Genomic DNA, 57,671 nt, shown 5'->3' with positions numbered 1-57,671 from the left:
AATCTGCTATATACATAAAAAATACCTTCTTTCCGTAACATGCTCTATACCAATCATAGGGATAACGAAGGAGCAGGTCAAGTAGAAAAGCGGTATTTGTCGAAAAAAGTCGAACAAAAAAATATGGAAAATATGTAGAATGATTGACAGAAAAGGGAAATTATTGTATGATATGAGCCACATACATATAGTGTTGTTCAACACATCGTAGGAATCTATTTTATGAATCTGTATTGAAGGTTTTGATTGATACCTTCAATTCCAAAAGAAACCCAAGTAAAAGAAAATGAATTGAAAAAGGAAGGAGAAGATGAATTACAAAAAAATCGTTGTTTTTTTGACAATTATGTTTGGAGCCGCGGCACTTTGGAGAGCGGGAAGCTGGTCTGAAAGTCCTGGCAGTGCTGCAAAACAGAACACATATGCGGCGTCGGACAAAAGAGAAACGGAGGAGTTAAGGAAGATTGCGGTAGTGAACCTGGATGAAGGAGTAACGAAAGACGAAGGCCGGGTGAATTATGCGGAGCGTCTGTCCAGGTTTCCAAGTATGGATTTTGAGTATGCATCCTTGGAGGCGGCAAGAACCGGACTTGAGACAGGAAAATACGGGGCATATATTATTATCCCGGCGGCTTTTTCCCAGAATGTGGAGAGCATTAACACAGCGCCGCAGGTATCTCAGTTGGAGTATATCGTCAGCCAATCCTGTTCCGGAAGGAGACAGTATGAACTTCTTTATCATGTTTGGAGTTATATCGATTCGCTGAACAATCATTTAAGCTATATGTATGTGGACAACATATTAAGGGAGTTCCATGATGCCCAGGACGGAGCAGGACGTGTGATGGAAAATGATTTGAGAGACTTAGAGGCAATGGAAAGAATCCAGTCCCAGGAATGGATTACGTTGGCAGAGATGCCAAAGATGCCCGAGAAGGAAGAAATACCGGAAATGTCGGATATTTCCGGTTATACGACACAAATTTCTCTGTTGGAGGAGTCTGTAGGAGCGCAGTATGAAAGCAGTGTCCGGGATATCCAGACCCAAATTGCAGCTTTAGACGCCGGAGGGAAATCGTTAGCAGATTGTCTGGAAAACCTGGCAGGGCAGACGGTGGAGCTCGACCTTACTTTAGACGGGAACGGAGAGAGCATTGCCGGGAAAGCGGAAGGGTTACTGCGCGCAGAACTGGAAAGGCAGACGGAGCTTATATTGGAGAAAGAGTTTGTAACCGAGGGTTTGAGGGAACTAAGAGACAGCAATGAGGAGATGCTCAAAAGGTTCGAGCAGTCAACCGGAATCAATGATTCCAAGGAAGGGGAAGCCCAACAGGATTTACAAAGCTTACTGTTGGAGCAGGCACAGGAGCTTGAGAAACTAATAGAGGAAGCAGACCAGGCAGAAAATTTTGATATGGACAAGATTACGGAACTGGTACAGAGAGAATATATGGACCCGATCAATTCTAATGTGAATGAGGCAAAGAAAGCATTTCAGCAAAGATATGAGGCGGAACTTACGGCAGTGCGAGCGTATAATGGGCAGCTTGCCGGTTTCCATCCTCAGATGAACAGCCAATTCCTTGAACAGAGTATTCGTAAGTTGAAGGAGAATCACGAAAATATGCAGAATGCCTTATTGGTGAATAATCAGGCGTATATGGACTATGCCCAGAAATCCGCTGATTTGTCGAAGGACTATACCGATAAATTAGAGAAATACATTTCAGAGGTTCAGAATTCATCCAGGGATGCAGCCGCGGAAGGGATGAGTGCTGCAAAAAAAGTAAAAGAGAAAAATAGCGCTATGAATCAGAGAATCTTAGGAGATTTTGCTTCAAAACTTCCGTATACAAGGCTTGGAAATGCAGAATACATGAGCGTTTATCAGTTTATAGCAAACCCACTTAGCGCAGCGGACAGATCCGGAAATCCGGTGGCAGATTAATGATAGAATCTATTTAGTAGGAGGAAAAGAAAAGGTATGAGTATCAGGATGAATACGGAGGATGTGATTGCAAGAGGTCAGGAGATTGAAAGCCATGTTGAGGATGTCACGGCTCTCCAGAATTATCTGAACAATGTCGTAAACAGCCAGCTTCCGGAGTTATGGGAAGGAAGCGGATACGAGGGGTTTGCCGCAAGAGTGGCAGAGATGGCGCCAAGCTTTGAGGCGATGCGGGAGTTGATTTCCGCTATTGGGCAGGGCGTTGTGATGAATGCACAGCAGTATGCAGAATTCGACCGGACGGCGGGTTCTCTGAACCGTAGGTAGCAGCTGTGGAAAGGAACCGTGATATACGGCTGAATCCGGAATTGCCGGCTGCGGATATAAAAGAAGGTGGGGGCGGAAACCGAATTCCGTTAAGCGATCGGTATGGGATTCCTGTATTTGCAGTAGAAACCAGCCGAAAGGAATGGGAACTTCATTTAGAAGAAAGCCGGAGGCTAGAGCGGATAAGACAGGAGATATTTGGGGCGGAGAGGAAGGAGGAAGAAAGACTCTGGGACATCCGCCGCCAGATTTTCCGGACCGTATCGGGAGAACCGATGCAGGGATACTTGGCAGTGGAAGATTCACTGTCAGTAGCAGGGTTAGAATCGGGATTGGCGATAACGGCGCTTCTTTTCCTGGTTACAGCGAAAGGAATCATGAATTTCTTTTCTGGCAGACGAAAAACCAGGGGTAAAAAGTTAAATAGGAGTAAGAAATGATACTGACATTTGTGGAAGATCGCAAAAAATTGGACGTTATGGTGAAGCCGGAGCAGAGAATCATAGATGTTTACCAAAGACTTCTCGAAGCCGGTTTTTTCTCGCCGCTAAGGGATGACAGGCAGGTGAAAGTATATTCTATGCGGAAAAAGGCATATGTGAACCCTATGCTTACCTTCTGGCAGGGAGGGATCTATGCAGGGGACATTCTAACGTTTGGGGCGCATTGAGAAGCAGAGGCAAGGCAGGGGAGGGCAGGAATGAAGATTCGGATACAGAAGTGTGAGATGGTATCAAAAACCAGGTATGATTTTAGACGGTTAGAAGAGGAACATGCTCTGTTTCTCCCTTGTAAGGTGGAAGAAGAAAAAGAGACTGTATGTATGAGCTTCGACATGCGGGGTATGAGCGGATTTGAAGAACTAAAAGGGGCAGATCGGATGAAGCAGCTTATGGTATTGGCACAGGTGGCGGAGCTTGCAAAAGTATATCAGGATTATGATTTTGCACTCGAACCTGAGAATCTGTTCTATGATGTTCTCGGCAGGGTTAGGGTGAAAAACCGGGATATCATTTCCCCCGACAGGAAGAACCGGACAAAGTATTTTCTAAGGCAGTACCAGGCATTGATTGGATATATCCTGGAAGGCTTACATCCCTATGAGGACTATCTGTATGGCGGCCTGGAAATCTTGAAAATGCAGGATAAGCATACCGTTTTCTTTGAGCCGGAAACAGTTCAGGAAGAGAAAAAAATATTACTGGAGGAATATGCAAACCTCATGGAAAATGAAAAGAACCTTATGAAAAAGGTGGAAATCTGGAAATATAAAGGGCTGGTCAGATATTGCGGGGTATCTGTGTGCCTGCTGGTATTGCTTTTGTTTGCCGTATTTTACAGTTTCGGCTGGCGTATGCCTAAACAGGATAAGTTAAGGACAGCCGGGAACGCTTATATTCAGAAGGATTATATAGCAATGATTGACGCATTGAAAGGATTTCGGATTTCAGAACTTAACCGAACTGAAAAATATATGCTTGCCACTGCCTATATCCAGGGACAAGCTGTGGACACGTTCAGCGCCGGAGATAAGGAAAATATTCTGAGCAAAATTACCTGCCAGTCTAATGAAAATGTGTTGGATTACTGGATTCATCTGGGACGAATTGAGGTAAGGGAGGCCGAGGAGCTTGCGATGAAGATGTCGGACGACCAGCTTTTGTTGTATGCTTACATGCATGAACTGCGGCAGATGGAAGAGGATGGAGAATTATCCGGCGAAGAAAAGCGCGGCAGGAAGCAGGAGTTAGTGAAGGAGATCGAAGAACTTGCAGGAAAATTAGGAATCTGATTACCTGAATAAACGTAGGAGGTCCGGCTATGGAGTATCTGCTAATGCAGACCAGGGATGGATATTTGGAGTATCCTGTATTTGGACGTACAAAAGAGTATACCCAAGGGCATACCGTAATACATGCCCCTTACGGGGCGGGTGGACTTTGTCCAACAAAGTATGAGAAAGATATATGGCAGATTCGGGATGGCAGGCAGGTGTTTTGGCTATGTGGAGAAAGACGTCTGTTTGCCCGAAAAGCGTGTGTCACCATATCGGAGGGAACGGAGGCTTTGCTGCGGATTCCTGGGCTAAAAAGCCGTTTTTATATCAGAGGAATGCAGATGTGTGCTGAGACAAATGGAAAAGAGCGGCTCTATCTGAACCAACAGGAATTGAATCAAGGTGATTTCGTCTTGCAGCCGGGCGACGTCCTGTTTTTGGAGAATGTAAAGATTGAGGTGTGGGAAAAACAGATTGCAGTCCAGGGGAATGCGGATGCTTATCAAACAAAACTCCTGGAATGTTTTCCTTTGCAGAAACCGGAGGGTTTTCCAATCTATAAACGTTCTCCAAGGCTATTGAAAAGACCGTCTGCGGAAAAGATCCGGATTGAACTTCCAAGGGAAAAAGAAACCGGGGCTAAAAAGGGATTTCTTATGGTCATATTGCCCCCTTTGGCGATGACGGCAGTGGCGCTTGCAATCGGGCTTTTGGCGGGACATGGAATCTATCTGCTGTTATCTGCGGCGGCGGCAGGGATGACGGCGGTATTTTCTGGGGTGCAGTATGTGGATGAGAGAAGGGAGCAAAAGAAAAGAGATAGGGAGCGTAGGGAACGATATATCGGCTATCTGTGGCACAGACAGAAGGAGATTGCAATAGCCTGTGAGCGGGAGCAGGAAATCTATGACTTCCAATATCCAACAGTTGAAGAATTGGGCAGGATGATAAGAGCGTATGACAGCCGGATTTACGAACGGTCTGCCTGTGATGAGGATTTTCTTACTGTGGCTGTCGGCAGTTTTTTGGGAGGAACGAGGCTGCAGATTGAGGGGAAGGAGCAGGCTTGGGATGTGAAAGGGGATGCATTGGCAGAGCTGGCGGAGGAGATTTTGCGAAGGTATTCTTTGATTCTCAGACCAAGAGTGGTTGATTTGAAAAAAGCTCATCTTGGAATGATAGGCGAGAGGGAAACCGTGCAACGGCAGATGAATGTACTGATAATGCAGCTTGCATTTTTTCATAGCTATCATGATTTAAGGATGATTGTCGTCTATGATGAGAGATACGAAGAAACATTTGCATGGATGCGCTGGCTCCCTCATCTGCGTATACCAGCGATGAATGTGTTAGGAATGGTTTGCTCAGAAAGAACTCAGGAGATTGTGCTTGGGGGCATGGCGCAGATTTTAAAGGAGCGGGCAGAGCAGATGAAGGAAGGCGTGCAAGGCGGCAAGAATATACCCTACTATCTCTTCCTGATTGATGAGCCTTCCTGGATTTTAAATCATGGGATTATGGAATATCTATGTATGGATGGAAAGAAACTGGGATTTTCGATTATTTATGCCAGTTATACACAGGCAAATCTTCCAGAATATATAGGGAGTGTTTTGGTGTATGACAGTTCCAGTAAAGGGACGCTTCTTCTTGATGAACAGGCGTATACAGAGCAGGAGATTCGTCTGTTTTCGGGAGATAAGGTTGATTTTGAATGGATGGCGAGAGATTTAAGCGTGTTGGAGCATGCCAGGGGGACGGTCAGTTTTATCCCCAGAAATGTCAGTTTTTTTGAGTTGTATGGGATACGGCGGCCAGATGAACTTGATGTCCGTAAAAGATGGAAGGAGAATCAGTCTCACAAGTCGCTGGCCGTACCGCTGGGGATGCGTATGGCAGGGGAGGTCTTGTGCTTGAACCTGCATGAGAGAGCGCATGGTCCTCACGGGCTTGTGGCAGGAACGACGGGGGCTGGAAAATCTGAGCTGCTCCAGACTTATATTCTGTCGCTTGCAGTGAATTTTCATCCTTATGAAGTGGGATTCTTGCTGATTGATTACAAAGGAGGCGGTATGGCAAACTTGTTTTGCGATCTTCCGCACCATATGGGGACCATTACGAATCTGGATGGTCCAGGAAGTATGCGGGCGCTGATTTCTGTAAAGGCAGAGCTGTCGCGAAGACAGCGCATATTCCGAAGCTTTCAGGTGAACCATATTAACGGATATATGCGGTTGTTTAGGGAAGGGGCTGCGCCTGAGCCGATTCCACATCTTTTTATTATCAGTGATGAGTTTGCCGAATTGAAGAAAGAGCAGCCAGATTTTATGAAAGAGCTTGTGTCAGTGTCTCGTATTGGAAGAAGTTTAGGCGTTCATTTGATTCTGGCAACACAGAAACCAGCCGGTGTTGTGGATGAACAGATTATCAGCAACAGCAAGTTTAAACTTTGCCTCAAGGTGCAGAACGAAAGTGACAGCAAGGAGATTCTAAAGACAGGGGATGCGGCGGGGCTTACTCTGCCCGGGAGGGCATATTTTCAGGTTGGTAATCATGAGATTTACGAATTATTCCAGTCTGCTTTCAGTGGAGAGGCATATCGGGAAGAAGAAAAAAACGAGTCAGCCGATAACCAGGTTTATGCCGTGAACAAGCTGGGGCAAGGGGAATTGTTTGACCAGGATCTAAGCAAAGGAGCAGAAGAGTCTCGGGCATGTAAGACGCAGCTTGAGGCGGTAATTGCCCATATCCAAGAAGAATTCACAAAAGAAGAGGTTAGAGAGGTGAAAAAGCCATGGCTTTTACCGCTGGGCAAGATGATAGTAAGCCCATATGGAGTCAAGGACAGAAGGAAAGACAACAAATTGTCTGTAAGGATTGGAAGAGTAGATTTACCTGAGATGCAGGAGCAAAAGGAGTTAGAACACAACTTTGAAAATGAAGGGAATCTCTTTTATGCTGCGTCCGCTGGTTTTGGAAAGACGGTATTTCTGACCACAGTACTGACAAGCCTTGCAATTTCCTGCGATGTAGATACCGTTCATTTTTATATTTTGGATTATGGGAATCATGGCTGTATGCCCATGAAGGAACTTCCTCATACAGCGGAGTACATCTCGCCTGCCGATGAAGAACGGTACTGGAAATTCAAGAAATTTATGACGGATGAGATCGCATCCAGGAAAAAACTATTTGCAGAGTATGCAGCCCCTTCATTGGAAGCATACCGTGAGCTGTCAGGAGATTCTCTAAAATCTCTGGTTGTGGCAATCGACCAGTTTGATGTTGTGAAAGAGGTAGGATTTGAAGAGGAGGATTTCTTTACAAGGTTGACACGAGACGGAGCTGGCCTTGGAATCTATACAGTTGTCACAGTGGCAAGGGTAAATGCAGTCCGACAAGCAACCTTGATTAACTTCAAAAAAAGGATAGCAGGCTATATATTTGAATCGAACGAAACATGTTTGACTGTGGGAAGGACAACATTGAAACAAACAGATATCAAGGGACGTGTGTTGGTAAGCGGTGAATATGTACATGAAGCGCAGATTTATACCATGGCGCCATGCGAAGATAAGGTGGAATATAGTAGGGCTTTGAAAAACCTGATTCAGGAAGTACGAAAGAGTTATCCAGGAAAAGAAGCGCCTCATATTCCTGTATTGCCGCAGGAGTTATACTCAGATATGATGAAAGAATATGCATCCGATGGCAGCGGCTATCTGATTGGGTTAGACGTGGAAGAAGTGGTCGGGACGGGATTTCAGCCGACGGCAGGTATGTTTGTGATTATCGGAAATACCGGAACTGGGAAAACCAATATGCTGAAGATACTTGCGAATCAGGCAATTCCACGAGGAAGAACCTATCTCTTTGACACAAAAGGCATGGAAATGTATTACTGTCGTCAGGCGCCGAATGTCTTATATATAGAGGGGAAAAAAGAGATTGAGATTTTTGTGAAAGAGATGTCAAAGGAGCTGGAAGACAGAAGAATGTATTTGAAAAAGAGGTTGAGAGAGTGCGATGGTTTAAGTCCCAAGGAACTGCTCGGTGAATTACCGTTTTGTACAATACTGATTGACGATCTGGAAGATTTTACGGAAAAGCTGAATACAGACTTGGAAAGGATCACGTATCTGATAAAAGAGGGTATTTCCCTGGGGATTCCCTGTATCATTACCATCCATGCCGCAAAGCCGCGGGGAATGAGCGGGATGGATAAGCTGGTCCGACAGGCGTCAGAAGGGCTTGTATTGAGTTCCCAGGGAGTTGTGCCGATATTTCCTGTTTCTGGTATGAGGGAGATTCCCAAGCCAGGGGAAGGATTGTTGTTTAAAAACGGAGTTTACCGGCGAGTTCGCCTTCCAAAGTATGGCCACAATTTGCATTCGATTGTAGGGAATTGATAATGGCGAAAAATCGTTGATAGAACAGAGGGGCAGACCGTCCGAAAACCCAGTCTAATCTGATATAACTATCATGGTAGAGATATCTGTCATAAAGGCAGATGACTTATATAGAAGAATGCGTACCTTGACAACTGAATAAAGTGTATAAAATTCTGGCTGCATACCAACAGACGTAGTATAATACAAGTGTTGGGAATACTACATTTTGAGGTGATATTGATGGATTATGTACGGGGATTTGACAGAGACCAAATGATGGTGACTACATGGGATTCCATGGTTGATCCGGATAGTACGGCAAGGCTTATAGATGCATTTGTGGATAGTCTTAACCTTTCAGATTTTGGTGTGAAGGAGATGTCCCGGGAAGGTAGGCCGCCGTATGACCCGAAGGGCCTTTTCAAGCTTTACATTTATGGAAGCGATAATGGGATCAAATCCTCCAGAAAACTGGCGAGGAGCTGTAAAGTAAATGTAGAGGTCAGGTGGATGCTTGGCGGAGTCGAACCTGATTTCCGGACCATATCTGACTTCCGGAAGGATAACATAGACAGCCTCAAAAAGATTTTTCACGAGTTTAACAAGCGGCTTTCCGGAGCAGTAGAGTGGGGGTTTACCTCCATTGATGGGAGCAAGTTCAATGCCTGCAATTCCAAGAATAATAACTTTACAAAAAACAAGCTGGATGACAGGATCAAGTGGCTTAATGGCCACATTGAAGAGTACCTCCGTATCCTTGATGATGCAGATAAGGAGGAAGGGTTTGAAGAAGATCCCGATAAACTTACAAAAGAGCTGGTAGAAGAAAAGGTGAAAGAAGCCCGAGAGCGCCTTGCAAAATATGAGGGCTATCAAAAGCTCATGGAAGAAAGCGGCCAGTCGCAGATGTCACTTACGGATGCAGATGCAAAACTGATGAAGAGTAAGAATGGTTTTGCGGTAGCGTATAACCCACAGACAGCAGTTGATTCTGAAACACATTTAATCCGTGATTTCCAAATGACAAACCAGGTGACAGACCACGGGCTTATGGATTCTACGCTTAAAGAAGTAAGGGAAGAATCGGAAGGCGTCATCGAGGCAGTTGCCGACAGGGGATATGAAAGTGAAGAGGACATGATAAAGTGCCTTGAAGACGGGATTATCCCGCATGTTATAACCAATGATGGGAAAGACGGGTATCAACTTGAGATACCGTACGAAGGAGCAGCTGATGCAGATACAGAAAGCACAGACCCGGAAGGGTTAAAAAAGGCGTTGCATGCCGGCGTAATTCCTGAAGCTTACAAGGATGTCATAACAGATATAGAAGTTATTGAAGTAAGAAGGAAAGTCAGTGACGAGCCAGAGACAGAGGGAGTTTCAGAGTCAATTTACGGGACACCCGAAGAAATGATGAAGAGGGCAAAGGAAGGATACTTTGTCAGGGACCCGGAGAGGAATCTCGTGTATTGCCCGAATGGAGAAATCCTCCGCCAGAAATGTATAAAGAAAAACGGGAACATCAGATACGCAAATAAGAACGCATGCCGGCATTGCCCAAACAGGAATAAATGTTACAAGGGCAAAAATGAGTGGAAAGAAATAGACTTCACGAAAGACTGTCTGGAGAAGCCGTGCAAAGATTGGCTGGAAGCCGAGGGAAGTATGCCAGGTAAGCAGGGCGTCAAAAACGGGAAATATCACTTTGAGAAACAGAAAGTGGTGAGGTTCTTCCTAAAACCTGACAGAAAGAAAACGGCAGAGCGAATGTGTTTGTCAGAGCATCCGTTTGGGACAATAAAAAGAGCGATGGGATTCAGTTACTTTCTTCTGAGAGGCCTGAGGAAAGTGACCGGGGAGTTTGCGCTCATGTGCCTGGGATACAATATAAAACGAGCGAAAAACCTATTAGGATTTGAAAAGATGATGGAGTTAATGGCGGCAGGATGCTGCTGGTATAACCCAATATACACTTTATTCAGTTGTCAAGGTCAGATATTTATTTCGAGAGAAATATATCTGGCATTTTTGATGCTAAAAATGGCTACAAACCGCAGAAAATAAGGGTTTTCGGACAATCTGGGGGGGGGGGTGTTGAAAAATGCCGGATAGAATACAGATTAATTGTGAAAGAGTTGAGGAAAATGCAATGAGCGTAGAGAACGCTGCCGTGTATCTTCAAAATGTGACCCTAGTTCCTCAGGATATGAAAACAACACTTCCTGCCAATGCAAATAGCAAGACGGCATATGAGAGGGCACAGGGCAGAATAGCGAGTCTGGGAACTATGCTGGATCAGGAGGCGAAAAATATCAGGGGTCTTAATATGGCATTTGAGGAATTTGACAGGATGTTAGGCAGATTTGGGGAAAATAAAAACCGATATCCCGAGATAACGGCGCGGCCATAGGAGGTGGGTTTGATGCGAAGAAGTGATTACCTGAATCCGGAAGCCATAAAGAGACAGTGTATAAAAGCGGCGAGCCGGCTGGAAGAAGACTGTAAGTCGTTGGAGATTGCCGGCAGCTGTATAGCGGAGTTTGTTCGGAACCCGGAAGTTGAGACTGAATCCTTTCAGGCTTTAAAGCAACAACTCGAAGATTATATCATTATTATAGAGGCAATGCAGATTGCAAATATTGCGGACGCAGAAGATTTTAAGAGTTTTGGCAGGCTTGTGGGGAGTGAGCTGCTAGATGGGGAGAATATATACGGGCAGATGGAAAATTCGTTAAGCATGAAGGAAAGCTTCCTGTCGAATGAGGAGTTCTACAGAAATCGGATGGCAGCAACAGAGGATATTTTTCTGCAGGCATATTATCATTTTAAAACGAAGCAGTATCAACGTATGGCAGATAACAGCCAAAGGCTGTATGAGAGGTGGAGGGAAAAAACGGAAAGATTTGATGAGATTGCAGCAGAAACTCAACATTTATTTGTGGATGGTAAAGATATTGACGTATTGATACAAAAAGGATTGACGCAGATTGCGGGTGGTTTTCAAAACGGTGCATATGTACGAAAACCAGATAATGAATGGAAAAAGCAGATTAAGAATATCGGTGTGCGTCTCGCCATGGGATATGGGGACAAAGGAGGAGAACAGAAAGGACCATATATGCTATGGAAAAGAGGTTTGGCATCAGACATGGAATCGATTAGAAATATGATCCATAAATATGAGGAATACGCGGACTATTCCGACGAAGAGATTACGGGACTTCTGATAAAATTAAGCGATGAAGGGTGTGCATACGTAGCTTTTGCAAATATTATCGTGGATGAATACAGGAGAAAAGAAGAAGAGTTTGAGAAGACATTTGGTTTTCCTCTTTTTTTGACCAATGCAATCGGCATCAAATACGTGAACTATAATCAGCTTATTGTGGATCTTTATTGTGCCAGTGACAATCATAGAAAGTCATGGAAGATGTGGCAGGAATATGATGTCTATGACAAGAATGAAGATTTCACGGAAACAGTCGGACGGGGAACATCATTAGATGATTGTATATACCGTTTTGAAAGGTATATGGACATATATGGAAAAGCTGTGAAGATTGAGAACATAGCATGCAGTGCAAGCGAAGTATACCAAAAATGTGAGGAAGAAATCAGACAGGGAAACCATATTATTATCAGGACATGTCCGGTGAGATTGGTGGATTCTGATGGGAAAGCCGTTCATAAGGGCGGAGGGCATGCGATGACGGTTACGGGACTTTCCGATGATGGAAGAATCCAGGTGTCATCCTGGGGAAAGATTTTCTATATTACCCCGGAAAATCCTGAATTTATGGATAATGGAGAGAATTTCGGCGGCGCATATATCAGAATTCAATCTGTTCAATTTTAATGCTATTCTATAGAAAAATGTAAAAGAAAGGCGAAGAGAAGAATGGAGCAGGAGGAAGAATTCTGGCAGGAAAGGAGACGTATGTTACAAGAGGAAGAGGAGGAGGAAAGAGAAATAAAAGAATATGAACTAAGATTGGAATTCATGTTTGAGAATTGTACGATATCTGATCGGCATATCTGCGGATTGATAGAAGAACAAAGGGAGCTGTTAAATGCCCTGCGTATGGGGAAAACAGAATTATCCATGTAAATCACATTTGTAAACTCAGATGTCTTGTCAGATGTCTTGTTCAGTGCTATAATGGTGTAAGTTTTGAAAAAGGAGACAAGATTCATGAATATTACAGAAGAAATCCAGGATTTAAAAAGAGAAAAGAATGCAGTCATCCTAGCACATTACTATGTAAATCCTGAAATCCAGGAGATTGCGGATTACATAGGAGATTCTTATTATTTAAGCAAAGTGGCAGTAGATTTAAAAGAACAGACAATTGTATTCTGCGGAGTATCCTTTATGGGGGAGAGCGCCAAAATCCTGAATCCGGACAAGACGGTATTGATGCCGGATATATCGGCAGATTGTGCCATGGCACATATGGCGGATGCAAAGACCATCCAAAAGATGCGGGAAGAATATGAGGATTTGGCGGTTGTATGCTATATTAATTCCACGGCTGAATTAAAGCGGCTCTCTGATGTCTGTGTTACCTCAGCGAATGCAGTGAAGATCGTGAAAGCATTGCCAAACAAGAATATTTTCTTTATTCCGGACAGGAATCTTGCCCATTTTGTGGCTTCGCAAGTGCCGGAAAAACATTTTGTTTATAATGAAGGATACTGTCCTGTCCATGAAGAGATCCAGGAACAGGAGATACGAAAAGAAAAAGAACTCCATCCTGCTGCAAAGGTTTTAACACATCCGGAATGCCCTCAGACAGTCAGAGATATGTCGGATTATATTGGCAGTACATCGGGAATTATAGCTTATGCGGCAAAGAGTGACTGCCAGGAATTTATCATTTGTACGGAAAATGGCGTCCGGTTTGAGCTTGAGCGGCAGAATCCTGATAAGCGGTTCTATTTTACCAGGACGGAGCCTGTCTGCCACGATATGAAGAAGATTACGCTTGTGAAAATCAGAGATGTTTTGAAAAATGGCGGAAACGAAATTCAAGTAACGGATGAACTTCGCAGAGAGTCGGTAGAACCTCTTGAGCGGATGTTAGAACTTGCAAAGTAATATTTGCAATGAAGGGAACTGTGAATCATACGACTGTTTTGCAGTTCTCCGGCGGAGGATAAAAAAATGGATATAAATACGGATGTTGTGATAGTAGGATGTGGAGTCGCCGGTCTGTATAGCGCGTTAAAACTTCCAAGAGATAAGCGGATTGTGATAATTACGAAATCAGATGCCGAAAGCAGTGACTCCTTCCTTGCTCAAGGTGGGATCTGTGTTCAGCGGGATGATGAGGATTACGACAGTTACTTTGAAGACACGATGAAAGCTGGGCATTATGAGAATCGGAAGGAATCGGTGGATATTATGATCCGGGGTTCCAGGGCGGTCATTGCGGATCTGGTTGAGTATGGAGTCAGATTTGAACAGGAAAACGGCGAGTTCCTATATACCAGGGAGGGAGCACATTCAAGACCCAGGATTTTGTTTCATGAAGACATTACCGGAAAAGAGATTACAAGTACGCTGCTTCGCCAAGTGCGTAAGCTGTCCAATGTGACGCTCTATGAATATACATCAATGACGGATATCATAGAAGAAGAGGGCGTATGTAAAGGTGTCTGGGTTGAGGATGTACAGGATATGATTTCCGATAAGCAGACGCAAGAACAGCCAGGGAAACAATACAAAATATATGCAAAAGATACGATTCTGGCAACGGGAGGTATTGGCGGCAATTATCAGCATTCTACGAATTATCCGCATCTGACGGGTGATGCAATCGAGATAGCAAAAGCTCACGGGATACGTCTGGAACATTTGGATTATGTGCAGATACATCCGACAACCCTCTATTCTGAAAAACCGGGCCGAAGATTCTTGATCTCGGAATCTGTGCGTGGAGAGGGAGCCGTATTGTATAATGAGAAGAAAGAACGTTTTGTGGATGAACTGCTTCCAAGGGATGTGGTTGCAAAGGCGATTTTTGAACAGATGAAAGAAGAAGGTACAGAGCATGTCTGGCTTTCCTTAGAGCCGATTCCAAGAGAAAAGATACTGAAACATTTTCCGAATATCTGCCAGCATTGTCTGGAAGAAGGGTATGACGTACTCAAGGAATGGATTCCGGTAGTGCCAGCACAGCATTATTTTATGGGCGGGATATGGGTAGATTCTGACAGTCGAACATCCATGGAGCGTCTGTATGCTGTGGGCGAGACTAGCTGTAACGGCGTCCACGGTGCAAACCGGCTGGCGAGTAATTCTCTGCTGGAAAGTCTGGTTTTTGCAGGGCGGGCTGCGCAAAAGATAATGTGTGAGTAATCGTAGAGATAATGAGAAAGGAGTACGATGGTAAATGAATAAGATTACAATGGCCTTACAGGCAGATCAATTGATATTAGAGGCGTTGAAAGAGGATATTTCCAGTGAAGATGTGACAACGAATTCGGTCATGAAAGAGGCTGTGGAAGGGGAAGTAGACCTACTCTGTAAGCAGGACGGGATTATTGCGGGACTGGAAGTATTTGAGAGGGTGTTCAAGCTTCTGGACGAAGGGACAGAGGCAGAGTTTTATTGCAAAGACGGAGATGAAGTAAAAAGCGGGCAGTTGATGGGCAAGGTAAAGGGAGATATCCGTGTACTATTATCTGGTGAGCGAGTTGCATTGAATTATCTTCAACGTATGAGCGGAATTGCGACATATACCCATTCTGTAGCATCACTGCTGGAAGGAAGCGGCACGAAGCTTCTGGATACCAGAAAAACGACGCCGAATATGCGGATTTTTGAAAAGTATGCAGTCCGTGTAGGCGGGGGATATAATCACAGATATAATCTGTCGGATGGAGTATTGTTGAAGGACAACCATATAGGAGCCGCGGGAAGTGTCAGGAAAGCAGTGCAGATGGCGAAAGAATATGCTCCTTTTGTCAGGAAGATTGAGGTAGAGGTGGAGAATCTTGACATGGTTAAGGAAGCGGTAGAGGCGGGAGCAGATATTATTATGCTGGACAATATGTCTGCTGAGGAGATGCAGGAGGCTATCCGTTTGATTGACGGGCGTGCGCAGACAGAGTGTTCCGGAAATGTGACAAAGGAGAATATCGGACGGCTGGCATCTTTGGGGGTAGACTATATTTCCAGCGGTGCGTTGACCCATTCTGCGCCAATACTGGATATTTCTTTAAAGAATCTTCATGCCCTGACATAATCGGGATAAAAGATACGGAGTATTCATATCTTGAAGGAGGAGTAGGATTATGACAGGTTCGGACAGAAGAGAGGACATCATCTTGCAGATACAGAAAAGTACATGTCCGCTATCAGGTACGAAGCTGGCAGCTCTTTATCATGTAAGCCGACAAGTGATTGTACAGGATATCGCACTGATTCGCGCTGCAGGTTATGATATTATTTCCACTAACAGGGGATATATATTGAATGCGGCAGTGTCGGCAAGCAGGGTTTTCAAAGTAAAGCATACAGATGAACAGCTTGAGGACGAACTGTGTTCGATTGTAGACCTTGGAGGAACGGTCAGAAATGTGATGGTGAACCACCGGGTATACGGTCATATAGAAGCAGAAATGAATATTGATTCCCGCAGGAAGGTTGCCGAATTTATGGAGGATATCCGCAGCGGCAAGTCCAGCCCTCTTAAAAACATTACATCCAATTATCATTACCATAAGATTTTGGCAGATAAAGAAGAAACCCTAGACTTGATTGAATGTATGCTGAGAGAGAAAGGATATTTAGTTGAGGTGGGCGGATTATCGTCCCATAAGGTATCATGTAATTAGCAGGAAAGGAGAAAGAGATATGACAGGACATAAGATTATTACCATTGGACGCCAGTTTGGAAGCGGCGGGCATGAGATTGGCAATATCCTTGCAACGAGGCTTGATATTCCGTTGTATGACAACAATTTGGTGAGGATGGCGGCTGAGAAACTGGATATCAGGGAAGAAACTGCACGGGCGGTTGATGAGACGACACTGAACAGTTTTCTTACAGGCTATGTGATTGGTCCGATGGAGTACAGAGATTCCATACGGTCGGACGAATATACACAGCCGCTTAATGAGCAAGTGTATGAATTACAGTCGGAGATTATCCGTAAGCTTTCGAGGAGGGGGCCCTGTGTGATTGTCGGAAGGTGTGCCGGTTACATCCTGAAAGACGATCCGGGCTGCCTGGATGTATTTATCTGTGCGGATCTGGATGAACGAATCAGAAGAATTGCTGGCAGATATGATATGTCTGAGAAGAAAGCGGCAGATAAGATTAAGAGGATAGACCGTGAACGAAAATATTATTATGAATCCCATACAGGGCTTGAGTGGGGCAGTGCGCTATCCCATCAGATTCTTTTGAATGCAGGAAGGCTGGGAATCGAGGGGACTGCCGATGTGCTTGAGTTGATGTATCGGGGAGAATGGAGGTAGATGATAGGAGATATTCTTGCGGATACCAGTATGGATTGTTTGAAGATGCTGCCGTACCTGTTCGTGGCATTTATTCTGATTGAGGCGTTTGAACAGTATTCCGGGACGTTTACAAAGAAGATGCTCCTTAAAGTAGGAAAAGCAGGACCATTGGCGGGAGCATTGTTTGGCTGTATTCCCCAATGCGGATTTTCCGTTATGGCGGCGAATCTGTATGCAAGAAGAATTATTTCGGTGGGGACACTCTTGTCTGTCTTTATCGCAACCTCTGATGAGTCGATACTGATTATGATGGGGAATCCGGATGCAATGGCAGCCATAATTCCCCTCTTGGCGGCGAAGTTGGGAATAGCAGTTGTTGCCGGATATCTGGCAGACCTCATTTTAGTAAAAAAGACATTAACGCCAAAGTATAGTGTAAATCTCGTGAAATGGGATGACGGCAGCGAGGAAAAAGGGATTGTGAAATCAGCGTGGAATCACACGGCTAAGATGTTCGTTTATCTCTTTTTCTTCACCGGTGTATTGAATCTCGGTGTAGAGTTTTTTGGAATGGAACGGATTTCGTCATTTCTTTTGGGGGATACTATATTTCAGCCTGTATTTGCTGCTGTGATTGGATTGATTCCCAATTGTGCTGCTTCGGTTATTCTGACCCAGCTATATCTTAGCGGAGCGATATCATTTGCATCGGTAATCGCAGGATTGTGTACAGGTGCGGGAGTCGGCTTGGCGATATTGTGCAAGGTCAATCAAGACAGACGGGAGAATCTAAAAGTAATTGGATTTTTATTTGCGATTGCTGTAACAGCAGGTCTGTTTCTGGAGTTTCTTATGTGAAAAGTGTACGAAAACTGCATGAATCCACGATTCTGATTGCATTTCTGTAAGAATGTGTTATAATATTCACGACTCGGTGACGAGGCTTAGGAGAAATAGGAGGAATTAAAATGGCTACAACAAATGCAGGAACTACGAAAACCAAAGCTGGAAAAAAGACTGGAGAGGAGAATGTGAAGGAGACTCCGGTTATGACCAGTCAGGAAGATACAGTTAAGCCTGAAGCAGAGAAAGCAGAATCAGCACAGAAGCCAGTGAAAGCTGCAGCGAAGTCGGTTGAGGCTGTTGCAGAGAAGAAAGAAGAGACGAAAGCGCCTGAGAAGAAGACACCTGAGAAGAAGACATCCACAAGAACGGCAGCGAAGAAGACGACAACGAAGAAGGAAGCAGCGCCGAAGAAAGAGACGACAGCGAAGAAAGCAACGACGAAAAAAGAGACAGTGAAGAAAGAGACAACAGTAAAGAAGACAGCATCCAAAAAAGAGATCAAAGTCAATGCGATTGTCGAACACTATGGAAGGCAGATTAGCGAGCAGGATATCATCGCCAATGTCAAGAGGGCATGGACGAATTCCGGTAAAAACGAGAAGGATATCAAATCAATAGAATTATATATTAAGCCTGAGGAGAACGCCGTTTATTATGTTGTGAATGGAACGGAGACAGGGGCAGTTGGGTTGTACGAATAGGGATGGAAAAGACTGTTGCATGGGGGTGCGGCAGTTTTTTTGGATATGTCGGTTATAAGTTTGCCAAAGGAGACGAATGATATGTATCAGATGGGAATAAATTTGCCTGGGATATCTGACGGACAGGCGGATATGGTATTATTAAAGATCATGCAGATGGCCATGGTAATACAGATTGTTATGGTGGCTGTCGGCGTTCTGGTCTGTTTCTTTGGATTGAAGCTAGTGAGAGTCCTGTCCGTATTTGCGGGGCTTTTGATTGGCTGCGGGATTGGTGCGGCGGCCGCATTCGGCCTTGGATTCTCCGGAACGATGATACCGGTCATGATCTTGCTCTGTACGGTCGTCATGGCTGTGCTGTGCGGCGGGATACGAAGGCTTGGCATCTTTTTCGTGGTTTTGCTGCAGACCTTGGGTATTGCCGCATCTCTGTTCCTGCCGGGAGCGAAAGATTTAACACAGGTACTTCTGGTGTTGGGAATTGGAGCGGCAGCGGCGCTTTTGTTAGCAGTACTGGCTGTGATGAAACCAGAATTAGTGGTAGTCGTTGTGACAGGAATCTCCGGCGGATTGTCGGCGGGGACTGCGGCAGCAGCGTTGATTGGAATTTCAGGCAATATCTGGGCAGGGTATGGAATCAGTGCGTTAGCAGCATTGGTTGGAATCTGGGTACAGTTCATGATGCAGTCCCGTAAGATTGGTAAGAATGAGAGAGTATATGCACAGCGGATGAAAGGTCAGGTCTCCAGGGAGTCCGAAGTTGAGAAAGCCCGGAAGATACTGGAGGAGGAAGACGAGGAAGAAGAAGGAAGCCACAGGAAAGGCACGGGGAAAAGCAAAGCTGGCCGCAGTATTGACGGAGAAGATGACGAAGACGATGATATCACGATTATCAGTGAAGAATTGTAGGGAATTTCAACCATACATGTCCGGCCTGGTTGTATTTTAGGGCAGATGTGATATAATAGTGAATATATCAGATTCCGAGAAATATGAATGAAGGAGGCCTTAGTGTATGAAGATTGATATGCATTGTCATGTTAAAGAGGGCTCTATCGACAGTAAAGTAGGTCTGGATGAATATATCACAAAGCTGAAAGAACATGGGTTTGAAGGAATGTTGATCACGGATCACGATACTTACAAAGGATACCGCCATTGGAAATATCATATGAAAGGGAAGGTTCACGAGGATTTTGTCGTACTCAAGGGGATTGAATATGATACCTGTGATGCAGGACATATCATCTGCATCATGCCGGAAGGTGTCAAGATGCGCCTGTTGGAGTTAAGAGGTCTGCCGGTAAGCGCATTGATTGATTTTGTGCATCGGCACGGCGGGATTCTTGGCCCTGCACATCCTTGCGGGGAGAAGTATTTAAGTTTTACGAACACAAAGAAATTCTATAAATCCCCGGAGATTATCAAGAGATTTGATTTCATTGAAGCATTTAATGCATGTGAGCCGGAAGAATCCAACAGGGAAGCGATGAAGCTTACGATGAAGTATAAGAAGCCGGGAATCGGAGGCAGCGATGCACATAAGCTGGACTGTGTCTCTCTGGCATATACGGAGCTGCCGGAGAGGATTACCTGTGAGACGGAATTGATTTCCCTGATACGCAGGAAGGCGCCTATTGGGGTAGGCGGCACGATTTACGGGAAGACGACGAAGGATAAGATAGGGAAGGTTAATAAGCTTCTGGTGTATTCCTTCTGGTTCTATAATAAGGGCGGAGAGCTTCTGAAGCGTCATAAAAGAAAGTTAAAAGGGGAGATTGAGAATCCCGTCGATCCAATCGACCCGATAGAGATTCCGTATCTGAAAATGCAAGAGAAGATTTGACGGTATGGTGCGAAAAACAGAAGTTAGTGAGGATGGATTTCATATGTTAAGGGGATGCCGCAATTTTGTGGCATCCCCTTTGCATTTGGTCTAGTGTACTGACATTTAGAAACATAACCCAATATGGTATACTATCACGCTCATTCCCCACGCAACCAATATCTGGAAGCACAAGATTCCAACCGTCTGTTTCCAACTCTTTAATTCTCTGTGAATTGTGGCAATCGTCGCAGTGCAGGGAACATACAGCAGACAGAATACCATCAATGCGTATGCATTTGCCGCGCCAAAGCCCAGGGAGCCAAGGGTGGCTACCATAGCGTCCATACCGCCCGCCGTGGTGACGTTCTGGATACCGAACAATACACTGCAGCTTGACACTACGACTTCCTTTGCGGCAATCCCGGCAATCAGTGCGACAATGATCTGCCAGTACCCAAGCCCGGCAGGCCGGAACAGCGGAACGATTGCCTTCCCCGCTAGAGAGCCAAAGCTCTGGGAGATTTCAGTCACATATCCGTGAGGACCGAAATTCAGGAGCGCCCACATGATGACGGAGGCAACGAAGATAACGGTTCCGGCTTTGGTCAGATAGTCTTTGATTTTTTCCCACACATAGATAAAAATGGTCCGGGCATTGGGCGACTTATACTCTGGCAGTTCAATTAGGAGCGCATGCTCCGCCTTGCTCCCGTCAATCTTGGACAATATGTATGCGGTCGTGATAGCCACCACGATTCCCAAAAGGTACATAGAGTAACAGACCAGCATGGCATATTTCCCAAAAAACATGGAGGAAAACAAGACGTAGATGGGAAGCCTTGCGCTACAGGACATAAACGGAGTGACCAGTATGGTCTTGAACCGGTCTTTGGGGTGTTCCAATGCCCGGGACGCCATGATTGCCGGGACAGAGCATCCAAACCCAAGAAGCAGCGGGAGGAACGCGCGCCCGGAAAGTCCCAGACGGCTCATGATGTCATCCATCACGAAAGCCACCCTTGCCATATACCCGCTGTCCTCCAGCAAGGCAAGGGCCAGGAAGAGGATGAAGATATTGGGCAGGAAGGTCAGGATTCCGCCGACGCCGGAGATAATCCCGTCAACAATCAGCGACTTTAGCATAGGGCTGACACTGATTGCGGCCAGGCCTTCAGAAGTCAGCCTGGAAATCTGTTCCAGAGCAATCTCGAAATATCCTTTCAGCCAGTCGCCGATCGTAAATGTCAGGAAGAATACCAGCGCCATGATTCCAAGAAAAATGGGCAGCCCGAACCATCGGTGAGTGAGCAGCCGGTCAATCCTGTCCGTGGATTCTTCCTTTGCGGACTTATTTACCAGAATCTCGTCAATGACCTCTTCAATAAAATCGTATTTCTGGTTGATGATATCCTTTTCATAGCTGCGGTCAATCACATCCTGTAAGTCCAGAGGATGATGTTCTGTCACCTGCTGGTCCATCTCCAGCAGTTTGATGGCGTGCCATCTCTGATTGCGGATATCCGGATATTTTTCCCCAAGCTCTCCCATGATTATGTCGATCTTGTCTTCAATCTCGTCTTCGTACACCATGGCGTACTCTTCGTGATGGTTGTGCATATGGGAAGAGGTTTTTCCTGTGTGGTGGTGGATGAACGGTCCTTGCTTGGCATACTGGCTGTGGTGGGCAACGGCATGCATAAGGATAGAAAGCCCTGTCTTCTTACGGGCAGACACCGGAATCGCCGGTACTCCCAGCATCTCCGGAAGGCGGTGGAGGTCAATCTCCATGCCACGTTCTTCCACGATGTCCATCATATTCAACGCCAGTACAACCGGTTTGCCAAGTTCGATAAGCTGCAGCGTAAGATATAGGTTGCGTTCTAAGCAGGATGCGTCGATGACGTCCACAATGACATCCACTTCATCGCTCATAATACATTCCCGGGAGACAGTTTCTTCCATTGTATAGGAAGTCAGGCTGTATATGCCCGGAAGGTCAATTAACTTGAACTCCTGGCCTTCGTAGACAGCCTTCCCCTCCTTCTTCTCCACTGTAACGCCCGGCCAGTTCGCCACCTTTAGGTTTGCGCCGGTAAATGCATTGAAAAGCGTGGTCTTCCCGCAATTCGGATTGCCGATGAATCCGACATTGATGGTCTTGCTCATGATTGCCGCACCTCCGTAACTGTAATGTTATCTGCGATCCGCCTGCCAAGTGCAAAGCGGGTGCCGCGGAATTTTGCCGTGAGGGAGCCTTTCTTATCATTATTCAGTACGGTTATCAGAGAGCCTTCCGTGAGCCCTAGGGCCTCTAAGCGGCGTTCTAACTGAAGTTCCATACTAATCGACTCGACTCGGTAAGTCAGAAGGTTTTTTCCTTGTTTGAGTGTCATATGTATTTCCCCTTGTAAATGTTATTGATTCTTATTCTCTATTACATTTCTATCATAACACCATTTGACGAAGATGGCAATGTGAAGTATACTGTTATTTGTGAGAGAAAAGAATCATGGAATACCGGAGGAAGAAGATGCAGATATACTATTTTATTTTATACTTTTTTATATATGGATTCATCGGATGGTGTACGGAGGTGGCGTATGCCACAGTCAAACAGAAGAAGTTTGTGAATCGCGGCTTTTTGAACGGCCCTATCTGCCCGGTCTACGGGGTGGGAATCGGTATGGTGGTGATGCTGTTAGAGCCGATGAACGGGACGCTTGTGTCCCTTTACGTCGTGTCTACCGTGCTGGTGACGACGATTGAAGGCTTGACAGGCTATCTGATGGATAAGCTGTTCCATCATAAATGGTGGGATTACTCGAACCAGCCCTTGAATATCGGCGGGTATGTCTGCCTTCTGTTTTCCCTGGCATGGGGAGTCGCCTGTGTGCTCATCGTACGGGTCATCCACCCGTTTATCTATAAAGCAGCTGTCATGATACCTGTCACTGTGGGCATCGTGATTGCGGCGGTGCTTGGGACCGCGCTTTTTGCAGATCTTTATGTGACAACGGCTGAGATCCTTAAATTGAATAAAAAACTGGATGCCATGGAGAAGATTTCAGCGGAGCTTAGAGAATTATCAGATATGATCGGGGTCAATATCCATGAGAGCGTGATGGAGACGATGGAGTTCTCGGAGGAAACGAAAAAGCAGTTAGACTCGGCAGTGTCGGAGCTTAGAGAGAAGCTGGATACCGTTGCAGAGGAGCAGAAAGACCATCTGGAGGAACGGATCGACAGGGTGGAAGAAAAGATTGGGGCGAAGCTGTATCCGCAAGAGCAGAAGGCGCCCCTGAGCGAACTGCGGAACAAATATTCGGAGCTGAAAGGGAAATATATGGAACTTGCGGGACGCAGTACACTCGTCACCAGACGTTTGATCGATGCATTCCCGAAGATGGAATCCCGGCTCCATAAAGAGGTCTTTAACGAGATGAGGAATCGTATCTGGCGAAGATGAAAGACTTTGCCGGCATGCCCTTTGGATATTACTTTAGGATAATGAGAATCCTTGTCAGAGAATGATATCTGTGGTAGAATACCACGTATGGAAAAATAAGAGAACAGGAGGGTGTCAAGATGGGAATGACAATGACGCAGAAGATTTTAGCTGCACATGCCGGCCTTGAGTCTGTCGTGGCAGGGCAGTTAATCGAAGCGAAGCTTGACGTAGTTATGGCAAATGATATTACAGGTCCGATGGCGCTGCCAATCTTTAAGGAGATGGCAGACCAAGTGTTTGATAAGGATAAGGTAGTCCTGGTGCCGGATCATTTTACCCCGAATAAAGATATCAAATCAGCGGAGAACTCCAAGTCTATCCGTGAATTTGCAAGGGAGCAGGGGCTTACCTGGTACTTTGAGCAGGGAAAATCCGGCGTGGAGCATGCAATCCTTCCGGAGGCGGGCGTGGTTGTAGGCGGTGAGTGTATCATCGGGGCGGACTCGCATACTTGTACATACGGTGCGCTTGGCGCATTTTCCACAGGCGTCGGCACGACGGATATTGCGACGGGAATGGCGACGGGAGAGCTTTGGTTCAAGGTTCCAAGCGCGATTCGGTTCGTATTGACGGGAAAGCCGGGGGCATATGTCAGCGGCAAGGATATTATCATCCATATCATCGGAAAGATTGGCGTGGATGGGGCATTATATAAATCCATGGAGTTCACGGGGGACGGCATTGCAAACCTGTCTATGGACGATCGTTTTACCATGGCGAATATGGCAATCGAGGCAGGAGCCAAGAATGGAATCTTCCCTGTGGATGAGCAGGCTAAGGCATATATGGAGGAACACTCCAAGAAGGAATATAAGATTTATGAGGCAGATGCAGACGCCGAGTATGACGAAGTGGTAGAGATTGATTTAGCGCAAGTCCGTCCGACAGTGGCGTTCCCGCATCTTCCGGGAAATGCGAAGACCATCGACGAGATTGAGGCCATGGAGCCAATTAAGATTAACCAGGTGGTAATCGGCTCCTGTACCAACGGGCGCATGGAGGATATGCGCAAGGCGGCGGCTGTCTTAAAGGGACAGACCGTGCATCAGGATGTGCGGGTAATGGTCATCCCGGCGACTCAGAAGATTTATAAACAGTGTATTGCAGAAGGGCTTCTGGATATCTTCGTGGACGCGGGCTGCGCCGTGAATACGCCGAGCTGCGGGCCGTGCATGGGCGGACATATGGGAGTCATGGCGGCAGGAGAGAAATGTGTATCCACGACGAACCGGAATTTTGTAGGCCGTATGGGACATGTGGACTCCCTGATTTATCTTGCGTCGCCGGAGGTAGCGGCGGCAAGCGCAATCGCGGGATACATTGCGAATCCGGAGAAAGTAGGTGGCAGATAATGAGAGCGACAGGACATGTATTTAAGTATGGAGATAATGTGGATACGGATGTAATCATCCCGGCAAGGTATCTGAATTCATTTGACGCCCAGGAGTTGGCGAGCCATGCGATGGCGGATATCGACCCAGAGTTCGTTGAGAAGGTAAAACCGGGAGATTTGATTGTGGCGAACAAGAATTTTGGCTGCGGGTCTTCCAGGGAGCATGCCCCACTGTGTTTGAAGACTGCCGGGGTGAGCTGCGTGATTGCGGAGACATTTGCCAGAATCTTCTATCGGAATGCAATCAATATTGGCCTTCCGATTATTGAATGCCCGGAGGCGGCGAAGGGAATTGAAGCCGGAGACGAGGTCGAGGTGGATTTTGACAGCGGCAAGATTTACAACCGCACAAAAGGAACCGAGTTCCAGGGACAGCCGTTCCCGGAATTCATGCAGAAATTGATTGCGGCAGGCGGGCTTGTAAGGTATACCCAAAGGGCACACCGTAATACATGCCCCTAACGTGGCGGGTGGACTCCGTCCAATAAGGTATACCCAAAGGGCACACCGTAATACATGCCCCTAACGTGGCGGGTGGACTCCGTCCAATAAGGTATACCCAAAGGGCACACCAACAGTAATCAGTAGGAGAAAAAGATGAGTCTGTATTATAAAAGTACAAGGAATTCAGAATTAAAGATCAGTGCGTCAGAGGCAATCCTAAAAGGGCTTGCCCCTGACGGCGGGCTGTTTGTACCCGAGAAGCTGCCGGTACTTGACGTGTCCATGGCGGCATTAAAGAATATGACATATCAGGAGACGGCATACGCCGTAATGAAACAGTTCCTTACGGATTTCACGGAAGAGGAATTGAAAGACTGTATTGACAAGGCATATGACGGGAAGTTTGACACGGAGGAGATTGCGCCCCTTGCGAAGGTAGGAGGAGACACCTATTTTCTGGAACTGTTCCATGGAGCTACGATTGCATTCAAGGACATGGCGCTTTCCATCCTGCCTCATCTCATGACAACGGCTGCAAAGAAGAACCACGTGGAAAATGAAATCGTAATCCTGACGGCAACCTCCGGGGATACCGGGAAGGCGGCGCTGGCTGGATTTGCAGATGTGGAAGGCGCCCGGATTATTGTATTCTATCCTAAGAACGGCGTCAGTAAAGTCCAGGAACTCCAGATGACGACCCAGAAAGGGAGCAACGTAGAGGTTTGTGCCATCCACGGGAATTTTGACGACGCCCAGAGCGGAGTGAAGGCGATTTTTGAAGACCAGGAGCTTGCGAAGGAACTAGAAGAGAAGGGATATCAGTTCTCATCTGCGAACTCCATCAACATCGGGCGTCTTGTTCCGCAGGTCGCTTATTATGTCTATGCTTATGCTAAGTTGTTGGCAAATGAAGAGATTGGGGAAGGGGAAGAAATCAACGTAGCGGTTCCCACCGGGAATTTTGGCAATATCCTTGCGGCTTATTATGCTAAGAGGATGGGCGTGCCAATCGGTAAGCTCATCTGCGCCTCCAATGAGAACAAGGTGCTGTTCGATTTCTTTGGTACAGGCACGTATGACCGGAACCGTGGGTTTGTGCTGACGTCTTCTCCGTCTATGGACATTTTGGTTTCAAGTAACCTTGAGCGGCTGATTTACCTGATTACAGGGGAAGATGACCGGAAGACGAAAGAACTGATGGGCGGGCTTACCGGAGACGGAAACTATACCATCACGGAGGAGATGGCAAAGAAACTGAGTGATTTTGAGGCGGGATTTGCCACAGAGGAAGATACGGCGGAATGCATCAGGCACATTTACGAGGAGACAGGGTATGTGCTGGATACCCACACGGCGGTAGCGGCATATGTGTGCAGGCAGTACCGGGATAAGAGCGGCGACGGAAGGAAATGTGTGGTCGCGTCTACGGCGAGCCCGTATAAATTTGCCAAGAGCGTTATGACGGCGATTGACGGTAAATATAAGGCAATGGACGACCTTGCCCTGCTCAGGGAGCTTAAAACGGTATCCGGCGTTGAGATGCCTCAGGCAATTAAGGACATTCTGGATGCAAAGGTACTGCATACCCTGGAATGTGACGCGGATAAGATGAAGGAAACGGTAAAAGCATTCTTAATGTGTGAAAATTAGTTGGAATAATTGTTGAAAAACGTGGGATAATAGAGTATAATAATCCTTAGGAAACCTGGGGTGCTCGATAATCTTGTAATTTTGAACCTACAAAACTTTAAACGGGACTCCTATATCTCCGTAATATGCCAGGCCTCCAAGTTATGCAGTGGAAGGCAGAAAAGCGGATGCGGACACCCACCTAGCATTAGGCTAGGAGTCAAAATACAGGAACCGGCATTTTGGGGGAGCTACAAATGATAAAAGGCAGTCTTTATGGCTGTCTTTTTTTATGCGCAGACCCGTGCAGAGGAAATATGCCGCTGGGACGGCGCACGGGCCGCGCGGCGAGTAGGGAAGATGGCTCTTCCCTACTCGATTGCGCAGACCCGTGCAGAGGAAATATGCCGCTGAGGCGGACTAAGTTATTCCGCGGTCATCCCGCGAAAAAGGAGGTTACGTCAAGATGAGATTTGTAATTCAGAGAGTTTTGGAAAGTGAGGTAAAGGCAGACGGGGAAGTCCTTGGCAGGATTGGAAAGGGATTCATGGTCTTAGTGGGCGTCTGTGATTCGGACACGAAGGAGATTGCGGATAAGATGGTGAAGAAGATGCTGGGACTTCGTATCTTTGAGGATGAGCAGGGGAAGACAAACCTGTCTCTTGATACGGTAGGAGGCGAGCTATTGCTGGTTTCACAGTTTACACTGTATGCGAACTGTAAGAAAGGGAACCGCCCCAGCTTCATAGAGGCGGGTGCGCCGGACATGGCGGAAGAGATGTATGAGTATATTATTGCAAAATGCAAAGAGCAGGTTTCCGTGGTAGAGCGGGGGCGGTTCGGAGCAGATATGAAGGTCAGTTTGATTAACGACGGCCCCTTTACGATTATTCTTGATTCCGAAACATTGTAACCGGTGGATCGTCCGGGACACATAGAGATTTATTTGGAAAATGATCTTTCTATGCCGCTGTATGGGTGATTCCCTGTACGGCGGTTTTATAAATAATTTTATTCATTAATCTAATTAATTTTTTCTAAAATTTCCCATAATAAATGTTAAAAAAGCATAAATGTGTTGACATATCTGGAAAAAATGACTAATCTAAATGTTAGAAAACTAATTATATTGCATTTGCTTGCAGGGTAAAAAGGAGGGTGAACATGAAGAATACAGAGGATGCGTCCGCATTTATCGTGATGCATCAGTTAATGCATTTGAGCAGATACCATGCGGTCTTGCGGATGGAGGATATGGAGCTGAACCCGAGCCAGGCAGGGATTCTGTTTATTCTTAACAGCCATGGGCGGCTTTCCCAGCGGCAGCTTGCACAGAAGATTGGAATCACGCCGCCGTCCATGACCGTGACATTGAGGAAGTTAGAGGAGCTTGGGTTTATTCACAAGGAGCCGGATGAGAAAGACCAGAGAATCATCCGCATCCGCCTGTCAGAGGCGGGGAAAGAATGCATTGAGAAATTAAAATCCATCATGGATGAGATGGAAGAAATCCTGTATCAGGGGTTTTCTGTGGAGGAGAAACTGCTGTTTCGGCGGCTGCTTCTTGCGATGCGTGAAAATCTGCTGAATTCCAAGGATTTTAAGGGGATGGATTTTAAAGCGATTATTGAGAAGACAGCGCCGCCTATGCGGCATGATTTTTGATTCTGGCAATTTTTAGGAAAGGAAAGGTGAGATATGGGAAAGTTATTCAAATTTTTAAGGCCATTTGCCGGTTCAGTCATAGCGATTTTCTGCGTATTGATGGTGCAGGCGTACTGCGATTTATCCTTGCCCACATATACATCGGATATTGTCAATGTAGGGATACAGCAGAAAGGAATTGACGAAAAGGTTCCCTATGTAATCAGTGAGGAAGATTTTAATCATTTATTGTTGTTCGTGCCTTCAAAGAGGCAGGAAACGGTGAGGGAGGCTTATGAGCCAGGCTCTGGCTCTTCCGGATTATATGCTTATGATAGGAATATCTCCGGGGAAAGCGGTCCAGAGGGAAATGTGATGGAGCTTTCTAAGGATATCAGGGAAGATGGAGAGAAAATGGAAGAACTCTCGGAGATTCTTGGCAAGCCTATGCTTCTGTGCGCCGGGTTTGATTCCGGCAGTGAATCCACGGCGGAGATGGAGCGCCAGATGAAGGAGCAGATGGATGGCTCTCAGCGCGATTCCCTTGTTGCAGAGATTGAAGAGCAGTTTTCCGCCATGCCAGAAACCATGGTAGAGCAGTCCGCCGCAATCTATATTCAAAATGCTTACGAGAAAATAGGAGTTGATACCGACCGGATCGAAACGCGCTATATCCTCCGGACAGGAGGGAAGATGCTTGCCTTGGCGGCATTGGGAATGCTTGCCAGTATTATCGTAGGCCTGATGGCGTCCCGCGTAGGCGCGAAGGTCGGGCGGGGACTGAGAAAGGATGTATTCCGCAAGGTAGTGGGATTCTCCAACGGCGAGTTTGATAAATTTTCCACGGCCTCCCTGATTACCCGAAGCACCAACGATATCCAGCAGATTCAGTTATTGACGGTGATGATTCTCAGGATGGTATTGTATGCGCCGATTATGGCGGCGGGAGGAATCTTCAAAGTGTTCCGTACCAATGTGGATATGTCGTGGATTATCGCGCTTGCAGTCGCGCTGATTGTCATGGTCGTTGTCGTCCTGTTCGCCGTGGTAATGCCAAAGTTTAAGATTGTACAGAGTATGGTAGACCGGCTGAATCTGGTCAGCCGCGAGATACTGACGGGGCTTCAGGTCATTCGTGCGTTCAGTACGGAAAAGTACGAGGAGAAGCGTTTTGACGGCGCAAATAAGGATCTGACGAAGACCAACCTGTTCGTGAACCGCGCCATGACCTTTATGATGCCCTTCATGATGCTGATTATGAATGGCATTGCCGTACTGATTGTATGGGTGGGAGGACACAGCATCAACGACGGAAGCATGCAGGTGGGGGATATGATGGCATTTATCCAGTACACCATGCAGATTATCATGTCCTTCCTCATGATTTGTATGATATCCGTCATGCTGCCAAGGGCGGCTGTTTCGGCAGACCGTGTGGATGAAATCCTGACCAGCAGCACATTGATCCATGACCCTGATAATCCGGTTCATTTTGGGGAAAATGGTAACGGAGAGGTAAGGTTTGACCATGTTTCCTTCCGTTATCCCGGGGCCAAGGAGGATGTGCTGCATGACATCTCATTTACGGCGGAACCGGGAAAGACCACGGCTCTGATTGGAAGTACGGGAAGCGGCAAATCCACTTTGGTCAATCTGCTCCCGCGCTTCTACGATGTCACAGAAGGGAAGATTACCATTGACGGCGTGGATATCCGGGATATTTCCCAGAGAGAGCTAAGGGAGAGGCTTGGTTATGTGCCCCAGAAGGGCGTCCTGTTCTCCGGTGATATCGCATCCAATATCCTGTACGGGAATCCAGAGGGGAGTGAGGAGGAGATGCGTAAGGCGGCAGAAATTGCCCAGGCGTCAGAGTTCATCGAGGAGAAACAGAAAAAATACCAAAGCCCTATTGCGCAGGGAGGCTCCAACGTATCAGGCGGGCAGAAGCAGAGGTTATCCATTGCGAGAGCCATTGCGAAACATCCGGATGTGTATATTTTCGACGACAGTTTCTCGGCGCTTGACTATAAGACGGATGTAAAGCTTAGGAACGCGCTGAAGGAAAAGACGGCAAAGAGTACGGTACTGATTGTCGCACAGCGAATCAGCACGATTCTTCATGCGGAGCAGATTCTTGTGCTGGACGACGGAAAGATTGTGGGCAAGGGGACGCACAGGGAGCTTTTGAAGAATTGCGAGGAATATTATCAGATTGCATCGTCACAGCTATCCGAGAAGGAGCTGGAAAACGACATGAAGGAGGTGGGCTGATATGGCGAGACGAGGTATGGGACATAGAGGACCGGGTATGGGACATGGCGGACATGGTATGCCGGGAGAGAAGGCAAAGGATTTCAAAGGTACGATGAAGAAACTCATGTCGTATCTTGGAATGTATAAGATTCCATTTTTATTTGTAGCCATATTTGCCATAGGAAGTACCATATTTAATATATTGGGACCGAAGATTTTGGGGAAGGCTACGACGGAGATTTTTAACGGATTAGTAGGAAAGATTTCAGGCGGAGCGGGAATTGATTTTGACAAGATTGGCAGAATCCTGATTCTGCTCATGGGGCTGTATGTGTGCAGCGCGTTATTTTCATTTATCCAAGGTTATATTATGACCGGTGTTTCCCAGAAATTGACCTATCGGATGCGCAAGGAGATTTCGGAGAAGATTAACCGTCTTCCTATGAACTATTTCGACAGGCAGCCCCATGGGGAGGTCCTGTCGCGGATTACCAATGATGTGGATACGCTGAGCCAGAGTTTGAACCAGAGTGCGACGCAGCTCATTACTTCCGTGACGACGATTATCGGCGTGCTTGTGATGATGCTGAGCATCAGCCCGCTTATGACGCTGATTGCGCTGTTGATACTTCCGGTTTCCGTGGGGTTGATTTCCGTAATCGTGAAGCGTTCCCAGAAATATTTCAAGAACCAGCAGGAGTATCTTGGTCATGTGAACGGACAAGTGGAGGAAGTCTACGGCGGACACAACATCGTGAAGGCGTTTAATAAAGAAACAGACGTGATTGCGGAGTTTGACAGGGATAACGATATCCTGTATGAGTCGGCGTGGAAGTCGCAGTTCTTGTCCGGAATGATGATGCCGATTATGCAGTTTGTAGGAAATCTGGGTTATGTGGCTGTGGTAATCCTTGGAGGATGGCTTGCCATAAAGGATGTGATTGAGGTGGGGGATATCCAGTCCTTTATCCAGTATGTGCGGAATTTCACCCAGCCAATCCAGCAGGTCGCCCAGGTGGCGAACATGCTCCAGTCTACGGCGGCAGCTTCTGAGCGGGTGTTTGAATTCTTAGAGGAAGAGGAGGAAGACCAGACTGTGCCGGATGCGGTTTCCATCAAGGGACTGGAAGGCCGCGTTGAGTTTGAACATGTACGGTTTGGATACAATCCGGAGCATACCATTATCCATGACTTCAGCGCTAAGGTGGAGCCAGGGCAGAAGATTGCCATCGTCGGGCCTACCGGGGCGGGAAAGACGACCATGGTGAAGCTGGTCATGCGTTTCTATGACGTAAACAGCGGCTCTATTAAGGTTGACGGGCATGATATCCGGGATTTCAACCGGAGCGAGCTTAGGGAAATGTTCGGGATGGTATTACAGGATACGTGGCTGTTTAAGGGGAGTATTGAGGACAATATCCGTTATGGGAAGCTTGACGCAACCCACGAAGAAGTGGTGGAGGCGGCAAAGGCGGCTTATGTAGACCGGTTTGTGCAGACACTTCCAGGCGGTTACGAGATGGAGCTGAATGAGGAGGCGAACAATGTTTCTCAGGGGCAGAAGCAGTTGTTGACCATTGCGCGGGCGATTCTTGCAGACCCGAAGATTTTGATTCTGGATGAAGCCACCAGTTCCGTAGATACCCGTACCGAGGTAAGGATACAGAAGGCGATGGATAACCTGATGCGGGGGAGGACCAGTTTTATTATCGCCCACAGGCTGTCTACGATTCGGGATGCAGACTTGATTCTGGTGATGAAGGACGGGGATATCATCGAGCAGGGGAACCATGAAGAACTGCTGAATAAGGGAGGGTTCTATGCTGAGCTTTACAATTCGCAGTTTGAGAGGAGTGCGTAAGGTATATAGTCTGTAAAGGATATCCTACTTGATTATTTCAAAACTTATTAGTCTATGGTTTGTCATGGGCTTGTTGCGTAAGTAATGCTGAAAAGTACCCTTTACAAATCATGGACTGATAAGTAAATTTTCAAAGGCAGAAAAGAAATGACAATGCTTATAACAGTATGATATAATGTGTATAGAGGTGAAGTGGAAAATGTAGGAGGAATTATTAAATGAGATATGATTAGTGAAAAAGATGGATATTTAATTCGGCTTGCTAAAGATGAAGATGTAGAAAATTATTAACACTAAAATTAATGCCCTTACCATACGACAGAGAGAGGAAAGGGAATTGGAACTTGGGCAATAATAGAAGTAACTCGTGATTTTGCTTTTCAAGGTGGCTTGGGCATATGGATGAATAATTATCTGCTGTGGCTATCTCTATTGCTCTTACATTAAATAAAATATACGCACAGGACAGTATAAGATGTGTATTTATTGATGATCCGATTCAGACTATGGACGAACTGAATGTTGCATCTTTTTGTGAAGTTTTAAGGACAGATTTTAAAGAATACCAGTTTATTTTGTCTACGCATGAAGAAGATTTTTCAGATTATATTCGATATAAGTTTGAAAAATATGGTCTGCAAAACCGAACAATAGATGTTCAGGATCTGTAAAGGGAGTTTGACGAGGAAAGAAGGTGTAGGATATGAAGAGAGAAGAATATATATCTGATGAGACAGTTATCAAGCGTGCGAATGCGGCAGTAAGAATTGAGTTAGAGAAGAACAGAGCATTAGGAATTCCAACGGTTATATATGACAGGGAAAGCCAAATCATATATCGGGAAAATGAGGATGGAACCCGAACGGAAGTAGGAAAAAGGATGAGAAAGGAGCGTTACGGTGAACGAGTTTCAAAAGAAGCCTGAAATCGTTGTTTTCGCAGGTCCGAACGGTTCTGGTAAGAGTACGTATACACAATTGCTAAAACCTCCAATAGACTATATAAATGCAGATGAAATTAAGAAATACTTAAAGTGTTCCGATTTAGAAGCTGCACAATTGGCCGAAAAACAGCGGGAAGAGCATATGGAGCAGATGAGGGAATTTTGCTTTGAAACGGTGCTGTCAACAGAGCGGAATTTAAAATTGTTAGAAAGGGCAAAGGAAAAAGGGTATTTTATACGCTGCTATTATATTCTTACAGCAGATCCAATGATCAATGTATGGCGTGTGAAGGCAAGAGTAGAATCTGGCGGGCATGATGTACCGAAAGAGAAAATAATAACAAGATATGACAGGGCGCTGGCTTTGGTTAAAAATTTGATTAAGGTCTGTGATATTTGCCATATATATGATAATTCAGCCGACAGACCATTTCGGATATTTAAGAAGAGAAAAGAATTGATGTATTTTGATGAATGTGATGACTGGTATTTTGGGGATATCTGTGCTTTGACAGGTGTTTCTGATATGCAAAAGAAAAATCTGAATTGAGTAGAACTATAAATTTGGGTATTGCAAAAGAGATTTCAGAAGCATCCGCACAATTTTTTTGTTCTTCCGTTTTTACGTCTTGATGAATCCATATGAAATGAATAAAATTGTATAAGATGTGCTGTTTCAAGGCAATTTGCCTGCCTTTGTTACTGTTTGAATATTTTGCATAAAATGCTGAAAGCCCGTCAAGGCAAAAATTTTGTCCTTTACAAGCTTTCGGCATTTTTATTCAATTTTTAAATCCATAATTTGCTCAATCGGTTCAAGTTGATTCGCTTTGTACGCCGTATGGGCTTTTGCCCGTTTTACTTTTAGAACTTCCGGTGTTGTTTCAGCCTCCGTAAGAGTCATCCTGCGCTCTTGCAATGCAAAACGGCTGCTTTGCGCAGATTCATCAAATGTAACGTCTTTCGTTTCATCATCTGAAATCGCTTCATTTTTCTCCGTTTCAATAGTGTTTTCTGCGGGAACTTCGGTTTTTGCTTCGGTGTCTTTCGCTTCTTTGAGAGCTTTCTCGGCCTCAAGTTTTTCTGCCTCTGTGGGAAGTTGGGAATACTTACCGCTTTTGATAAAAGCGCTTATAGTTTCTTCCAAAGCCATATTTTTCTGGAGTTCCTGCCAGATGATGCCAAGCTTTGCGCTCTCAGGGATAGCGGGATTACTCTTAACACTATTCACTACGCTTAGGGAAGCAGCCGTACGATTCATCCGAATGCGTTGGACGTCTTCCTTTGTCTCACATCTCTTTAGTTCTTCCTCATAACTTTTCTGTTCTTCTTCAATCGCTTTCGCTTTCTGATAGGTCTGAGGATCATTCTTTTGGAGATACTGCATCTCCTCTTGCGTCAGCTTCTTGCCGGTTGCCAGCTTCGCCCTGATCTCTGAAGAAATCTTGGATGAGCCGTCTGCCTGTGCCCTTCGGATCTCTTCTGCCTGCCGTGCAATTGGATCAGTCAGCTTTGTGCTTCCATCAGCAGTGAAGTCATTATTCTCTTTCTTTTGCTGCCACTTCATCTGCATTGCCATATTTTTTGTATATGTGCCTAATGACTGCATCATAAAAAAATTCAAAATATTCACCTCCTAGAACCATAAGTCCTGTCATCTTCCACGCTCAAAAATATTCGATGGTATACTATATATATTTATCGGCAAGATCCAATCGAAAATTAAGATTATTATTAGGTTTATAGTGATGTGCGTTTCTGGTGCAGACAGTAGATTTTTAAATATTTTTCTGATATACTTTATTTATTGAAAGTGGCCGGAGGGGCGTTTTTAAGGAAATTGAGGTGAAAATCCCATGGTTTATCGAAAATTTATATTAAAGAACCTGAAAACCAATATACGCAATCACGCTCCCTTGCTGGCTGGAATTATATTCAGCCTTGCATTCATTTTCTCTCTTATGTTTCTTGGAACTGTAATCGAGGAGTCATCCACACTTTGGATTGCTTACAATTATGGAAGCCTGGCTGCCAGTATCCATACATTTACTGCCGTAGGAATGATTTCCGGACTGTTTCTGGCGTTGAACCTGACCCTTCCTTATATGAAAGATCGTCTCAGGGAGTACGGATTATTGTTGATTCTGGGAATTCGGAAGAAGAAAATGTTCCTGCTTCTTGTTGCCGAGTATCTGTCCATTTGGGGCATCACCTTCATTGCCGGGGTCTTATCCGGTATGGCGCTGACTGCCGTTGCATACATAATCCTGAAAAGTGCCGGATTTCCTGTAGGAGAGGTCAGTTGGGGGATAGATATGTGCCTGGTATGTGCAAAGACGGCGGCTTTAAGTCTTGGTTATATTGCCTGTGCCGTGTTCTATCTGTTAATCAGGACGGCGAACCGGGACTTGTCCGAACTTGCCAATGAGACGGCAAAGCCGGAAAAATTAAAAAGCAGAAAGAGCAGCATACGGACCGGGATATTGGGGATATGCCTGATTATTCTAAGCCTGACAGTAAGGTTTACGATAGCATACTGGCCTGTGTTTTTAAAACAGATTGTGAGTAAGGAAATTCTAGAATTCTTCTCCTACATAGCCGGAATCTATCTTTTGTTATCCTCCGGAATGTCGATTGTGCTGGCATATATGGAGCGAAACCCGGAGCGCTTTGTCAAACATCTGGTTTCCGCCCGCAGTATGAGCTTTCGTGTATCGGCTTACCGGAATATTATTTTCGCAGTCTTGCTCATTCATTATACGGCGCTCTATTATGTGGGCGGCAACATACAGATATTCGCGGACAACAATCCGCAAGTATATGGATGGAGATATCCCCATGACCTGATTGGAAGCATGGATTGGACGGAAGCAAGGGAGTGGGAAGGAGTCTGCCGTAGGGAAGACGCCCTGCAAGGGATGCAAATGATTCCTTATACGGAACTGCAAAGTGAGACAGGCATGTATTTTATTGGCATGGCGGCTTCAGAATATGAGAGGATGACCGACGAAAGCGTTGCCCTTGAGACCGGGGAAATCCTGCTGTGCATCCAGCACGATGAGACGGATGCGTCTAATGCATTGGCGGATTGGTCGGGCGAGGATTCCATTCCAATCCGTCTGGAAGGAGCAGCAAAAGAATTATTATGAAAAAATAGCTGGGGAGATGGGAAAGTCCCGTATTCTGTTGCTGCAAGATATGGAGGAAGGCAAGCAGGACGTAATACTGGATAAGCAGGAGCAATTTCGGAAAGGGCATCCTGAGGCTTTGCTCCTCACAAGGAAGGAGGCGTTGAACACAGAAAAGCTTGTGGATGAGATTTCATCCGCAATCTATGGATTCTGTGGGATTCTCCTTGTAATCGTGGGACTTTCCATGCTCAGTATTCGGTTTTTCTCGGAGATTCCGGATTTGGAAAAGAAATATCGGTTCTTGTCAGATATTGGAATGACGGAAATCGGAATGCGTAGGGAGATAGGAAAAGAAGTCCGGCAGCTCGTCTGGATTCCTGCTGTGTTTGGAATATTCATGGCGGTAATCTGCCATTTGGAAATCCTTGCAGTCTTTCTTCTTCAGAATTCTAAGTATCATTTCTTTGCAGAGGGCGGCGGCTTTCGGTTCGCTTGGGAGCAGTGCAGGGAATGGATTTGTGTTGTGGCAGTATTTTGCTTGATACAGGCTGTGTATGGGGCATATCTGGCAAGGGCGGTCAGAAAGAGGGTATGGGAAAAGGAATATGGAGAAATATTTTAAAATCGGTGAGATATCAAAATTGTACCATATCGGTCCAGATTCTCTGCGGTACTATGAGAAGATTGGCATCCTAAAGCCAAAACGGGGAGAGAACCAATACCGCCTATACCGCACAGAAGATATCTGGCGGCTCAATGTCATACGGGAGCTGAGGGAATTAGGATTTTCGATGGAACAAATCGGGGTATACCTCAAGGATCATACCGTGAGTACTACCAAGGCGTTACTGGAAGAAGAACTGCATATGATTCAAAAGAAACAAGAGGAATTAAGGCGGCTTCAAAGGAATGTCAAAGAGCGTGTCCGTATGCTTGAAGAGTGCGGCCATCAGGAGATGGGAAAGGTGAGGCTTTGCCATTTGCCAGATAGGAACTGCCATTATATTGAGGAGGGCTATCGGCAGGATGAGGAAATGGACGTACTCATTAAGCAGCTTTTGAATAAAAGTCCTGAGACCCTGTACATTATAGGAAGTAACCGTATCGGTTCGGTGATTCCCAAAGAAAGCGCCGGAAATAACCGATGCAGGGAATATTCCGGGGTGTTCATCATTGATGCAAAGGGGGACGCCGTGATACGGGGAGGGGACTATCTGACCCTTAGCTATTGTGGGGATTGTGGGCAGAACTATTATTTCCTGCCCAAACTCCTGGATTATGCCAGAGAGAATGGGTATCGGATGGCAAGCGACGTGTATGAGATTCTGTGGGTGGACATCCATGTGTCGGAGAGGGTAGAGGAGCACATTACAGAGCTGCAGTTCAGGGTGGAGCGTGAAAACATGAATGTGAAAAAGAGAGGGATAAGTATAACATGTTGGAGAAGATGAATGGGAAGAAGAAGGAAAACCTGACTCAGGGAGCGTATATTGTGATTGGATGCCTGACTTATGCGGTGGGCCTTAATATGCTGATTACGCCGTTAGATTTGTATAACGGAGGATTTATGGGAATTGCACAGTTGATTCGTACATTCCTGGTCAGTGTGCTTCATTTCCAGATGCCGCCGGGGATGGATATTGCCGGTGGGATTTATTATATTTTGAATATACCATTGTTTATTATGGGGTATCGGGTGATGGGAAAGGGATTTTTTCTCAAGTCCCTGTTCGGTACGACTGTTATCAGTATCTTTCTGGTGATGGTTCCCGTGCCGGCTGCACCGATTATTGAGGATTATCTGACGGCATGTATCATCGGCGGGATGATTGCAGGAGCCGGAAGCGGTATGATTCTTCGAGGACGCGGGACTGCGGGAGGCCCGGATATTATTGGCGTGTGCTGTGCGAAGAAATATCGGAACATTAGCGTAGGACAGGTCAATATCCTGTTGAACCTGGTGGTATACGGAATCTGTCTTTTTATGTTCGATATTGAGATTGTCGTGTATTCTCTGATTTATGCGACTGTATTTGCATTGACGGTTGATAAGGTACATATTCAGAATATTAATACGAGTGTGATGATATTTACCAAGAAACTGGGCATATCCAAGGCAATCATGGAGCAGACAGGGCGTGGCGTGACTACCTGGGACGGGGAGGGCGCTTATACGCAGATGCGGTCTTATATTCTGTTTGTCATGGTATCCAAATACGAGGTGAATCAGATTAAGCATATCGTACACAGCATTGACCCGAATGCATTTATGATTCTGACGGAAGGTTCTGCGGTGGTCGGGAATTTTGAAAAGAGATTATAAAAGAAAAGAATGGGATGCTCTTAGGGATTGTTGGAGAGCATCCCTGTCGTTTTCTAAGGATGCCTTTCGGTATTGCCGGTTTAGCAATATTTTGAATAGTCTTCCTCAAAATGCTGGAATTGTGTTTTCAGCGATTGGAGGGATGCGTCCGGAAGGCTGTCAATCAGGGCCGTCATGTCAGCTTTTGTCTTTGCCGGGTTACATGGGACTTCCAGCGCGAAGTCACTGTAGGCGCGGATCTTATTGAAATACACGGCGGTATCCGGCTCCTCCTGCCCGCTGCGGCACATATTGTACATGGTGACGCAGTCGGTCGCGTCTACTTCCGTACATTCCCGGCAAATCCATTTGCCGAGATAGTAATAGGTGTTTCCGATTTGGTATAAGAATCCGGGGGATTTTAATAATTGTCCTGTTATCATTCGAGCACCTCCACTATTTTGAGTGATTTTCTGTTATTTCCATTATACAAATCTTCGGCGGCAGAATCAAGGGCTTGGCGTATTTAGAGATTGTTTTAGAACTTGCTTCCATATGAGGTGGAGAAGTCCTGCACCAACGAGGATTGCAATCAGGTAGCATAGAATCCCGGCTGTATTACCCCATATCCTTGCAATTTTCCGAAATACAATCTGTCCCATCTGGTAGTAAGGGCTGATATAGAACATGTTGATTCTCCCTAAGGGGTGGAAAATCAGATTGAATAAAGTAGCAAGAAGGCAGCAGGACAGGAAGATTCCTGCGCTTTGGGCAAATCCTTTGAAGGAGGCGTCAGCCTTCCCGGTTCGTCCGGCGTAGATTCCGATGAGAATCAGCAGGATGTGCCATGCAAAAGAATGGACAGTCAGAGGAAAGTAGGGGTAGTACATGCCTGTGGTATCAAAAAATGTGAAGATACCGCCAAGCAGCCCGAAATCCATTAAAAATGTCAGCATCAGACGGCAGGCGTGTTCGGATGGGATAACAGGGAACGCAAGGCAGATATACATTGGGATACTGCACAGCTGGAACGGAAAATGCCACCAACTATATGTTCCGTGATTCACGATGTAAGTAAGGCAGAATTGTTTCCATAGCTCGCTTAATAACATCAGAATACCACAGTAAAATAGGAATTTTTTATATTCTATGCTATGCTTTTTCATGTCAATCTCCTAAGAAGTCATATTCGTATTTTTGCCCTGTGACAGGCGGTGCATACATCACGGATGGACTTCGTCCATTAAGGTATACCCCGAGAGCACACCGTAATGCAAGCCCTGCGGGCGGGTGGACTTTGTCCAATAAGGTATGCTATAATGTTAAGGCATGTGTAAAAGGGCTGTCAAGGTTATCTGCGGCAGGTCTTTCAATTTTTGTGAGGTGGTAGGAAAGTATGAAGACAAAGAATGCATTGATATTAGTGTTGACCGCATTTATCTGGGGAACGGCATTTGTAGCCCAGAGCGTGGGCATGGATTATCTGGAGCCGTTTACATTCAACGGAGTCCGGAGCTTGATTGGCGGGGCGGCGCTGCTGCCGTGTATCGCAATTCTCCAGAAGATGAACCGAAAGGACGGCGTAGGAAAAGAGCCGGGGAGCGGCGATGTACGTAGGGAACGCAAAGACATGGTTTTCGGAGGGATTGCATGCGGTCTGCTGTTGTTTGCCGCCAGCAGCCTCCAGCAGATTGGAATCCAATTTACCACGGCGGGAAAGGCAGGATTTATTACCGCATGTTACATTGTAATCGTTCCTGTGCTGGGCATATTCTTAAAGAAAAAGATTGGATGGAAGGTGTGGGCTGCGGTGGCCATTGCGCTTGCCGGGCTGTATTTCCTGTGTATGACGGAGAAATTTACGGTTGGGAAGGGGGATGTCCTGATTTTTGCCTGTGCGTTGGTATTTTCCCTACATATTCTTGTGATTGATTATTTTTCCCCGAAGGTTGACGGGGTGAAAATGTCCTGCATCCAGTTCTTCGTGTGCGGAATCGCGTCGCTGCCCTTTATGTTCCTGTTAGAAACACCTAAGATTGGGGCAATGCTAAATGGCTGGCTGCCCCTTCTGTATGCAGGGGTGATGTCCTGCGGCGTTGGGTATACCTTGCAGATTATCGGGCAGAAGGATATGAACCCTGCGATTGCATCGTTGATTTTAAGCCTTGAGTCTTGTTTTTCCGTACTGGCAGGCTGGATTGTGTTAGGAGAGCGGCTTTCCATGCGGGAATCCATAGGATGTGTGTTGATGTTCGCGGCGATTATCCTTGCGCAGATTCCGGGAAAAAATCCACGTCCGTAAAGAAACACATGGAAGTATGCCATGTCGGGGATATCTTTGTAAATGAGCAAAAGGTCAAAATAATAGTGTTTTGCGTATGGATAGTGTTAGAAATAGCGCAGAAACTATAATATAATAGAGTTTAGTATATGGGAGCAAGGAGGAAGATATCGTATGGTACGTAAATATGTGTATGGGGAGCCTTTTGAGACAGAAGCCGTAGTGCGGATGATGGAGGCAGAGCGAGGACCGGAGGAGCTGGGAATCGGACAGGTTTCACTGAGAGATGGATTTTTATTCTCTTATGAGATGGCAGAAAATGACGTTGTTTATGGGCTTGGCGAGGCGAACCGGGGATTGAATAAGAGGGGATACTGTTATATCAGTAATTGTACGGACGAGCCGAACCACACGGAAGATAAGCGTTCCCTGTATGGCGCGCATAATTTTATCGTGGTTTCCGGGGAGAAGAATTTTGGATTGTTCTTCGATTATCCGGCTAAACTTACATTTGACATCGGCTATACAAGGTCGGATTTCCTGGAGGTGAGCTGTGAATCGGCGGATTTGTACCTGTATTTGATTGAAGGGGAGACGGCGTATGACGTTGTGAAGCAGTTCCGTAAGATGATTGGCAGAAGCTACATCCCGCCTAAGTTCGGGTTTGGGTTCGGGCAGAGCCGTTGGGGATATAAGACGAAGGAAGATTTCGTGAGAGTCGCGGAAGGATACCGGAAGAATGATATCCCAATCGACATGATTTATCTGGATATTGACTATATGCAGGATTATAAGGACTTTACCGTAAATGAGGAGAATTTCCCGGACTTTCCGGCGTTTGTACAGGAGATGCGCGCTCAGGGGATTCGTCTGGTCCCGATTATCGACGCCGGCGTGAAGGTAGAAGAAGGATATTCTGTGTATGAGGAAGGCGTGGAACAGGGGTATTTCTGCAAACGGGAGGACGGCAGTGAATTCGTGGCGGCGGTTTGGCCCGGGGATACCCATTTCCCTGATGTTTTGAATAAGGATGCCCGGAAATGGTTTGGAGGAAAGTATCGCTTCTTGATTGATCAGGGGATTGAGGGATTCTGGAATGATATGAACGAGCCGGCGATTTTCTATTCCCGTGAAGGCATGGACGGGCTTTTGGAGACTCTTCGCAAGTACGCAGGGGAAGACGTGGACAGGATTCCGTTGGAAGAGTTGGGGAAAGTCACGGGTCTTTCCAACGCTTCGGCGGATTACAGCAGATTTTATCATTGTGTGGACGGAAAACGGATTCGCCATGACAAGGTGCATAACCTCTATGGTTACAATATGACAAGGGCGGCCGGGGAGGCTTTCGACGAGATAGCGCCAGATAAGCGTCTTCTGTTGTTCTCACGCTCTTCTTATGTGGGTATGCATCGGTATGGCGGAATCTGGACGGGGGATAATAAGTCCTGGTGGTCGCATATATTGCTGAATTTAAAAATGATGCCGTCGCTGAACATGTGCGGGTTCCTGTACACAGGGGCGGATTTGGGCGGATTTGACGCGGATGCCACAAGGGACCTGGTGCTGCGTTGGATGGCCCTTGGGGTATTTACGCCGCTCATGCGCAATCATGCGGCGCTTGGAACCAGGGAGCAGGAGGCGTACCAGTTCGAGCGCGTGGAGGATTTCCGCGGGATTGTGGAGACGAGGTATCGGTTAATTCCTTATTTATACAGCGAATATGTGAAGGCTGCGCTGAACGATGATATGTATTTCCGCCCGCTGGCGTTCGTGTATCCAAAGGATTCGTTTGCGGCAAATGTGGAAGACCAGGTGATGCTGGGGGATGAGGCGATGATTGCGCCGGTGTATACCCAGAACGCGAAGGGACGGTATGTCTATCTGCCTGAGCGGATGATGCTTGTGAAGTTCGCGGAGGATGGGCAGTATACGCAAGAGGTTCTGGAGAAAGGGCATCATTTTGTGGAAGTGGCGCTTAACGAGGTTCCGCTGTTTATCCGGGAAGGAAGATGTATTCCTCTTGTAAAGGCGGCGAGATGCGTGGAGGAATTGGATACGGGACGTATGGAGACGGTCGGATTTACAGGGGCGAAGTATATGCTCTATGAGGACGACGGGGTAACGAAAGAGTATGAGAAGGAAGGGCGTTATCGGGAATTGGTGAAATAAAAGAGTAAAATCTGACGTTGGGAGGCAGGCGCGTGTTGCGCTTGCCTTTCATGGTATTGATAGGTTTATAAATAAAAATCGCAGAGTAGGATACTCTGCGATTTTTTTTCTAAACAGCATATCTATTATAACTATCTCAAATCAATAAATCAATACTAAATTGTCTTTTGTAAAAATTTGGTGCAAAATCACGAAAGAAAATAAAAGATAAAATCTGATTACTTCAATCCAAATTACTTGATTTCTGTATCTTTGGTTAAAAATCTATTACTTTTCATAGTAATTGTTCTAAAAATTTTCGCAGAGTATCCTACTCAACGAAAGAAGGGATTAGAATCTGGTATTTATTGACCTGCAAAAAGCAGGAAGAACAGAAAATATTGACAATATGCAAGGAAAAACTGTCTCCAAAAGCGTGTAGGGATATTTTTGTATTAACATATGACAGGATGCGGCAGTATGAAGGCGCATGGCATTTAGAAAGACATCTTTTATTTCCAGAGTATGTAATTCTGGAAAGTGGAAATGAGGAAGTTTTGTTAGAGGAGCTTGAGAAATGCTGTGCTTTTGCCTGGGGAGAACAATATCTGGTTCGAATCGGCGCCGAGGAAGAAAAAATCCTGAGAAACCTTTGCGGGAAAGAGCATCATCTGGAGATGTCCAGAGGCATCATTCGTGAAGGCAATGCACAGGTCACAGATGGACCATTGAAAGGAATGGAAAACCGAATCCGTAGGATTGACCGGCATAAACGATTGGCGAAAATTGAGATCGCGGGCATAGCAGATGATTTGAGGCATTATAGAAAAGATGCATGGTGCCGTTATATTCCGGCAGGACTTGAGATAACGGAGAAGTCCGTATAGAATGCCCGAACGGCAGAAAAGTCATCCCCTGTTATGCATGGAAATGAGCAAAAGTGGGAGAGTAAAGGGATGTTAGTAAGAAAAGATTTTAAACCGTTTGGGTCCAAAGTGTGGCTTTCTTCACCTACGATGCATGGGGATGAGCAGAAGTGGGTAGATGAAGCGATAAGAACCAACTGGATGTCCACAGTCGGAGATAATATCAATGAGGTTGAGAGGCTGATCTGTGAGAAGACTGGGAGTAAATATGCGGTAGCGCTTTCCGCCTGTACAGCCGCTTTACATATGGCGGCCAAGTTGGCCGGCGAGAGGCTGTATGGACAGCCGCAGGCGGGACATGGCGCTCTGGAAGGAAGGAGAGTATTCTGCTCTGATATGACTTTTGGCGCTACGGTGAATCCTGTTGTATACGAGGGGGCAATCCCTGTGTTTATCGACACGGAGTATGACACATGGAACATGGATCCGGCGGCGTTGGAGAAGGCTTTCTCCATTTACCCGGAAGTTAAGCTCATCGTACTTGCTCACCTTTACGGCGCTCCCGGAAAGATGGATGAGATACGCTCCATCTGTGAGAAACACAAGGCATTAATCATTGAGGATGCAGCCGAGTCGTTTGGAGCGTCGCTCCATAACCGACAGACCGGTACATTCGGCGATTTCTCTGCTATCTCTTTTAATGGCAACAAGATTATAACAGGCTCTGCCGGCGGAGCATATCTGACGGATAGGAAAGAAGATAGTGACAAGGTTCGGAAATGGTCCACACAGAGCCGTGAAAACGCCCCTTGGTATCAGCATGAGGAGATTGGTTACAATTACAGGATGAGTAATGTAATAGCGGGCGTGGTGAGAGGCCAGATGGGCTTTCTGGAGGAACATATTGAAGCTAAGAAGAGGATTTATGAGAGGTACAGAGATGGGCTGAAAGGTCTGCCGGTAAAGATGAATCCGTTGTACGGATCGCCGAACTATTGGCTAAGTTGTGTTTTGGTTGACAGGGAGGCAATGTGCGTCCAGGTGCGCGGGGAGAAAGAAGCCCTGTATAGGGCGGAGCATGGGAAAAGCTGTCCAACCGAGATACTAGAGGCGATAAGTAGTATTAATGCAGAAGGCCGTCCAATCTGGAAACCGATGCATATGCAGCCTATTTATAGAAGCCATGGATTTATTGTAAGGGATGGGAATGGAAGGGCGCGGAGTAACGCTTATATAGATGGGGATGTAGTTGATGTTGGGGCTGATATTTTTAGCAGAGGCTTGTGTCTGCCATCTGATAACAAGATGGATATGGAGCAGGTAGATAGGGTAGTAGAAGTTATAAGGGCTTGTTTTGAGTAGGAGTCGATTATGGTAAGCGCTAAGCGGAAGATTGGCTTCTATGAAAAATACATAAAACGGTTATTTGATATTGTGTGTTCTCTTCTTGCTATTATCGTTTTTGGCTGGCTGTACGCAATCATTGCGGTTTTGGTCAAGATGAAGCTGGGTTCACCTGTGTTATTCACACAGCCTAGACCGGGTAAGGACGAGAAAATCTTTAAGATGTATAAATTCCGCTCTATGACGGATGAGCGGGACGAGAATGGAGCGTTATTGCCGGATGAAGCCAGGCTGACAAAGTATGGCAAGTGGCTGCGCTCAACATCTCTGGACGAGCTGCCAGAGGCATTTAATATTCTCAACGGCACGATGTCCGTTATCGGTCCTAGGCCGCAGCTTGTGAAAGACCTGGTATTCATGACGCCGGAGCAGAGAATGCGGCATACTGCAAAACCTGGACTTTCTGGTTTGGCACAGGTCAATGGGCGCAATGACATCAGCTGGGAAGATAAACTCTCATGGGATTTGAAGTATATAGAGAATATTACTTTTATCGGTGATATCAAGATTATTTTCGCCACAGTGGGAAAAGCATTCATAAAGCATGAAGGAATCACTGAGGGCGATATGGCGACTGCCGAGGACTTTGGCGATTATTTGTTGAGCCGTGGGAGAATTGGCAAAGAAGAGTATGACCTAAAGCAAGCAGAAGCTGAGGAGAAGCTGAAGAATATATGAAGATATTGAAGTTTGTATATGAAAAGATAAATGGTAAACCGGCTCCGTATTATTACGACTATTCCATGTCTACAGTGGCGGCAAAGCCTATCAGAAAATTTTTGGCACAGGTGGTAGCGCCCAATGTTGTATTCAACAACTTACGTGTAGCCATATATCGGCTCTGTGGCTTTAAAATAGGAAAACATACATTTATCGGGATGAAATGTTATTTGGACGATATGTGCTGCGATCTTTTGGAGATTGGAAATAACGTAACAATTTCGTATGGTGTGTATTTAGCCTGCCATGGAAAGAATCAGGGGCATTATCCCATAAAAATCGAAGATGGAGTATACATAGGTATGAGAGCCAGCATTATTTCAAAGAACTCTCTGAACAAATCGAAGGGGGGGGGTATTTCTTGGAAAGAATTCCGTGGTTGGCGCCTGCGCTCTAGTGAACAGAGATGTTCCGGAAGGCGCTACGGCCGTAGGGATTCCGTGCAGAATCGTGCAGGACATTTCGGAAACGAGGTGTCGGCAGCATGATGAAATGGAAATATTACAATTACGCAATGATACCGGCCACAGAGCCACATGAAGATGTAGATTTAGAGCCAATAATGAATGGCATGATTTGGAAATCTCGGGAGGGGAGGGGGATTCCTCTATTAGCTAGATGGACCTCAGATTTTGATTGTGGATATGAAACACAGTGGTGGTATGTAATTAAAGATACATCTTTTGATATATCAAAACTTAAAGCCAAAAGACGTTATGAAATTAATAAAGGCAAGAAGAACTTTGATGTCCGCAGGATAAAGGCGGCGGATTATGCGGATGAACTTCTGGATGTACAGATAGCTGCATTCAGTGGATGGCCTGAGAAATATAGACCGACAGTGGATGCAGAGAAGTTTAAAGCTGGGCTGGCGAGCTGGGATGAAAAGGTTGTGTATGGAGGTTTTGATAAGGATATAGGTATACTTGTTGCTTATGCCTGTCTTACAGAATATGAACATCATATAGAATTTACGGTTCTAAGAGCAGATCCACATGCAGAGAAATTTGGGATCAATGCTGCGATGGTGGCAGCAATTGTGGAAGATTATAACGATAGATTGAGCAAAGACTTCTACATCTGCGACGGCGCCAGATCAATTCGCCATGAGACATCATTCCAGGATTATCTGGAGAAATACTTTGAGTTTAGGAAAGCCTACTGCAGGCTGAATATAAGGTATAGATTTCCTGTCGGCGTTGCGGTAAGCATGCTGTACCCCATTAGAAATTGGATAAATAAAGATAAGAAATTAGGAAGCTTGGTATACTCGCTCCTTCAGATGGAGGAGATAAGGAGAGATATAAGTTAAATGGAAGGATCAATGAGATGAAGATTTGGCTTATCAATCATTATGGCGTACCGCCAGAATACTATCCTTTGGCAAGGCCATTTCTATTTGCAAAGAACTTAATAAAAATGGGGCATCAAGCGACGATTATAGCTGCCAGTTCTGTCCATAATTCGGATGTTAATTTAATCGAAGATCATCGGAAGTATGTTCATGAAGTTGTTGACGGAGTTCCTTATGTATATATTAAGTGCTCTTCATATAAAGGCAATGGAGTAAAGAGAGTTATAAACATATTGGAATTTGCATGGAAGCTGAAATCTGTCTGTGGGAAATTAGAAAGGCCGGATGTAATTGTAGCCACATCATTTGATCCAATTTCATGTTATGCAGGAATTAAGTATGCTAAGAAAAATGGTATAAAGGCTGTTGCAGAAATAGCTGATTTGTGGCCTGAAACATTGGTGGCTTATGGCGTGGCAGGCTCAAAGAATCCGATTGTCCGCATATTGAGACAACTTGAAAAAAAGATTTACACATCAGCAGACCGGATTGTCTTTACCATGGAGGGAGCTTATGACTACATAGTTGAGCAGCGCTGGGAAAAAGATATTCCAAGATCTAAGGCTGCATTTATCAACAACGGAATCGATTTGGATGGATTTAAGAGAAATGTGTCGCAGAATCCTGTCTCGGATGAAGATTTGGAAGATGACGAGCTCTTCAAGGTCGTTTATGCCGGTGCAATTCGGAAGGTGAATAATGTCGGATTGCTGCTTGATGCAGCGAAGCTGATAGATGATGAGAAAATTAAATTTCTTATATGGGGCGACGGCGATGAGTTGTCAGAGTTGAAGCAGAGGGTAGAATCAGAAAATATAAGTAACGTATGTTTTAAGGGCAGAGTTGAAAAGAAGTATATCCCATATATCACCAGTCATGCCGATTTAAACATCATCCATAATTCCGAGACGCCTATCATGAGGTTTGGACTTAGCCTCAACAAGTTGTTTGACTATTTAGCCGCTGGAAAGCCTATATTGGTAGATTTTCATGGAGAGTATAATCCCGTGCTTGGCTATGGAGCCGGAGTAGAAACAAAAGCAAATACTGCTGTTGAAATTGCCAACGGAATAAAGGGGATGGCAGGTATGGATAAAGATAAGATTTCAGTTTATGCCAGGAATGCACAAGCAGCCGCAAAGGAATATGATTTTTCACGTTTAACTGAAAGACTTATTTCTGTTATCGAAAGCTGCTGATAACGGCAGTCGTTTTGAGGAGATATATAAATGAAGGTTTGTCACTTCACAAGCGCTCATCCAAGTGATGATATAAGAGTATTTGTAAAGGAATGTAGTTCATTAGCGGATGCTGGCCATGAGGTCTACCTAGTTGCTAAGGGCGATTCAAGGATTGAGAATAATGTCACTGTAGTTGGGCTGGGTAATCCATCTGGAGGAAGACTGACCAGAATGTCCAAGTTTGCAAAGATGGTATATCTAAAAGCAAAAGCGTTGGATTGCGACGTGTATCATTTTCATGATCCGGAGCTTCTTCCATATGGCATTAAGCTAAAGAAGGCGGGAAAGAAAGTTATATTTGACAGCCATGAAGATGTTTCGGCCCAAATAAAAGATAAGCCTTGGATTCCTAAAATAATAAGAGGACTTGTATCTTCAATTTATAAGGCTTATGAAACACATGCCGTTAAGAAATTTGATGCAGTTGTTTCCGCAACTCCACATATTGCCGAGACTTTTAAGAACCGAACCGAAAAAGTCATAATTGTAAATAATTATCCTAAGTTCGATGACATCATATATCAGACCAAACCATTTAGCGAAAGAGAACGTGTCATTTGTTATGCAGGTGGTATTAGCGAAATTCGCGGAGAAAAAGTGATGGCCGAAGCAATGAAGGATGTGGATGGCACATTGTTTTTAGCCGGTAATCATAAAATTGGGCAAATTGGCGCTGGGGAGGGGTTAATTGAATATATTGGATTGCTAGACAGAGAAGGTATTAATAATCTTTATGGAAGAGCGATGGTTGGTCTTTGTGTTCTTCAGCCAGCTTCAAATTATATCGACTCCCAACCTATAAAAATGTATGAATATATGGCGGCGGGCCTCCCATATATATGTTCCGATTTTCCGGCATGGAAGGCGCTCACAGATAAGAGCGGAGCGGGCGTTTGCATTAATCCGAATTCACCAAAAGAGTTGTCGGCCGCCATAAATAAAATACTGGATAACCCTGATATGGCGCAGAATATGGGAACTAAGGGCCGAGAAGCTGTTGAAAAACATTATACATGGGAAGTTGAATTCAAAGAACTGAGGAGACTTTACAAATGTCTTTCGTTTTAAAAATATGCGCTTCAGAGTGGAAAAATGCAAGCAGAGATAAAAGAGAGTTGTCCGTATACAAAGAAATGGGAACAGATGTGGCCGTTTTGGCTAAGGGTAATGTGGATGATGCGGGCAGATTGGATGAAGTTGATGGGTTTAAGGTTTACAGATATTCTACTCGTCCATTAGGCTCTAAGATACCAAATGCGCTAAACAGAATCGTATCGATTTTTACTTGGGCATATTTTGCAAAAAAAATGCAACCAGACATTATATCCGGTCATGATCTTTCGGGACTTACTATTGGGTGGATGGGTTCCCTGCTTATGAGAAAGAAAGTGAAACTTATATATGATTCCCATGAGTTTGAATTAGGCAGAAATGTAAAGAGAAGAAAAGCTGCCTTAACATTAGTTAAATGGTGGGAAGGCTTTTTGATGAAAAGATGTGTATTTTCAATCATGGTTAACGACACAATTGCTGATGAAGTTATGAGAATACACAACTTAAAGAACAGGCCTATTGTCATTAGAAGCACTCCCAATTTATGGAATATAGATAATGATGAATGTTTAAGGACAAGAACGGAATTGTTTAATGAATTCGGTAGAGGAGGTAAGGCTCATGGGAAAAGATAACAGATTTTTAGTTTTATATCATGGAGCCTTGACCACAGGCAGGGGAATTGAAACACTGATAAAACAGGTATCATTCAATGATTTGATATATGGCGTTATATTAGGGGACGGAGAAATAAATTATGTAGAGTTCCTTCATGCTTTAGCTGAAAAGTACAGCGTTAGCGACCGGGTTTTATTTCATCCTGCCGTGCCTATCTCTGACTTATATAAATATGTAGGGGCTGTGGATTTATGCCTGATGATGATTCAGGGAAAAGTAAAGAGTTACTACTATTCTTTGCCTAATAAATTTTTTGAAAGCATACAGTCATTAACTCCAATAGTAGCTTCGGATTTTCCGGAAATGAAAAGAATTATTGATTATTATCAGATTGGGCTTACTTGCAATCCGAATGATAGTAATGCTATTAAAGCGGCTGTCAATAAGATGAGGACAGATAATGAATTTTATAATAAGTGCAAAATAAATTTGATAAGGGCAAAGAACGAGATGTGTTGGGAAAAGGAAAAGGTAGTATTAGTAAACTGTTTTGAGAGATTGCTTGTAGATTAATTTTACGAAGGTTTCCTATATTGAATAACAGATTTTCTCGGAAGGGATTGTAATGAGGAGTTTTCATAATGAGCAGAAAAGCTCAGGTGTAATGGTTATAAAACTAGGTGAAATTGAATATGATAATTTATTTTTCTGTTTTGTATACACCATAACTTATATCATTTCGTTAATGGAACGCTTGTTTGGCGCGGTTGCAGCCGACTATTCTGCAATTGGACGCTATATCACATATGTGCTTATTGTTGTGATGTTTTTAAAGGTATTGCCAAAGCTTCTTAAGATTATCAGAATGATTGATCTGTGTATTTTGGGGTTTGTTGGAATATCAATCTTACTTGGAGCTGTTAGTTTTTATTCCGATACGAAAGTAGTTTTTGATGCCCTTGGTAGTATATATTTCCGAGGTTTGCTGCTTTATTATGCTGTAAAACTATTTCATTTAAGCGAGAAAACAAATTGGTATTTAAGAATTTCGTTCTTAATTATTTTTTTGACAACATTATTTAATACTTCAAATATACAAAATCTAACTGGCGGCTATTCCCAGTATGACGGGTATAGTTTGTTGTATGCATTGGCCTTACTGTATGTCCCGCTTTTCAAAGAACATAAGATATATGATATTGCTCTTACGATTATCACGGTTATAGTAGCCCTTCTGACAGGCGCTAGAGGCCCGTTTTTGCTGTGTGTACTGATGATAATTGTTGGATTTATGCTGAGCGGATTCAATAGACGCGGTCATATTGTCATATATATACTGGCTGCGGCAGCTGCGATAATGATTTTTTTGAATTATCAAACAATACTCTATTGGATTGCTTTGCATTCAGGCGGAACTTTTAGCATGAGAACAATTAGCAGGATTTTAAATGGCAGCGTTCTACAAGATAGTGGAAGAAATCTCATATATGGCTATGCAATTTCTTTTATTAAGGAACATCCGATAGTAGGATGCGGAATTTTAAATGACCGAGTTTTATTGTCACGCAATCTGTCTGGGTTAGGTGGTTCGATAGGCAGTTATCCCCATAATTTCTTTTTGGAAATTTTTATGCAATTTGGTTTGCCTGTTGGCGTGCTTATATTATTTTTCTTGCTAAAAACTGTTCTTAAAAAGTATTCACAATGTACGGTATATGAAGAAAAATTATTGTTTTGGGGATTTGTATTTTGCGGATTTATGCCACTCATGTTTTCGGGCAGTTATTTAACCTTTTATATGTTTTGGCTGTTTCTTGGATTCGTTGTTAACAATTCACATAAAAGTGGAGAATATCAATAAATTATGATGTAGGAGGATATTAAATTGAAGTATGCACTTATAGGATGCGGCCGAATCGCGGCAAATCATGTGAAAGCAGTGATTCATAATAGTCTTGATTTTGTTGCCGCATGTGATTTACTGCCAGAGGCAATCGAGAACTTATTGGCTAATCATGGTTTGGAAAAGGATGAGACTATCGCGCGGTATACAGATTATAAACGAATGCTTTCTGAGCACCCTGAGATTGAACTTGCGGCAATTGCTACAGACAGCGGAGTCCATGCAGAGATTACGCTCTATTGTATTGATAAGGGCGTAAATGTGATTGTTGAGAAGCCAATGGCAATGACAATGGAAGATGCAGAGGAAGTTATCCGAAGAAGTCAGGAGAAGGGTGTGAAGGTTTCAGTATGTCATCAGAATCGCTTTAATCTGGCTGTTAAGGAGATGCGCAAGGCATTAGAAGACGGTCGTTTCGGCCGTATTTCACATGGGTCTGTTCATGTTCGATGGAATCGTGGCAAGCAGTATTATGACCAGGCTTTATGGCGTGGTAAGTGGGCTTCTGACGGAGGGTGTCTGTTTAACCAGTGTATCCATGGTATAGATCTTTTGCGTTGGATGATGGGGGATGAGGTTGAAGAAATATACGGAGTTACGAAGCGGCAATTCCACGATTATCTGGAATGTGAAGATATAGGTATGGCAGTTGTAAAGTTCAAGAATGGCGCTGTCGGCACTATCGAGGGCACTGTTAATGTATACCCTAGGAACCTGGAAGAGACGCTCTGTCTGTTTGGAGAAAAAGGAACTGTTAAGATAGGCGGAACATCTACAAATAACATTGATGTCTGGAATTTTGCGGATGAGAGTGAGGAAGACAGCAAAAATAAGGGGTTACAGGAACAGACCAGCAATGTCTATGGGAACGGCCATACCAGCCTTTACGCTGACGTAATTGACGCCGTCAATTCAGGCAGGTCTCCGTACATAGATGCTGTTGCAGGACGAAATGCCGTGGAGATGATACTGGCTATTTATCAGTCGGCTGCAACCGGAATGCCGGTTAAGCTGCCTCTTAAGGATGTTGCTTCTACAGATTTTGAGGGGAGATTTGACTGATGGTTGATTATTCGGTACATCCGACAAGCATTGTTGATGATGGGGCTGAGATAGGAGAAGGTACGAAGATATGGCATTTCAGCCATATTCAGTCTGGCGCCAGGATTGGTAAAAATTGCTCTCTTGGGCAGAATGTGAATGTGTCTAATAATGTATTTGTAGGCGATGGCTGCAAAATGCAGAACAATGTTTCCCTCTATGAAGGCGTAGAGCTTGGAGATTATGTGTTCTGCGGCCCGTCTTGCGTATTTACGAATGACCTTACTCCCAGAGCGAAATATCCAAAGGGACATGCGGGATATAAAAAGACAATAGTAGAAGAAGGCGCCTCAATTGGGGCAAATGCTACCATTGTATGCGGCCATAAAATCGGGAAATGGGCGTTAATCGGCGCCGGCGCGGTGGTTACATCAAATGTCCCGGCCCATGCGCTTATGCTTGGCGTCCCAGCCAGAAGAGCCGGATGGGTCTGTGAATGCGGTGAATTATTGAGCGAAACCTTGAAATGTGGGAAGTGCGGCAGAAAATATACAGCGACAGAAAATGGTTTGGAGGAAATCAAATAATGCAGTTTAGAGACTTAGGAGCCCAGTATCAGGCTCTAAAACAGGATATTGACGAGGGTATCCAAAATGTAATTAACAGTTCAGCCTTCATCCTTGGAAAGCCAGTAACTGAATTGGAAGGCAGGTTAGCGGATTATGTAGGAAGAAAACATTGTGTGTCTTGCGGCAATGGTACGGATGCGCTTCAGCTTGCACTGATGGCTTGGGGGATTGGCCATGGCGACGCGGTGTTTACCTCGGACTTCACTTATTTTGCATCCGCAGGGACAAGCTCTATTCTTGGCGCTGCGCCTATTTTTGTGGATATTAATCTGGCTACGTTTAACATGGATCCAGATTCTCTTGAAGCAGCAATTCAGAGGGTTATTGCAAAGGGGCAGCTGACTCCTAAGGTGATTGTTCCGGTGGATCTTTTCGGGCAGCCTGCCGACTATGATAAGATTCTTCCTATTGCCAAGAAGTATGGTTTGAAGGTTCTTGAAGATGCCGCGCAAGGATTTGGCGGTAACATTCGTGGAAAACTGGCCGGTTCCTTTGGGGATTTGTCAGCAACCTCTTTCTTCCCTGCTAAGCCTTTGGGCTGTTACGGAGACGGCGGCGCCATATTTACTGATGATGATGAGATTAATGCCCGGCTTCGCTCCCTCCGTGTTCAGGGCAAGTCTCCTGTGGACAAGTATGATAATAGAGAGATCGGTATGAATAGTCGGCTTGATGCGATTCAAGCAGCCGTCCTTCTTCCAAAATTCAAGGCATTTGTGGACTATGAGCTTGAGGCAGTAAATAAGGCGGCAAAATGGTATACAGAAAGATTGAAAGACAGATTTGTTATTCCCACTGTTCAGGACGGTTTCTATTCAAGCTGGGCTCAGTACACGATTCTTTTAGACACTAAGGAAGAAAGAGATGCTATACAGGCTAATTTGAAAGCCAAGGGCATTCCGTCTATGGTCTATTATCCGAGAGGACTGCATCAGCAGGAAGCATATGCATGGATGGATTTGAGTGATGATATGTATCCGAATACGATTGAGGCTACGAAGAGAGTTTTGAGTTTACCTATGCACCCGTATTTGACTGAGGAAACCGTGGATCAGATTTGCAGAGAATTGCTGGCATAAAGAAGGAGAAAGTGATGACGGAATTTAATACGATTTATAATGGATTGATTTCTGGGCAAGAGAAGTTGGCTCTTGTGGGTTTAGGTTATGTGGGAATGCCTATTGCTGTGGAATTTGCAAAGCATGTGAAGGTTATTGGGTTCGATATTAATGAGACAAGAGTGAATGAATATAGGAACGGAATTGATTCAACGAATGAAGTCGGAGATAACATCAAGAATACAACTGTTGATTTTACTGCCGATCCAACTCGGCTAAGAGAAGCCAAATTTATTATTGTGGCTGTACCGACTCCTGTTAATGATGATAATAGCCCCGACCTTCGTCCAGTGGCGGGTGCGTCTAAGACTGTAGGCCAGAACCTTGCTCCTGGGTCAATCGTTGTATTTGAATCTACAGTATATCCCGGTGTTACCGAAGATATCTGCATTCCAATTATTGAAAAGGAGTCTGGGCTTAAGTGCGGAGTCGACTGGAAGATTGGATATTCTCCTGAGAGAATTAATCCTGGCGATAGAGTACATACACTGACTAGTATTTGTAAGGTTGTTTCAGGCATGGATGAAGAGTCCGCAAGAGAGATTAAGAAGGTCTACGATATCGTCATTAAGGTTGGCACATTCCCTGTCTCTAATATCAAGACAGCTGAGGCGGTTAAGGTTGTGGAGAATAGCCAGAGAGATATCAATATTGCATTTATGAATGAAATTGCAATTATCTGTGATAAGCTGCATATTGATACCGACGAGGTACTGGCAGGAATGAATACAAAGTGGAATGCCCTTGGATTTAAGCCGGGCCTTGTCGGCGGCCATTGTATCGGGGTAGATCCGTATTATCTTACCAATGCGGCGGAAAAACTGGGTTATCATAGCCAGATTATACTGAACGGCCGTCAGGTAAATGACTCTATGGGAACTTTTGTTGCAGATGCGGCTATTAAAGAGATGATTGAAGCAGGTATGGCTCCGAAGAAAGCTACCGTAGTTATTCTTGGCCTTACCTTCAAGGAGAATTGCCCTGATACAAGAAACAGCAAGGTTGTAGATATTATTAATCGTCTTAAGGAATACGATATCGTTCCTGTTGTGACCGATTCATGGGCGGATCCAGTAGTGGCAAAGCAGGAGTATAGTGTGGATCTGGTACCCTGGGAGGATATCCCGAAGGCCGATTGTGTGATAGTTGCTGTGGGCCATAATGAGTACCGCTCCAGGTCTATGATGCAGTTGAAAGAGTTGTTTAAAGCTGAGATTTCTGATGAAGAGAAGGTTCTTGTGGATGTAAAGAGCCTGTATCGCATGGACGAGCTTAAAGCGTCTGGAATGAGATTCTGGAGATTATAGAATTAATGAATTCACTAAAGCCTATATCAGATATTGGATGCCATTATAAAGGGCTTTGCAGATAATGTGGGGGTTAGATTGGGGACGTGTCGCCCGAGGAATAATATGATTTTAGATATGGTAAAGCAATGGATAAACAGGATAAAAAAGAGCTCTTTTATAAAAAGTGTGCTTTCTTTATCTTCTGGGGTGCTGATAGGTCAGGTGATATTGACTTTATCAACTCCTGTTATTAGCCGAATTTATACGGCTTCCGATATGGGAGACTATACATTAATAGTATCCAATGCAAATATTATAATTGCTGTTTCAGCCCTGGGTATGCTGACTGTATTTATGCTTCCGAAAGAAGATACAGAAGCCAGGGAATTATGCCGTTTAGTCACGCTGTGTTCATTGTTCATTTGTTCAATTTGCGTAGGATTTCTTTATCTGATATCTCCATATTGGAAATTGCTTGATACAGAAGGAGTATCATATTCAGCTGCATTAATCGTATTATGGATTTATGTGACGTCATATATAATTAATAACATTTGTTATGCCTATGCAAATCGTTTGAAATTATATAAAGTATTATTTTGGAATC

The 57,671-nt window shown here is 45.0% G+C and carries 57 protein-coding genes and 1 other RNA gene (2 of these 58 running past the window's edge); 52 read left to right on the top strand and 6 right to left on the bottom strand.

Translation table 11 applies throughout. From position 1 onward, the window contains the following. Positions 1 to 16 carry the 5' end (the start) of a UvrD-helicase domain-containing protein gene (locus tag AC6I3O_RS18885; protein ID WP_497852179.1) on the bottom strand. 3,209 nt of this gene lie to the left of the window's left edge, so only the first 16 of its 3,225 coding nucleotides appear in the window; its start codon is at positions 14 to 16; the stop codon falls past the left edge of the window. Between the two features lie 294 nt (positions 17 to 310). Between AC6I3O_RS18885 and AC6I3O_RS18880 the strand changes: the two genes are divergently transcribed. From AC6I3O_RS18880 to AC6I3O_RS18790, 19 genes are all read left to right on the top strand, one after another. After that, entirely contained in the window at positions 311 to 1,948 is a 1,638-nt protein-coding gene (locus AC6I3O_RS18880) for a YhgE/Pip domain-containing protein (RefSeq protein WP_497852178.1), read from the top strand. A 36-nt stretch (positions 1,949 to 1,984) separates the two neighbouring features. Beyond that, the gene (locus AC6I3O_RS18875; protein WP_497852177.1) at positions 1,985 to 2,275 is read left to right on the top strand and encodes a WXG100 family type VII secretion target; all 291 of its coding nucleotides are present in this window, start codon (positions 1,985 to 1,987) and stop codon (positions 2,273 to 2,275) included. Positions 2,276 to 2,280: 5 nt separating this feature from the next. Further along, the gene (locus AC6I3O_RS18870) at positions 2,281 to 2,715 is read left to right on the top strand and encodes a hypothetical protein (protein WP_497852176.1); all 435 of its coding nucleotides are present in this window, start codon (positions 2,281 to 2,283) and stop codon (positions 2,713 to 2,715) included. Continuing rightward, complete coding sequence (locus AC6I3O_RS18865) at positions 2,712 to 2,945, top strand: hypothetical protein (RefSeq protein WP_497852175.1); 234 nt, start codon at positions 2,712 to 2,714, stop codon at positions 2,943 to 2,945. Before AC6I3O_RS18870 ends, AC6I3O_RS18865 begins: the two co-directional genes overlap by 4 nt. Before the next feature lie 30 nt (positions 2,946 to 2,975). Further along, positions 2,976 to 4,067 (top strand): type VII secretion protein EssB/YukC, encoded by a 1,092-nt coding sequence (locus AC6I3O_RS18860; protein ID WP_497852174.1) that lies wholly within the window; start codon positions 2,976 to 2,978, stop codon positions 4,065 to 4,067. Positions 4,068 to 4,096: 29 nt separating this feature from the next. Continuing rightward, entirely contained in the window at positions 4,097 to 8,461 is a 4,365-nt protein-coding gene (essC, locus tag AC6I3O_RS18855; protein WP_497852173.1) for a type VII secretion protein EssC, read from the top strand. Between the two features lie 222 nt (positions 8,462 to 8,683). Next, the gene (locus tag AC6I3O_RS18850) at positions 8,684 to 10,510 is read left to right on the top strand and encodes a transposase (protein WP_302144327.1); all 1,827 of its coding nucleotides are present in this window, start codon (positions 8,684 to 8,686) and stop codon (positions 10,508 to 10,510) included. Positions 10,511 to 10,547: 37 nt separating this feature from the next. Beyond that, entirely contained in the window at positions 10,548 to 10,856 is a 309-nt protein-coding gene (locus AC6I3O_RS18845) for a TIGR04197 family type VII secretion effector (protein ID WP_302144325.1), read from the top strand. Between the two features lie 12 nt (positions 10,857 to 10,868). Continuing rightward, the gene (locus AC6I3O_RS18840; protein WP_497852172.1) at positions 10,869 to 12,302 is read left to right on the top strand and encodes a hypothetical protein; all 1,434 of its coding nucleotides are present in this window, start codon (positions 10,869 to 10,871) and stop codon (positions 12,300 to 12,302) included. Between the two features lie 42 nt (positions 12,303 to 12,344). Then, entirely contained in the window at positions 12,345 to 12,554 is a 210-nt protein-coding gene (locus tag AC6I3O_RS18835; RefSeq protein WP_497852171.1) for a hypothetical protein, read from the top strand. Between the two features lie 84 nt (positions 12,555 to 12,638). Continuing rightward, positions 12,639 to 13,544 carry a quinolinate synthase NadA gene (nadA, locus tag AC6I3O_RS18830; RefSeq protein ID WP_497852170.1) on the top strand — a complete coding sequence of 302 codons (906 nt, stop codon included), beginning with the start codon at positions 12,639 to 12,641 and terminating at the stop codon, positions 13,542 to 13,544. 66 nt (positions 13,545 to 13,610) lie between these two features. After that, a complete protein-coding gene (locus AC6I3O_RS18825; RefSeq protein ID WP_497852169.1) occupies positions 13,611 to 14,807 on the top strand; it encodes an L-aspartate oxidase in 1,197 nt (398 codons plus the stop codon). Between the two features lie 34 nt (positions 14,808 to 14,841). Then, the gene (nadC, locus tag AC6I3O_RS18820; protein ID WP_497852168.1) at positions 14,842 to 15,696 is read left to right on the top strand and encodes a carboxylating nicotinate-nucleotide diphosphorylase; all 855 of its coding nucleotides are present in this window, start codon (positions 14,842 to 14,844) and stop codon (positions 15,694 to 15,696) included. A gap of 49 nt (positions 15,697 to 15,745) precedes the next feature. Then, positions 15,746 to 16,288 carry a transcription repressor NadR gene (locus AC6I3O_RS18815; protein WP_497852167.1) on the top strand — a complete coding sequence of 181 codons (543 nt, stop codon included), beginning with the start codon at positions 15,746 to 15,748 and terminating at the stop codon, positions 16,286 to 16,288. Between the two features lie 19 nt (positions 16,289 to 16,307). Continuing rightward, positions 16,308 to 16,934, top strand: coding sequence for a cytidylate kinase-like family protein (locus tag AC6I3O_RS18810; protein WP_497852166.1), 627 nt, complete (start codon positions 16,308 to 16,310; stop codon positions 16,932 to 16,934). Further along, positions 16,935 to 17,774, top strand: a complete 840-nt coding sequence (locus AC6I3O_RS18805) for a putative manganese transporter (RefSeq protein ID WP_497852165.1) — start codon at positions 16,935 to 16,937, stop codon at positions 17,772 to 17,774. A gap of 110 nt (positions 17,775 to 17,884) precedes the next feature. After that, positions 17,885 to 18,463, top strand: a complete 579-nt coding sequence (locus tag AC6I3O_RS18800) for a DUF6465 family protein (RefSeq protein ID WP_497852164.1) — start codon at positions 17,885 to 17,887, stop codon at positions 18,461 to 18,463. Between the two features lie 81 nt (positions 18,464 to 18,544). Then, complete coding sequence (locus AC6I3O_RS18795; protein ID WP_497852163.1) at positions 18,545 to 19,372, top strand: hypothetical protein; 828 nt, start codon at positions 18,545 to 18,547, stop codon at positions 19,370 to 19,372. A 106-nt stretch (positions 19,373 to 19,478) separates the two neighbouring features. Further along, on the top strand, positions 19,479 to 20,309 hold the full coding sequence (locus tag AC6I3O_RS18790; protein ID WP_497852162.1) for a PHP domain-containing protein: 831 nt from the start codon (positions 19,479 to 19,481) through the stop codon (positions 20,307 to 20,309). 105 nt (positions 20,310 to 20,414) lie between these two features. Here AC6I3O_RS18790 and feoB read toward each other — a convergent pair whose 3' ends face one another. Together feoB and AC6I3O_RS18780 are read right to left on the bottom strand one after the other, a co-directional pair. After that, the gene (gene feoB, locus AC6I3O_RS18785) at positions 20,415 to 22,457 is read right to left on the bottom strand and encodes a ferrous iron transport protein B (protein ID WP_497852161.1); all 2,043 of its coding nucleotides are present in this window, start codon (positions 22,455 to 22,457) and stop codon (positions 20,415 to 20,417) included. Continuing rightward, a complete protein-coding gene (locus AC6I3O_RS18780) occupies positions 22,454 to 22,684 on the bottom strand; it encodes a FeoA family protein (RefSeq protein ID WP_497852160.1) in 231 nt (76 codons plus the stop codon). The genes feoB and AC6I3O_RS18780 overlap by 4 nt, the downstream gene beginning before the upstream one ends. A 137-nt stretch (positions 22,685 to 22,821) precedes the next feature. On the opposite strand from AC6I3O_RS18780, the gene AC6I3O_RS18775 reads away from it, so the two are divergent. From AC6I3O_RS18775 to AC6I3O_RS18720, 12 genes are all read left to right on the top strand, one after another. After that, positions 22,822 to 23,757, top strand: coding sequence for a putative ABC transporter permease (locus AC6I3O_RS18775; RefSeq protein WP_497852159.1), 936 nt, complete (start codon positions 22,822 to 22,824; stop codon positions 23,755 to 23,757). A 119-nt stretch (positions 23,758 to 23,876) separates the two neighbouring features. Further along, positions 23,877 to 25,151, top strand: a complete 1,275-nt coding sequence (leuC, locus tag AC6I3O_RS18770; RefSeq protein ID WP_497852158.1) for a 3-isopropylmalate dehydratase large subunit — start codon at positions 23,877 to 23,879, stop codon at positions 25,149 to 25,151. Further along, the gene (gene leuD / locus AC6I3O_RS18765) at positions 25,151 to 25,654 is read left to right on the top strand and encodes a 3-isopropylmalate dehydratase small subunit (RefSeq protein WP_497852157.1); all 504 of its coding nucleotides are present in this window, start codon (positions 25,151 to 25,153) and stop codon (positions 25,652 to 25,654) included. Before leuC ends, leuD begins: the two co-directional genes overlap by 1 nt. Positions 25,655 to 25,789: 135 nt before the next feature. Beyond that, a complete protein-coding gene (gene thrC / locus AC6I3O_RS18760; RefSeq protein WP_497852156.1) occupies positions 25,790 to 27,286 on the top strand; it encodes a threonine synthase in 1,497 nt (498 codons plus the stop codon). A gap of 49 nt (positions 27,287 to 27,335) precedes the next feature. Next, a non-coding RNA gene (ssrS, locus tag AC6I3O_RS18755) (6S RNA) lies at positions 27,336 to 27,518 on the top strand. A gap of 23 nt (positions 27,519 to 27,541) precedes the next feature. Continuing rightward, on the top strand, positions 27,542 to 27,679 hold the full coding sequence (locus AC6I3O_RS18750) for a hypothetical protein (protein ID WP_497852155.1): 138 nt from the start codon (positions 27,542 to 27,544) through the stop codon (positions 27,677 to 27,679). Positions 27,680 to 27,731: 52 nt separating this feature from the next. Next, positions 27,732 to 28,178: a D-aminoacyl-tRNA deacylase gene (dtd, locus tag AC6I3O_RS18745; RefSeq protein WP_497852154.1), complete on the top strand. Its 447-nt coding sequence runs from the start codon at positions 27,732 to 27,734 to the stop codon at positions 28,176 to 28,178. Positions 28,179 to 28,429: 251 nt separating this feature from the next. After that, a complete protein-coding gene (locus AC6I3O_RS18740; protein WP_497852153.1) occupies positions 28,430 to 28,930 on the top strand; it encodes a MarR family winged helix-turn-helix transcriptional regulator in 501 nt (166 codons plus the stop codon). A gap of 33 nt (positions 28,931 to 28,963) precedes the next feature. Beyond that, positions 28,964 to 31,180, top strand: coding sequence for an ABC transporter ATP-binding protein (locus tag AC6I3O_RS18735; RefSeq protein ID WP_497852152.1), 2,217 nt, complete (start codon positions 28,964 to 28,966; stop codon positions 31,178 to 31,180). Between the two features lies 1 nt (position 31,181). Next, complete coding sequence (locus tag AC6I3O_RS18730) at positions 31,182 to 33,023, top strand: ABC transporter ATP-binding protein (RefSeq protein WP_497852151.1); 1,842 nt, start codon at positions 31,182 to 31,184, stop codon at positions 33,021 to 33,023. Positions 33,024 to 33,726: 703 nt separating this feature from the next. Next, on the top strand, positions 33,727 to 33,948 hold the full coding sequence (locus AC6I3O_RS18725) for a hypothetical protein (RefSeq protein WP_497852150.1): 222 nt from the start codon (positions 33,727 to 33,729) through the stop codon (positions 33,946 to 33,948). Beyond that, positions 33,923 to 34,516, top strand: a complete 594-nt coding sequence (locus AC6I3O_RS18720) for an ATPase (RefSeq protein WP_497852149.1) — start codon at positions 33,923 to 33,925, stop codon at positions 34,514 to 34,516. The genes AC6I3O_RS18725 and AC6I3O_RS18720 overlap by 26 nt, the downstream gene beginning before the upstream one ends. A 228-nt stretch (positions 34,517 to 34,744) precedes the next feature. Here AC6I3O_RS18720 and AC6I3O_RS18715 read toward each other — a convergent pair whose 3' ends face one another. After that, on the bottom strand, positions 34,745 to 35,599 hold the full coding sequence (locus AC6I3O_RS18715; RefSeq protein WP_497852148.1) for a hypothetical protein: 855 nt from the start codon (positions 35,597 to 35,599) through the stop codon (positions 34,745 to 34,747). A gap of 223 nt (positions 35,600 to 35,822) precedes the next feature. Here AC6I3O_RS18715 and AC6I3O_RS18710 point away from each other — a divergent pair, with 223 nt between their 5' ends. From AC6I3O_RS18710 to AC6I3O_RS18695, 4 genes are read left to right on the top strand one after another with little or no spacing between them, the layout of a single operon-like run. Then, a complete protein-coding gene (locus AC6I3O_RS18710) occupies positions 35,823 to 37,115 on the top strand; it encodes an ABC transporter permease (RefSeq protein WP_497852147.1) in 1,293 nt (430 codons plus the stop codon). Beyond that, positions 37,042 to 37,719, top strand: a complete 678-nt coding sequence (locus AC6I3O_RS18705) for a hypothetical protein (RefSeq protein WP_497852146.1) — start codon at positions 37,042 to 37,044, stop codon at positions 37,717 to 37,719. Before AC6I3O_RS18710 ends, AC6I3O_RS18705 begins: the two co-directional genes overlap by 74 nt. Further along, the gene (locus tag AC6I3O_RS18700; RefSeq protein WP_497852145.1) at positions 37,703 to 38,548 is read left to right on the top strand and encodes a MerR family transcriptional regulator; all 846 of its coding nucleotides are present in this window, start codon (positions 37,703 to 37,705) and stop codon (positions 38,546 to 38,548) included. The genes AC6I3O_RS18705 and AC6I3O_RS18700 overlap by 17 nt, the downstream gene beginning before the upstream one ends. Then, on the top strand, positions 38,533 to 39,420 hold the full coding sequence (locus tag AC6I3O_RS18695; protein ID WP_497852144.1) for a YitT family protein: 888 nt from the start codon (positions 38,533 to 38,535) through the stop codon (positions 39,418 to 39,420). Before AC6I3O_RS18700 ends, AC6I3O_RS18695 begins: the two co-directional genes overlap by 16 nt. Positions 39,421 to 39,500: 80 nt before the next feature. On the opposite strand, the gene AC6I3O_RS18690 is transcribed toward AC6I3O_RS18695, so the two are convergent. Beyond that, positions 39,501 to 39,842: a hypothetical protein gene (locus AC6I3O_RS18690; protein ID WP_497852143.1), complete on the bottom strand. Its 342-nt coding sequence runs from the start codon at positions 39,840 to 39,842 to the stop codon at positions 39,501 to 39,503. Between the two features lie 66 nt (positions 39,843 to 39,908). Continuing rightward, positions 39,909 to 40,565, bottom strand: coding sequence for a TMEM164 family acyltransferase (locus AC6I3O_RS18685; protein WP_497852142.1), 657 nt, complete (start codon positions 40,563 to 40,565; stop codon positions 39,909 to 39,911). A 230-nt stretch (positions 40,566 to 40,795) separates the two neighbouring features. On the opposite strand from AC6I3O_RS18685, the gene AC6I3O_RS18680 reads away from it, so the two are divergent. From AC6I3O_RS18680 to AC6I3O_RS18600, 17 genes are all read left to right on the top strand, one after another. Next, a complete protein-coding gene (locus AC6I3O_RS18680; RefSeq protein WP_497852141.1) occupies positions 40,796 to 41,701 on the top strand; it encodes a DMT family transporter in 906 nt (301 codons plus the stop codon). Positions 41,702 to 41,854: 153 nt separating this feature from the next. Next, complete coding sequence (locus tag AC6I3O_RS18675) at positions 41,855 to 43,849, top strand: glycoside hydrolase family 31 protein (protein WP_497852140.1); 1,995 nt, start codon at positions 41,855 to 41,857, stop codon at positions 43,847 to 43,849. A 380-nt stretch (positions 43,850 to 44,229) separates the two neighbouring features. Next, positions 44,230 to 44,715: a hypothetical protein gene (locus tag AC6I3O_RS18670; RefSeq protein ID WP_497852139.1), complete on the top strand. Its 486-nt coding sequence runs from the start codon at positions 44,230 to 44,232 to the stop codon at positions 44,713 to 44,715. Positions 44,716 to 44,784: 69 nt separating this feature from the next. Beyond that, a complete protein-coding gene (locus tag AC6I3O_RS18665; RefSeq protein WP_497852138.1) occupies positions 44,785 to 46,056 on the top strand; it encodes a DegT/DnrJ/EryC1/StrS family aminotransferase in 1,272 nt (423 codons plus the stop codon). Between the two features lie 9 nt (positions 46,057 to 46,065). Then, on the top strand, positions 46,066 to 46,776 hold the full coding sequence (locus tag AC6I3O_RS18660; RefSeq protein WP_497852137.1) for a sugar transferase: 711 nt from the start codon (positions 46,066 to 46,068) through the stop codon (positions 46,774 to 46,776). After that, positions 46,773 to 47,306, top strand: coding sequence for an acyltransferase (locus AC6I3O_RS18655; protein ID WP_497852136.1), 534 nt, complete (start codon positions 46,773 to 46,775; stop codon positions 47,304 to 47,306). The genes AC6I3O_RS18660 and AC6I3O_RS18655 overlap by 4 nt, the downstream gene beginning before the upstream one ends. Then, positions 47,303 to 48,130 carry a hypothetical protein gene (locus AC6I3O_RS18650; RefSeq protein ID WP_497852135.1) on the top strand — a complete coding sequence of 276 codons (828 nt, stop codon included), beginning with the start codon at positions 47,303 to 47,305 and terminating at the stop codon, positions 48,128 to 48,130. Before AC6I3O_RS18655 ends, AC6I3O_RS18650 begins: the two co-directional genes overlap by 4 nt. 17 nt (positions 48,131 to 48,147) lie before the next feature. After that, a complete protein-coding gene (locus AC6I3O_RS18645; protein WP_497852134.1) occupies positions 48,148 to 49,371 on the top strand; it encodes a glycosyltransferase family 4 protein in 1,224 nt (407 codons plus the stop codon). Positions 49,372 to 49,401: 30 nt separating this feature from the next. Beyond that, positions 49,402 to 50,481, top strand: a complete 1,080-nt coding sequence (locus tag AC6I3O_RS18640; RefSeq protein WP_497852133.1) for a glycosyltransferase family 4 protein — start codon at positions 49,402 to 49,404, stop codon at positions 50,479 to 50,481. Beyond that, positions 50,466 to 51,101, top strand: a complete 636-nt coding sequence (locus AC6I3O_RS18635; protein WP_497852132.1) for a glycosyltransferase — start codon at positions 50,466 to 50,468, stop codon at positions 51,099 to 51,101. Before AC6I3O_RS18640 ends, AC6I3O_RS18635 begins: the two co-directional genes overlap by 16 nt. Beyond that, the gene (locus AC6I3O_RS18630) at positions 51,088 to 51,657 is read left to right on the top strand and encodes a glycosyltransferase (RefSeq protein ID WP_497852131.1); all 570 of its coding nucleotides are present in this window, start codon (positions 51,088 to 51,090) and stop codon (positions 51,655 to 51,657) included. The genes AC6I3O_RS18635 and AC6I3O_RS18630 overlap by 14 nt, the downstream gene beginning before the upstream one ends. A 52-nt stretch (positions 51,658 to 51,709) precedes the next feature. Beyond that, on the top strand, positions 51,710 to 52,945 hold the full coding sequence (locus tag AC6I3O_RS18625) for an O-antigen ligase family protein (protein ID WP_497852130.1): 1,236 nt from the start codon (positions 51,710 to 51,712) through the stop codon (positions 52,943 to 52,945). A 24-nt stretch (positions 52,946 to 52,969) separates the two neighbouring features. Next, the gene (locus tag AC6I3O_RS18620; protein WP_497852129.1) at positions 52,970 to 54,049 is read left to right on the top strand and encodes a Gfo/Idh/MocA family protein; all 1,080 of its coding nucleotides are present in this window, start codon (positions 52,970 to 52,972) and stop codon (positions 54,047 to 54,049) included. Beyond that, positions 54,049 to 54,615, top strand: a complete 567-nt coding sequence (locus tag AC6I3O_RS18615; RefSeq protein ID WP_497852128.1) for an acyltransferase — start codon at positions 54,049 to 54,051, stop codon at positions 54,613 to 54,615. Before AC6I3O_RS18620 ends, AC6I3O_RS18615 begins: the two co-directional genes overlap by 1 nt. Next, the gene (locus AC6I3O_RS18610; protein ID WP_497852127.1) at positions 54,615 to 55,736 is read left to right on the top strand and encodes a DegT/DnrJ/EryC1/StrS family aminotransferase; all 1,122 of its coding nucleotides are present in this window, start codon (positions 54,615 to 54,617) and stop codon (positions 55,734 to 55,736) included. The genes AC6I3O_RS18615 and AC6I3O_RS18610 overlap by 1 nt, the downstream gene beginning before the upstream one ends. A 14-nt stretch (positions 55,737 to 55,750) precedes the next feature. Further along, positions 55,751 to 57,082 carry a nucleotide sugar dehydrogenase gene (locus tag AC6I3O_RS18605; protein WP_497852126.1) on the top strand — a complete coding sequence of 444 codons (1,332 nt, stop codon included), beginning with the start codon at positions 55,751 to 55,753 and terminating at the stop codon, positions 57,080 to 57,082. A 105-nt stretch (positions 57,083 to 57,187) separates the two neighbouring features. Continuing rightward, a protein-coding gene (locus AC6I3O_RS18600; protein WP_497852125.1) for a lipopolysaccharide biosynthesis protein crosses the window boundary here: on the top strand, positions 57,188 to 57,671 show its start. The gene runs 896 nt beyond the window's last position; the window shows 484 of its 1,380 coding nt (coding positions 1-484); its start codon is at positions 57,188 to 57,190; the stop codon falls past the right edge of the window.

It is taken from the genome of Sporofaciens sp. St.21A7, assembly GCF_059728535.1.
This window is presented reverse-complemented; position numbering and strand designations above follow the sequence as displayed.

What these genes read in the sequence shown, in the direction of transcription:
- AC6I3O_RS18880 (WP_497852178.1), top strand. Translation starts at nt 311, where the DNA reads ATGAATTACAAAAAAATCGTTGTTTTTTTGACAATTATGTTTGGAGCC.
- AC6I3O_RS18875 (WP_497852177.1), top strand. Translation starts at nt 1,985, where the DNA reads ATGAGTATCAGGATGAATACGGAGGATGTGATTGCAAGAGGTCAGGAG.
- AC6I3O_RS18865 (WP_497852175.1), top strand. Translation starts at nt 2,712, where the DNA reads ATGATACTGACATTTGTGGAAGATCGCAAAAAATTGGACGTTATGGTG.
- AC6I3O_RS18860 (WP_497852174.1), top strand. Translation starts at nt 2,976, where the DNA reads ATGAAGATTCGGATACAGAAGTGTGAGATGGTATCAAAAACCAGGTAT.
- essC (WP_497852173.1), top strand. Translation starts at nt 4,097, where the DNA reads ATGGAGTATCTGCTAATGCAGACCAGGGATGGATATTTGGAGTATCCT.
- AC6I3O_RS18850 (WP_302144327.1), top strand. Translation starts at nt 8,684, where the DNA reads ATGGATTATGTACGGGGATTTGACAGAGACCAAATGATGGTGACTACA.
- AC6I3O_RS18845 (WP_302144325.1), top strand. Translation starts at nt 10,548, where the DNA reads ATGCCGGATAGAATACAGATTAATTGTGAAAGAGTTGAGGAAAATGCA.
- AC6I3O_RS18840 (WP_497852172.1), top strand. Translation starts at nt 10,869, where the DNA reads ATGCGAAGAAGTGATTACCTGAATCCGGAAGCCATAAAGAGACAGTGT.
- AC6I3O_RS18835 (WP_497852171.1), top strand. Translation starts at nt 12,345, where the DNA reads ATGGAGCAGGAGGAAGAATTCTGGCAGGAAAGGAGACGTATGTTACAA.
- nadA (WP_497852170.1), top strand. Translation starts at nt 12,639, where the DNA reads ATGAATATTACAGAAGAAATCCAGGATTTAAAAAGAGAAAAGAATGCA.
- AC6I3O_RS18825 (WP_497852169.1), top strand. Translation starts at nt 13,611, where the DNA reads ATGGATATAAATACGGATGTTGTGATAGTAGGATGTGGAGTCGCCGGT.
- nadC (WP_497852168.1), top strand. Translation starts at nt 14,842, where the DNA reads ATGAATAAGATTACAATGGCCTTACAGGCAGATCAATTGATATTAGAG.
- AC6I3O_RS18815 (WP_497852167.1), top strand. Translation starts at nt 15,746, where the DNA reads ATGACAGGTTCGGACAGAAGAGAGGACATCATCTTGCAGATACAGAAA.
- AC6I3O_RS18810 (WP_497852166.1), top strand. Translation starts at nt 16,308, where the DNA reads ATGACAGGACATAAGATTATTACCATTGGACGCCAGTTTGGAAGCGGC.
- AC6I3O_RS18805 (WP_497852165.1), top strand. Translation starts at nt 16,935, where the DNA reads ATGATAGGAGATATTCTTGCGGATACCAGTATGGATTGTTTGAAGATG.
- AC6I3O_RS18800 (WP_497852164.1), top strand. Translation starts at nt 17,885, where the DNA reads ATGGCTACAACAAATGCAGGAACTACGAAAACCAAAGCTGGAAAAAAG.
- AC6I3O_RS18795 (WP_497852163.1), top strand. Translation starts at nt 18,545, where the DNA reads ATGTATCAGATGGGAATAAATTTGCCTGGGATATCTGACGGACAGGCG.
- AC6I3O_RS18790 (WP_497852162.1), top strand. Translation starts at nt 19,479, where the DNA reads ATGAAGATTGATATGCATTGTCATGTTAAAGAGGGCTCTATCGACAGT.
- feoB (WP_497852161.1), bottom strand. Translation starts at nt 22,457, where the DNA reads ATGAGCAAGACCATCAATGTCGGATTCATCGGCAATCCGAATTGCGGG.
- AC6I3O_RS18780 (WP_497852160.1), bottom strand. Translation starts at nt 22,684, where the DNA reads ATGACACTCAAACAAGGAAAAAACCTTCTGACTTACCGAGTCGAGTCG.
- AC6I3O_RS18775 (WP_497852159.1), top strand. Translation starts at nt 22,822, where the DNA reads ATGCAGATATACTATTTTATTTTATACTTTTTTATATATGGATTCATC.
- leuC (WP_497852158.1), top strand. Translation starts at nt 23,877, where the DNA reads ATGGGAATGACAATGACGCAGAAGATTTTAGCTGCACATGCCGGCCTT.
- leuD (WP_497852157.1), top strand. Translation starts at nt 25,151, where the DNA reads ATGAGAGCGACAGGACATGTATTTAAGTATGGAGATAATGTGGATACG.
- thrC (WP_497852156.1), top strand. Translation starts at nt 25,790, where the DNA reads ATGAGTCTGTATTATAAAAGTACAAGGAATTCAGAATTAAAGATCAGT.
- AC6I3O_RS18750 (WP_497852155.1), top strand. Translation starts at nt 27,542, where the DNA reads ATGGCTGTCTTTTTTTATGCGCAGACCCGTGCAGAGGAAATATGCCGC.
- dtd (WP_497852154.1), top strand. Translation starts at nt 27,732, where the DNA reads ATGAGATTTGTAATTCAGAGAGTTTTGGAAAGTGAGGTAAAGGCAGAC.
- AC6I3O_RS18740 (WP_497852153.1), top strand. Translation starts at nt 28,430, where the DNA reads ATGAAGAATACAGAGGATGCGTCCGCATTTATCGTGATGCATCAGTTA.
- AC6I3O_RS18735 (WP_497852152.1), top strand. Translation starts at nt 28,964, where the DNA reads ATGGGAAAGTTATTCAAATTTTTAAGGCCATTTGCCGGTTCAGTCATA.
- AC6I3O_RS18730 (WP_497852151.1), top strand. Translation starts at nt 31,182, where the DNA reads ATGGCGAGACGAGGTATGGGACATAGAGGACCGGGTATGGGACATGGC.
- AC6I3O_RS18725 (WP_497852150.1), top strand. Translation starts at nt 33,727, where the DNA reads ATGAAGAGAGAAGAATATATATCTGATGAGACAGTTATCAAGCGTGCG.
- AC6I3O_RS18710 (WP_497852147.1), top strand. Translation starts at nt 35,823, where the DNA reads ATGGTTTATCGAAAATTTATATTAAAGAACCTGAAAACCAATATACGC.
- AC6I3O_RS18705 (WP_497852146.1), top strand. Translation starts at nt 37,042, where the DNA reads ATGCATTGGCGGATTGGTCGGGCGAGGATTCCATTCCAATCCGTCTGG.
- AC6I3O_RS18700 (WP_497852145.1), top strand. Translation starts at nt 37,703, where the DNA reads ATGGAGAAATATTTTAAAATCGGTGAGATATCAAAATTGTACCATATC.
- AC6I3O_RS18695 (WP_497852144.1), top strand. Translation starts at nt 38,533, where the DNA reads ATGTTGGAGAAGATGAATGGGAAGAAGAAGGAAAACCTGACTCAGGGA.
- AC6I3O_RS18690 (WP_497852143.1), bottom strand. Translation starts at nt 39,842, where the DNA reads ATGATAACAGGACAATTATTAAAATCCCCCGGATTCTTATACCAAATC.
- AC6I3O_RS18685 (WP_497852142.1), bottom strand. Translation starts at nt 40,565, where the DNA reads ATGAAAAAGCATAGCATAGAATATAAAAAATTCCTATTTTACTGTGGT.
- AC6I3O_RS18680 (WP_497852141.1), top strand. Translation starts at nt 40,796, where the DNA reads ATGAAGACAAAGAATGCATTGATATTAGTGTTGACCGCATTTATCTGG.
- AC6I3O_RS18675 (WP_497852140.1), top strand. Translation starts at nt 41,855, where the DNA reads ATGGTACGTAAATATGTGTATGGGGAGCCTTTTGAGACAGAAGCCGTA.
- AC6I3O_RS18665 (WP_497852138.1), top strand. Translation starts at nt 44,785, where the DNA reads ATGTTAGTAAGAAAAGATTTTAAACCGTTTGGGTCCAAAGTGTGGCTT.
- AC6I3O_RS18660 (WP_497852137.1), top strand. Translation starts at nt 46,066, where the DNA reads ATGGTAAGCGCTAAGCGGAAGATTGGCTTCTATGAAAAATACATAAAA.
- AC6I3O_RS18655 (WP_497852136.1), top strand. Translation starts at nt 46,773, where the DNA reads ATGAAGATATTGAAGTTTGTATATGAAAAGATAAATGGTAAACCGGCT.
- AC6I3O_RS18650 (WP_497852135.1), top strand. Translation starts at nt 47,303, where the DNA reads ATGATGAAATGGAAATATTACAATTACGCAATGATACCGGCCACAGAG.
- AC6I3O_RS18645 (WP_497852134.1), top strand. Translation starts at nt 48,148, where the DNA reads ATGAAGATTTGGCTTATCAATCATTATGGCGTACCGCCAGAATACTAT.
- AC6I3O_RS18640 (WP_497852133.1), top strand. Translation starts at nt 49,402, where the DNA reads ATGAAGGTTTGTCACTTCACAAGCGCTCATCCAAGTGATGATATAAGA.
- AC6I3O_RS18635 (WP_497852132.1), top strand. Translation starts at nt 50,466, where the DNA reads ATGTCTTTCGTTTTAAAAATATGCGCTTCAGAGTGGAAAAATGCAAGC.
- AC6I3O_RS18630 (WP_497852131.1), top strand. Translation starts at nt 51,088, where the DNA reads ATGGGAAAAGATAACAGATTTTTAGTTTTATATCATGGAGCCTTGACC.
- AC6I3O_RS18625 (WP_497852130.1), top strand. Translation starts at nt 51,710, where the DNA reads ATGAGGAGTTTTCATAATGAGCAGAAAAGCTCAGGTGTAATGGTTATA.
- AC6I3O_RS18615 (WP_497852128.1), top strand. Translation starts at nt 54,049, where the DNA reads ATGGTTGATTATTCGGTACATCCGACAAGCATTGTTGATGATGGGGCT.
- AC6I3O_RS18610 (WP_497852127.1), top strand. Translation starts at nt 54,615, where the DNA reads ATGCAGTTTAGAGACTTAGGAGCCCAGTATCAGGCTCTAAAACAGGAT.
- AC6I3O_RS18605 (WP_497852126.1), top strand. Translation starts at nt 55,751, where the DNA reads ATGACGGAATTTAATACGATTTATAATGGATTGATTTCTGGGCAAGAG.